We start from the raw sequence: 55,756 nt of genomic DNA on the forward strand, positions 1-55,756 counted from the left end.
TGAGTAGCGACAAAGAGTGTGAGAGACACTCTCGCCGAAAGTCCAAGGGTTCCTGCTTAAAGCTAATCTGAGCAGGGTAAGCCGGCCCCTAAGCCGAGGCCGAAAGGCGTAGGCGATGGGAACTAGGTTAATATTCCTAGGCCAGGAGGATGTGACGGATCACAGGTGTAGTTCAATCTTATCGGATTGATTGGGCTGCTGAGTGGTTCCTGGAAATAGCCCTCCATCAGACCGTACCCTAAACCGACACAGGTGGACTGGTAGAGCATACCAAGGCGCTTGAGAGAACGATGTTGAAGGAACTCGGCAAAATACCTCCGTAAGTTCGCGAGAAGGAGGCCCGGTTCCTAGGCAACTAGGGGCTGGGGGCACAAACCAGGGGGTGGCGACTGTTTATTAAAAACACAGGGCTCTGCGAAGTCGCAAGACGACGTATAGGGTCTGACGCCTGCCCGGTGCCTGAAGGTTAAAAGGAGAGGTGAGAGCCTTGAATTGAAGCCCAGGTAAACGGCGGCCGTAACTATAACGGTCCTAAGGTAGCGAAATTCCTTGTCGGGTAAGTTCCGACCTGCACGAATGGCGTAACGACTTCCCCGCTGTCTCCAACATCGACTCAGCGAAATTGAATTGCCTGTCAAGATGCAGGCTTCCCGCGGTTAGACGGAAAGACCCCGTGCACCTTTACTACAGCTTCGCACTGGCATCAGGATTGTGATGTGCAGGATAGGTGGTAGGCTTTGAAGCAGGAACGCCAGTTCTTGTGGAGCCTCCCTTGAGATACCACCCTTCGCACTCTTGATGTCTAACCGCGGTCCGTTATCCGGATCCGGGACCCTGCGTGGCGGGTAGTTTGACTGGGGCGGTCGCCTCCTAAAGCGTAACGGAGGCGCGCGAAGGTTGGCTCAGAGCGGTCGGAAATCGCTCGTTGAGTGCAATGGCAGAAGCCAGCCTGACTGCGAGACTGACAAGTCGAGCAGAGTCGAAAGACGGCCATAGTGATCCGGTGGTCCCGAGTGGAAGGGCCATCGCTCAACGGATAAAAGGTACGCCGGGGATAACAGGCTGATACTGCCCAAGAGTCCATATCGACGGCAGTGTTTGGCACCTCGATGTCGGCTCATCTCATCCTGGGGCTGGAGCAGGTCCCAAGGGTACGGCTGTTCGCCGTTTAAAGAGGTACGTGAGCTGGGTTTAGAACGTCGTGAGACAGTTCGGTCCCTATCTGCCGTGGGTGTAGGAGACTTGAGAGGAGTTGCCCCTAGTACGAGAGGACCGGGGTGAACGATCCACTGGTGGACCAGTTGTCGTGCCAACGGCAGTGCTGGGTAGCTATGATCGGACAGGATAACCGCTGAAGGCATCTAAGCGGGAAGCCCCCCTCAAAACAAGGTCTCCCTGAGGGCCGTGGAAGACCACCACGTCAATAGGCCGGAGATGTAAGCGCAGCAATGCGTTCAGTTGACCGGTACTAATCGCCCGATAGGCTTGATTTGATCCAGTAACAGAAAGACAAATCAAAAACATACACACCTTGGACCAAGGATGGCTGTGTCGCGCCAAGCGACACTGTTGATTGACATAATAACCGTGCGGGAACGCGCATTCGCAAGCGAATACGCTGCCTCCCGCGCGTCGCCTTTTTGCAAAGCAAAAAGAGCGACGGGGGCTTTTCCTCGGTTTGGTGGTCATAGCGCAAGTGAAACACCCGGTCCCATCCCGAACCCGGAAGTTAAGCACTGCCGCGCCAATGGTACTTGGGCTCAAGCCCCGGGAGAGTAGGTCACCGCCAAACCTAGAAAAAGCCCACAATCAAAATTCTCTCTTACGATATCGAACTCATTCGACCCCGGCCTCAAGTAGCGTAAGCAACAGGCCGAAAAACGGTCTCAAGTAGCCGAATAGGCGGTAGACCACCAAAGTGTCGCGGGATGGAGCAGCCCGGTAGCTCGTCAGGCTCATAACCTGAAGGTCGTAGGTTCAAATCCTACTCCCGCAACCAAAAATAACAGCCAAATATCAAACTCTTAGCATCGAATAACGCGAGGCTTGCTGCGTCGAACCATCCGCGCGCAGGCATACCTACAAATTCAATATCCGCCGTTGCCCACATGTCGACATGAGCCGCCAAAGGCCGATATTCCGGAACACGTACTACGACCGGCGTGAATGCGCTTGTTCCAGCCCCACCTGCACATCCGACATCTACAACCGGAAACGCAATATATGTAGAAACGTCAAAATCGTCAGTGCCAAGTTCCGCAAGCAAAGATTGTGCGGCTTCTGGATCGGCGCAGCCTACAGCGTCAACAAAACTACGTACTTTATCGTTGATAATAGCCTCTCTGTCAGCAACCATTGCCATCGCATTTGATACGACCAATGCCATCGCTCCAGCGGATGCGATAAATTTCTTCATTCTGTGCCCTTCGTGGAGTTTTTGACCACTCCACTTTTATAAAGGCGAGTGTGGTCGTAAAGTGAGCCATTGTTCGTTTGCATTGCCCTGCGCTTCCGCCACTGCCCGGAGGAAATGGGATCCAATTGAAACAAGAGAAATTCTTCGCTTTCAGAAAGTGACCGCTCAATCGAAGCAGCGATGCCGATTGATGCCGATTGGGGATTCGATGTGCTGTGGCGTTTCGAGTCTGGTGGTTCGGTTGTTTCACGTTGGAACATGCCCCAGAAAAAATTCTCAAAATCTGGCCCATGATCCGGTTATGTTGGCGTCTTTTGCCGTGATTTCAACGGGTTCAGCAATTTTTCAGAGAGGGGCGCAAATCAGATATTTCGCCTTGTATTCCCGTCGCTTGCAAGGATATACCCGTCGGCGGAGACGTGGCCGAGTGGTCGAAGGCGCTCCCCTGCTAAGGGAGTAGGCGGGAAACCGTCTCGAGGGTTCGAATCCCTTCGTCTCCGCCATCCAATTTTCTTTATCTTTCTGTCCGGTGGGATGCGGCTCGAAGATGGCTGGGCCCCAGATATCCTGTTTTGCATTGGATTCTGCAATTTCTCGACAGATCGGAAAGCAGCGGCGGGGCTTGGTGTCCAGCGCGATCTAAGCCCTTTCTATGCTGGGTATTCTCAATGTGTTGCAGAACAGGGCAAAAAGCCGGCCGGAATGACCGGTCACGATCCGGTAACGGAGTCGTGCGAATCGTTGTTTCCGTCGATCGGGAGAGCAACATGCCGCAACATATCGTTCCGTCTGAACCCTGGCAGGACCTGGAAAAGCCCAATCGCGGATTGAACCGGGATCAGTGTCATTTGAACGCGCCGATTGGTGCCCGAGACAGGGCGGCCGAAGAACATAACGGCGAAGCAGACCTGTTTGCCGGGACTTGGCCCACGAGCTTTTCTAAGGGCTTGCGGCATGACGAAAACGGCATTGTCGACGCGCAGGTTTATACCGAATTTCTGGAAGAAGTGGCTGACCCTACCTGCACCGACAATCAAGGAAACAGGCTGACGCTGTTTGACACGCCAGCCTATTCCGGGCCCTTCCGCACCGCGCCATCAGAGGGTGGTGAATTTAGATGGCGTGCGTGGGAAGGGCCTATCCTGGGTCATCGGTTGGGGTTCAATGGTTTGGACGCCGGCGGTTTGGGTATTGCCCCGGCGCCCAGGCTTGGGTCAGATGAATTGGCGGCAGAGATGGCCGAACTCTATGCGATGGCCTGTCTGCGGGATGTGCCCTTCGAAACCATTCGGGATGGTGCCGAAGGAACCGACAAGGTACTTGGCGCCCTTGGCCGGTTGGAGTGGTTCCGCAAAGACGGTTGCCCAAAGGATGCCAGTGGCGCCGCGATCGGGAAAGTACCGGCAGCGCGCCGGGTTCGAGATGGCGAAGGTCTGTCTTCCCGAACCTTGTTCCGCGGCTCGAGCCTAGGCTGTTCGGACGGGCCCTACGTGTCGCAGTTCCTTTTGCAGGGGTACGACCCGCTGCCCTCGGGCGCGGCGCATGTGCAAGGGCGGTGGTTGGCAAAAACTACAGAATCAAAGGCAATGCCATTTGGTGCATTGCGGCTTGACCAAAGGGTTGCTCCTCAGGCTGTTGGCGTGGACTATTTGCGGGACTGGGCCGAGTGGCTGGACGTTCAGAACGGGGCAGACGCGACCGGTGAACAAGCCTTTGAGACCTGTGGCCCGAAATTTGTCGAAACACCTCGTGACCTTGCTGCCTATGTGCATTTCGACACGGTCTATCAGGCTTTCTTCAATGCCTGCCTGTTGATGTTGGGCCGAGGTATTCAAGCAGATGACGGTCTGCCCGAAGTCTGGAATTCCCGTGCGGAGGATGGCGGGGCCCATTGGGGCGGATCGCACGCGCTTTCAATGCTGGCGGAAACCGCGACCAGGGCAATGCGGGCCGTGCGACGCCAGACCTTTCAGGTGCACAACCGTGCCCGCCCTGAAAAGCTGGGCAGTATTGCAGCTCTGGTGGCGAATGGCCACGGTGCGGTGCTTGGGGCAGCGGAACCGTTTGCCGCAGCCCATCTTGAGAAATTGGAAAGCGCCGCCTGCGAAGACTTCAGTCTGATGGACGCCATTGCCGCCGCGCCAGCCACCAGGCGGTTCGCGCACAGCGCGGTTTCTCATAACGGGCTGCCGCGGATCGATCGCAACCTGCTGTTGCCTGTTGCCTATCCCGAGGGCTCGCCAATGCAGCCGTCCTACGGGGCGGCTCATGGGGCAGTTGCCGGTGCATGCGCGACGCTGCTCAAGGCGTTCTTCAGGACACATGCGCCGGACGGGTCCCGGGTAACTTTGGCAGAGGCGGGTATGCCGCGCGTCTTTGTTCCGGCTCCGGGTGGAAGGACACTGGTTGAGTCCGTGCGACCAGAGGATAGCGCGGCAAAGCTGACGCTGAATGGCGAGCTGAACAAGTTGGCTGCGAATATCGCGATCGGGCGCAATTTTGCAGGGGTACATTTCTACAGCGACTATTTCGACAGTATCCGAATGGGTGAACGCGTTGCAGTGGGCATTCTGGCGGAACAGATGGCGAATCTCCGGGTTGCCGCGAAAATGTCGCTCGAAACGTTTGATGGAGATCGCCTCAACATCCTTGGCGGTCGTTCTTGCGGTAGTGAAATCCACATTGTGAACAGTACGCCCGAATTGTGGTGGACCCGTCATTTACCTGAACAGGCGGGGTGGGCAGGATGAAGGTATCGTGCCCCGTGACAGGTCGATTTTCATGATGCTTCCTTGTTCGTCACCTTCGGCGATCGCCCCGTCGGAATTGAAACCCTGCGGGCATCGACCGCTGACTTTCCATTCCAGTGTCTCTGAAACCCAACGGTGTTCTTTGATGTCTGTATTCCAATCGCCGGGACTTGCTGATCAAGGCGTGAACGAAGCCACCCGATCAGCGTGGAATTCAAGCATTCAGAACATATTTGACGTGCAAGGCGTCAGCCCGTTTCTGGTCATGGATCCACGTGACATCGAGGCGGGCCAGCCTTCGAATGGGTTCAGATGGCGCGCCGATCCCCGGGAACCGCGGGACTGTCTGGGTGATGAGCTGGCGGCGCGCGTGTCTGACCACGGCTGGCCCGGCAGGGTTGAGCTGCACAATGAATATCTTGAATACACGTTGGTAATGCGACCCGATACCGGTGGCAGACTGCGCCCGAAGCGTTTTATGGCCACTACCGAGTTTGCGGAGTGGTGGCAGTTCATGGCGGTGTTCGATCTCGATCACTTCCTGTCGGTGGTCGCGTCGGTGACCGGGCGCTTCTACTCCTGCAAGGACCTGTTTGAAGTCTCACGGTCGGATTGGACGTCGATGGATGTTTCCGAGCGCGCGGCCCGCTTTCACAAAAGGCTGGTGGGTACGGATCACGCGCATGCGCCGGAACATCCGTTGAATATCCAGCATGCCCTGTTTCTGGCCAAGGGTACGAACCGTTTGACCGATCTGATCCAGACCATGCATTTTTCTTCCTTCCCGTATCTCGTGAAGGACGGCGAGAGCAGGCGGCGCGCCCGGCTTGAAGAAGTTCTTGATTTCGCGAACCGGCAGGATCAGTACAGCGGGCATGCAGGGGTCCGCCTGGTGAGCGATACGTTTGAACTGGCTGCGGGGAGGAAATGTGGCAAGTCTCCTGCGGGCCAGGCGATGGCATTCTCTGATCCGCTTGGGCTGTATATTCGGGCATTCCATACATCACAACTGTTTGTGGGTGCGGGCAGGGTGCCTCGGGGCTGGGTCCGGTTCAGGCGCGGCGCGCCAGGAATGCACATGCGCCTTGAGTTCGGGCCTGCCGACGACGATCCCCGGTTTCTGGATGATATCACGCTGGGAACAGGCCCATCGGCGCGCCCGGTCTCGGGCTATACCCTTGCCAGCCTGATCGAGGTCGGCCCCATGATCACAGTTGCCGCCAGGCCACGCGTGATCACCCGTGTCGAATTTGTTGAAATTCCGCGTGTTGATCCAGGGCGGGTTGTCCGCAGCTTGCCCGAGACCGAACGTTGCAGGCATCTTCTGGAATTCGCGGACCGTTGCAAGGCAGAGACCAACGGCAACATGACGCGCTGTCGTGGAGACGGATCCTGACAGGTGCTCAGACTGGCACGGATTTGACCACCGGCAGGGGAATTTCAGGTGCCGTCATGTCAAAAACCGCAACCGGACGACCGAGAGCGCGGCTTGCGGCCGTCAATACAGTCGTCAGCGACGGGTTCGGGCTGTCCCACGCCTGCGTGTCGAACACCCGCGTCGGAGCGACAGGCCGGTCATTTTGCGCGCCGCGATAAAGCCGGAACAAGCGCGCCTGTTCGGCATCCATGCCGTGATCCGTCACACCGTTGTGTTCAAGCATCACCATGTTGCGCCAGGACACCACCGCCTCGGACGCTGCGTGCCAGACGCCCTGCGCCAGATCTGCGGAAAGCGCCGATCCATAGGTCGGCCTGCCGCCATCCGCATCTGCGCAGACCGCGCGCAGCAGAAGGCCGATGCCCGGAACTTCGAGGATGTGAAGGCTCAGTTGCCGCAGGTGAACATTCAGCCACTGCGTCAAATCGTGGGGCAGTGCAGTCTCCGGCGCCAGGTGGTCAAACCCCTGCGATCCAAGAGCGTGTTCCAAACACTCCATCGCCGCCCAAAGGGCGGCGGCTTCGTGTGTCGGGCCGGCTGCGGCACCTTTTGAAGTGACCTTTCCGTCACTGCCCGGAACACCCAGTGCAAGCGCGTCGTTTGGCATCACATGGGATGCGCCATCCGACGCGATCAGGCTTTCGCGGGTTCGTGGTGCTTCGGCACTGTATTGCAAGGCATAGCGCTCAATCGCCTCAAACCCGGCCAGCCGCGCCGCCTCCTCCGCCGTGCGGCCTGTGCCGAAAGACACGCGATGGTCCATCCCGCCTTTGGGGGGCAGAGTCCCGTTGCGCAGCTCGATCAAGCGAAAAGCCGCGTGGATCGGCGCACCCATGGGGAATTCGGCAAACGAGGGTTCGGAAACTAGCCGAGCAGTTTCAGCGCGTTCAATCAACGTGTCGGGCATTTTCGTTTCCGGATAAGCATGTAACGCGGTATACAAGTGGGCATTGTTGTTTGAGAAGGAGATTTTACATGGCTCGTTTGACAATCAACCCGAACTATTCGTTGAAAGACTTGGGGTGCGAAGTTCTGAATGCCGCGCGCGGCCGTGCGCTTGGGTCGCAAGACGATCAGGACGCGGCGGAACGCAAGATTCAAGAAATCCTTGCGGACAGTGGCAACCCAGAGGTCAGGTTTGTCTATGATACCAAGGATCTGGTTCATATCGTTGTTCCGGACCTGAGTGACAAAAAGCCGGATCCGAACCCCGATCACGAGTCATGGTGCTGCAAACTGGCCTATGAAGCGATGGGCGGTATCGTCATATTTGGATGCAGCGGTTAACGACAACCCCCGAACGTTTTTGAGGGCCGTTAGTGACTGAGGCAAAAACCAAGGTTTTTTTGACCGGACCGTTTCAGATTATCCATGACGACGGTCAGGATGTGACGCCTCGGGGCACCAAAGCGAAAGCTCTTCTTGCTTTGGTGCTTCTGTCGAAAAACGCGATACGCAGCAGGGCTTGGTTGCAGGACAAGCTCTGGAGCGAGAGTTCGCCCGCACAAGGCGCGGCGTCGTTGCGCAAAGAGTTGAGCGTACTCAGCAAACACTTTTCCAAGCACAAACTTGATGTTCTTGAAGTCACCCGTGAAACGGTGTCGATCAATCTGGCAGCAGTCGAGGTTGATCTGTTTGACGAGCAACTCAGTTCCGACCGCGCTGAGTTGCTGGAGGGGTTGGACGTTGCCGACCCCGAGTTCGAGGCATGGCTGACGGTTGAGCGGCAGGCTTATTGGGACATCGATACAGACTCAGACGGTCCGGTTCTGGCGGGCCGCGGTTTGCCGGTGCATTGGGGGCGTTTGCGTCCAGCGGTTGTGGTTGAGCCTTTTGAAGTTGTCGGGGAAACGCCGGATATCAGCATCGCTGCTTCCTCCATACGAGACGAACTCATGTTTCTTCTGGGCACAATGTCCGACGTGATCGAACTGCGTGACGCGCGCAGGCAGGAAGGCCCGGTTGAAGGCTATGTTCTCAGCGGCAGCGTGGTCGGCGCAGAAGGCCTGCGGGTGGCCGCTCAATTGACGTCAACCGCGGATCAGGTGTGCCTGTGGACACAGCGGTTCCGCTTTCGCGCAAAGGAAACATTCGACGCGGTCGAAGAAATCGCCATGAAGGTCGTCGAAGCGCTCCAACTGCGATTGCGCGACGGGTATTGGTCTGAAATCTGGTCAGGCCGTGCCACTTCGACCGAGGCCTGGTCTGCGTTCCAGAAAGCGCGCATATTGGAAAGTCAGGCAACAGAAGACGGGTTGCAGGATGCCATCCGTCAATACCGCGCCTGTCTGGAGTTTGACCCGGGATACCTGCCGGCCCGTGTGGCGATCGGTTTCTGTCATTTGGACATGATCCGCCTGGGTATGGATGCAAACCCGGCCGAGACGCTGGCGATGGTCGAGGCCGAATGCAAGAAACTGCGCAATCTGAACCCAACGGACCCGTATTGCTCGGCCCTCCATGCCTTCACCCACAGTGTTGCCGGCAACACGTCAGAGGCTTGCAGCTTGATGCTTGCCGTCGTGGAACGTTTCAGCGGAAGCCCGGAATTGTTGGGATATTATGGTATCCTTTTGGTGTATGATGACCGGGCCGAAGAAGGCGTTTCAGTCTGCAAGAAAGCGCTGGCGTTGACGCCGCATCCCCCTATTTGGATCGAAGCAAATCTGGCAATCGCAATGATGATGACCGGGGACAAGGCCGCGTGGCAGCATGCCCATAACGTGTTGCGGGTTGACCCCGGGCGCGTTCGTCCCAGGGTCGTACTGTGCATGCTGTCCGCCGCCGCCGGGAACCATTCCCTGGCGCGTCGACATGCCCGACAGATTCTGGAATTGCAGCCGGGCTTTACGGCGGAACGCTGGGCCTGGCCCGGCTGCTTCAAGAACAGGCGACACTACGAAAAAGGCGTGCGGCTGTTGTCGGCGGCTGGTCTGTGACGGGTCGTCAGGCTTCTTCCAGCACCTTGCGGGCGACGCGAAAACACTCCAGCGCCTGAGGAACACCGCAATAAATCCCGACCACGTGGATGATGGCGCGGATTTCTTCCTTTGAAACCCCGTTGTTGATGGCGCCCCGGCAGTGGATTTCCCATTCATGCATCTTGCCCAGCGCACCGATCATCGACAGGTTCATCATCGACCGGGTCTTGGCGTCGATCACGTCGTCGCCCCACCCAAACCCCCAGCACCAGGCCGTCATGGCTTCTTGAAACGGGCGGGTGAAGTCGTCGGCGGCAGCAAGGTTTTTCTCCACATACTCTGCGCCCAGCGTGTTCTTCCTTTGCTCCAATCCTTTCAGAAACAGGTCTTCGTCGAAAATGTCGGCCATTGCGGGTCTCCGGTGTGTCAGTGTGTCAGGCGGTGTTTGTAAAGGTGATCGTAATGCGGTTTCATCCTGCGGTGCACCTGTTTCACACGGTCTGGCGCGTCCGCGATGTCGATATGCGTGCGGGTCTGCGGCGCAAGCCCGGTCGATTTCGCCAGGTTGCCATGGAACGACCCGCCGTCCCACCAACTATGGGCGGACGGATCACCGCCCGGTTCCCAGCTCAGCGCCTCTTGGATGAACGGAATTCCCACCGCGTCACAGAAGGCCCGGGTCATGCCGTGCGGGTCTTCCAACAGGTCATCACTGTCAATGACCGGCGGCGGAGTTCCGTTCAGTGCGGTCAACAGATCGAACAGGGCACGCTGTTCGGGAAAGCCAACCTCGCCTTCGGCAAAGTCCGGCCATTGCTTGAACATCGAAGTGATGGTCTTGGCCGGGTCCCGGATCAGGAAGGCGTGGGTGAAATGCGACAGAAACTCGGCATCCCACATGTGGTTGATGTAATGCGGAAAGTCCTTGAGAAAGACCGGCCCCCGTTTCGCCCGCTGCTGAATGTCCAGCCACACGCTGTCCAATGTCAGGGCTGGCGTTGTCACGTCCCCTGGTTGGAACCGATGCCAAAGCGGGTCTTCACCCTGATACCACGCCTCGCCGAAGGGCTCGTGCAGGCAGTCGAGATCACCGCGTTGTCGCATCATCCACTCGAACGCGGTTGACGTGGACCTTGGCACGGCCCAGAGCGCGAGAATTTTGGGCATGGTCGTGACCTCTCGAATAGCTAAAGACGTTTCAGCAATTGCCCGTGCGGTGTACCGGGCGCGATACCGAGGGATTTGAAGATGCGCCAGTAAAGCGCGATGTCATGACCAATCACCGGTTTGCCCAGCGCGTCTTCAAGCATATCGGCCAGATGCAGCGGGCGCTGGGGCAAGCCACCGGGCCCGGTCCGGAAATTGCACATGCCATTGATCAGGATCGCTTCGGCCCGGGGTGCCTTGTCGGCCACATATTCAAAGCTTTTCAGTGCCAGATCACCATCGAACACCCAGCGGCAGTCATTCACGGCTTCCTGACTGTCGAACCAGCCCTGATCGTAAAAATTCCCGGCCCAGACCACATCAAACCCGGCTTCTTTCAAGAAACCGACCGTGCCCTGCCACCATTCCGGCCAATGATAGGCGGCGTTCAGGGCAACCTTTTCGACGTTCATGTCGCGCAGCGCTTCGACCATGGCATATCCGGCCATATGAAAGCGGGTGCCATATTTGTCTGAAAGGTCATCGCAGTGTTGCCGGACGCCTTCCACGCCCAGCCCGCAGGCATGGACCCAGTTCGAACCGACCTGACCGCAGACATCGACGCCGTTGCGGGACATGCAGTGCACGAAGTCTTCGAGCAGGCCAAAGTTCTGTCTCCGCTGATCCAGCCCGTGCACATAGTCTGGCACGTGCAGCATCCAGCCATGCACGCCCACGGTTTCGGGGCACATGCGCAGGAAATCCGAGGGCGCGGCGTCAAAATCGAACGGCGGGCAGGTGAACCCGACCTGATGGGGGAACAGTTTGTGTTCCGGGCGCCAGACTTCAGGCATCAGCATCAGCGTGCAACCTCGGCCACTAATCCACAGCCTCGCGCATCCATTGCTGAAGCCGCGCGATGGAATGTTCCGACATCACGCCGCAGCCCGGATCCAGAACAAGCGGTCCGGGGCGATAGCCCCGCGACTTGAGCCCGCGATGAACGGATTCCACAAGGCGGATGTCTTCCTCGACCGTCGTTTCGCGGTCCTGGACCGCCAGTTGCCGGATGACCGCGCTGTCCGAACCGCCCTCGGTGTACCAGCCGCGCCAGACGGTGCAGTGATCGGCATCAACCGCGCGCCAGTGATAGGTGTTCAGCACATTGCCGGGATAACACTGGAAGGAAAACATCGGCCACAGGAACCATGACTGGTAATCGCCTGCGTGCGGTACCGACAGGTCGATGGGGTAGGTCATCTTGTCGAGGCTCTGGCATTCCGTCGTGTGACGCAGGACGTAGCCGCCGCCCGCATCCGGCTGAATGTCATAGGTCTCGGGCTTGACCACACCTTCGGCAAAGGTCGGGTGATTGGTCGGACAGTGGTAGCATTCCGAGTAATTTTCGATACTGACCTTCCAGTTGCAGTTTTCGGGAATCTCGACCCATTCCAGCGGTTCCAGATCGTCGATATGCGGGACGAATGCGCGGATTTCCTCGCGCACACCGGGGAACCATTCATCCATGGGGGCGGCGTCATCGTCGAGGTTGACGAAGATGAACCCGTTGAACACCTCAGTTCGGACCGAGGTCAGGCAGATCGCACTGCGGTCAAAGCCGGGGACCGATTTGATATTGGGCCCGGCACGCAGCTGTCCGGTCAATTCATAGGTCCACGCATGATAGGGGCAGACAACGACGCGGGTGTTGCCCGCGCCGGTGACCATCTCATGCGCCCGGTGCTGGCAGACGTTGTAGAAGGTGCGGATTTCGCCGTCGCGGCCGCGAATGCAGAACAGGTTCTGGCCGGCGATCTCAAACGCAAAGTAATCCCCTGCTTCCCGGACCTGCGCGACATGGCCCGCAAACTGCCACGTTCGGGCCAGAAGCCCCTGCATTTCCTGCTCGAAAATCGCAGGGTCGGTATAGTATCGCGCGTCCAATGAGTGGGTCAGGGGTGCATTCATTCGGGCTCCTCCGCGTAGAGGCCAAGTTGGTGTCTGCGTTGGTGAAACCGTTCCACCCGCTCGACGATCTCATCGCTGGACACGGCGATCACGAAGGACAGCAGAGTTTCCAACAAGGCGATGGTCGAGACGGATGACGGAAAAAACTGCGGCGTGTCGGCGGCAACGACAAAACCGTGATGGGCGTTCAGGATCACCGGGCTGGCCGGGCTGTCGGAAATACCGATGACGGTCAGACCCTGTTGCCGAGCCAGCTTGATCGCCTCGATGACTTCGGTTCGATAGGGGTGGCAGGTGATCGCGATCAGCACGTCCTGTTCATCGGCCCAGGCCAGATCATCCACCGGGGTCGAGCCGGGGCGGGGAATCGCGTGGAACTGCTTCATCCCGGTTGACGCAAGATAGGTGAAATTGCGCGCGTTCGAATTGTTGACGCCAACGCCCAGCGTGAAGATCTGGCGGCAGTTCCAGATATCCTCAGCGGCGGATTTCAGGCTCGTTTCATCAATTCCAGCGAAGGTGTCTTCAATATTGCGGATCGCCGCACCCACCATATCGGCATAAAGCCCACCCAGCTCACCTGACTTGCCGATCTCTTGCAGCCAACGGGCGCGGTCGGGAAACGACACGTTGCCCCGTCGAATCGCTTCGCGGAAGGGGGCCCGGAAATCTTCGTATCCTTCGAAGCCCACCTGCCGGGCCATACGCACGAAAGTATTGGGTTTGACCTTGGCCGCCTCGGCAATCTCGCGCACGGTCGAGACCCCAACATCCGTTGGGTTCTCCAACACGTAGCGCGCTGCTTTCTGTGCCTCGGGGGTTAGGGCGTCCCATTCCCGGCTCAGGCGGTCGAGGACGGTTGATGATACATTTGTGTCATTCATGATTGACGATGGTACATTTGTGGAATTAGCCTGTCGAGCAGAAACGCGACTCGGGAAGAGGAAAAATCATGTCCGGGAACGAACTGCCGTCACACGCCCGCGTGGTTATTGTCGGAGGCGGCGTAATGGGGGTCGGTCTGGCCTATCATCTGGCGCATGAAGGGTGGGGCGCTGATACCGTCCTGCTTGAAAAGGCCGAGCTGACCAGCGGCAGTACCTGGCATGCAGCGGGACAGATCACGCATTCGACCTCAAGCTTCGGGCTGGGAAAATGCGTGGATTACAACATCGGGCTGTATTCCGGCCGGTTGGAGGCTGAAACCGGCCAGCCGGTCACATGGCATGGCTGCGGATCGTTCCGTCTGGCCTATACCGAGGATGAGATGGACTGGCTGCGCCACACCCTGTCGGTTGGTCGGTCGCTGGGTTTCAATATCGAGCTTGTCGGCCCCGAAAAGGTGGCTGAACTGCATCCGTTCTACAATCTCGAAGGTGTTTTGGGCGCGTTGCACACACCCGATGACGGCCATGTCGATCCGACCAATGTGACGATGGCGATGGCGACCGGCGCGCGTCAGAAGGGCGTCCGCATCTTTCGCAGCTGCCGCGCCACCAACATCACGCAGGCCGGGAACGGTGAGTGGGTTGTTGAAACCGAAAAGGGCACGATCACCTGCGAGCATGTAGTGAACGCAGGCGGAACCTATGCAAGGCAAATGGGCGAGTGGTCGGGGCTGCAACTGCCGATGACCTCGATGACGCACCATTATTTCGTGACAGAACCGGTGCCGGAATTCCAGAACCTGGACACCGAACTGCCGGTGATCCGCGACGACCGCAAAGTCTCGGGCTATATCCGGATGGAGCAGCAGCGCGGTCTGATCGGGATTTACGAAAAAGAGAACCCGAACTCGGTCTGGCATGACCATTGCCCGTGGGAATACGAAAACTGGCTGTTCGACGCGGATTACGACCGGGTGATGCCGTGGCTTGAGGAAAGCCTGAACCGGATGCCGATCTTTGCCGAGCTTGGCATTCAGCGCGACGTTCACGGGGCAATCTCGCATCCGCCGGATGGCAACCCTCTGATCGGACCAGCACCGGGTGTTCGGAACTATTGGTGCTGCTGCGGGACACAGATCGGCATCGGCTGGGGGCCGGGTCTGACCCGCGAACTGGCGCGGTGGATGGTGCATGGTGCCGCCTATATCTCGATGCGCGAATTTGATCCGCGCCGGTTCGGCAGCTATGCCACGAAGGATTGGCAGGTGATCAAGGCCGAGGAAGACTACTGCCTGCGCCATGAAATCCCGTTCCCGCATTTCAACCGTCTGGCCGGGCGACCGATCAAGCCGTCGCCGCTGCATGAGCTGTTGAAATCCAAGGGCGCAGTGCATGAAGAAGTGTATGGTTTCGAACGCCCCCGCTGGTTCGCCCGCGACGGCGTGGAACAGCGCGATCACTATTCCTTCCGTCGCACACCTGCCGACGACATGGTCGCGGCCGAGGTCAAAGCGGTGCGCGAAAGCGTCGGCATCATGGACGTCACCGCCTTCACCAAGGTCGAGGTTTCGGGACCGGGGGCCTATGCCCTGCTTGACCGGCTGACCGCAAACCGGATGCCGCAAAAGGTCGGTTCGATCACGCTGACCCATATGCTGAACCGTCGTGGCCGTATCGAATTGGAGACCACGATTGTCCGCATGGCCGACGACCGCTTCTATCTGGTTTGTGCGGCCTTCTTCGAACAGCGCCTGCTGGATCATCTGGCGCAGCAATGCGCGGATGAGGATGTGCAGGTAACAGCCCTGTCCGCAGACTGGTCGGCCCTGTCGCTGAACGGTCCCCGGTCGCGGGATGTGCTGGCGCGCTGCACCGATGCCGATCTGACCAATGCCGGGTTCCGCTGGCTTTCCGCGCAGGAAATCAACATCGCCGGTCACAAGGTCTGGGCTTTCCGTATGTCCTATGCCGGGGAACTGGGCTGGGAGCTGCACATGCCCAACACCGCCTGCCTCGACGTCTACAACGCGCTTTGGGCCGCGGGTGAGGCGTATGGCATCACCGACTATGGCAGCTTTGCCATGAACGTGATGCGGATGGAGAAGGGCTTCAAAGGCGCGGGCGAGCTGACCAACGAGGTTACTCTGGCCGAGGCCGACGTGCTGCGTTTTGCGCGCACCGACAAGGATTATCTAGGCAAGGACAAGACGCTCAACACCGATCTGCCCTGGATCTGTGCCTATCTTTCAATTGAACCGGATGGCGAGATTGATGGCCATGGCGGAGAGGCGGTGCTGCTGGACGGGCGCGTCGTCGGGTCCACGGCGTCTGTCGCTTATGGCCACACCGTCGGCAAAATCCTGGCCTTTGCTTACCTCAAGCCCGAAGCGGCCAAAGCCGGGACACAGCTGGAGGTCGTGATCCATGGCCAACCCCGTGCCGCCCGCGTTCTGGGTGAACCTGCCTACGATCCCGACAGTTTGCTGCCCCGCAGTGACGCCATACTGGAGACCGCGTGATGAGCCTGCCCGATACGATGAGAGCCATGGTCACAATGGGCCATGGTGGCCTGGAACAGATGGTGATGCAGGAAGACTGGCCGCGCCCCGAACCCGCTGCCGGTGAAGTTCTGATCAGGGTCGCAGCCTGTGGCCTGAACAATACCGACGTCAATACGCGGTCCGGCTGGTATTCCAAGACCGTAACGGATGCGACCACCGGTGGCGCATTCGAGGAAGTCGGTGAAGAAGACCCGACATGGGGCGGCAACCCGATCACCTTCCCGCGCATTCAGGGCGCAGATGTCTGCGGCCGTATCGTGGCCGTTGGCGAGGGCGTGGACGGCGCTCGTATCGGCGAGCGTGTCATCACGGATGGCTGGCTGCGAGATCCGGCTGATCCCGGCAACATGAACAAGACAGGGTACTTCGGTTCGGAACGCGATGGCGGGTTCGCCGAATATACCACGACTCTGGCGGTCAATGCGGTGCCGATCACTTCGGACCTGTCGGATGCCGAACTGGCCACGTTCTCCTGTTCTTACTCTACAGCCGAAGGGATGCTGTCGCGTGCCAACGTGACGGAAAAAGACACCGTTCTTGTGCCCGGGGCCTCTGGCGGGGTGGGTGGTGCGTTGGTTCAATTGGCCAAACGCCGTGGCGCGCGTGTGATTGCGATGGCAACCGAATCCAAACACGCCGACGTGGCCGATCTTGGCCCTGATCTGGTTTTGCCCCGCGCACCTGAAGATCTGCGGTCGGCGCTGGGCGACGAGAAGATCACCGTGGTCGCCGATGTGGTAGGTGGCCCTTACTGGCCGAACCTGATCGACGTACTGGAGCGCGGCGGGCGCTACACCTGTTCGGGTGCCATTGCAGGTCCGATGGTCGAACTCGACCTGCGGACCTTCTATCTGCGCGATCTGACCTTCAGCGGTTCGACCGTGATTGACCCGCAGGTGATGCAGAACCTTGTGAAATACATCGATGCGGGTGAGATCAAACCGGCGCTGGCTGCGACCTACCCATTGGAAGAGCTGCGGGAAGCGCAAGCGGCGTTCATCGCCAAACAGCATACCGGCAACATCGTGGTGGTGCCATGACGCTGGATGATGTTCTCGAGGCGGCCCGCCAATTGCATCAGGCGCATCCTGACCTTGCCGCGTTTGCATCATGGCCGGACGATCTGACACCGACGGGTTTGCAGCCCGCTCACATGCCGGCGACCGATCTGGTGGGCGATTTTGGCCTTGATGGCGTGGCGCCAACCCATGATCTGGTCGCGGCGATCAAGGCCAGCGCGCATCTGGCGCAATGGAAACACACGTACACCGCAGAGGAAGTCGGCGCGGATTTCCTGAATCGGTACGGGTATTACGAACTGTTCGGACCGACCGGGCATTTCCACTCGACCCAATTGCGCGGCTACGTGGGATATTGGGGCGCTGGTCTGGATTATGACTGGCACAGCCATCAGGCGGAAGAGCTGTATCTGACCCTGGCGGGCGGAGCGGTTTTTCGAAGCGACGAGGATGAAACCTTCGTCGGCCCGAACCAGACACGACAGCACAAAAGTTGGCAAAGCCACGCCATGACCACGACGGGCCAACCGATCCTGACCTTTGTCCTGTGGCGCGGCGAAGGGATGGGCGACCTGCCCAGAATGGACGCCGCATGAAAACCACCGGCATCCGAATTTACCAGACCGGACTTCCCTATGCTGGCAGTGCTTATGTCCGGGGTGCGGACAGAGTTATTGAAACTGCCATTGCATCGGTTGTGGCCCGTTTCTCGGCGTCGACCCCGCCTGAATACCTTCAGAACACAACGGATCTGATGAACTACAACACGCGATCTACCGGGTTCGGCGGCCCTGTCGCGAAAGACGGAACGCTTTATGCAGCCGATTTGCCGGGATTGGGTGTAACCCCTGATTTTGAAAGCCTCGGCGCACCCGTGGCGGAGTATGCTCCATGAAGATTGAAGCCATTACCGTTTTTCAGGTCGATTTGCCGCTCGAGCATCCCTATTGGCTGTCCGGTGGGCGTTTGAAGTTCGAAACGCTTGATGCGACGCTGGTCAAGCTCGTAACCGATACCGGTCTGGTCGGCTGGGGCGAGGGTACGCCTTGGGGGCACACCTATGTACCCGCGCACGGGCCGGGTATCCGGGCCGGGATCGAAACGATGGCCCCCTTCATCCTCGGCCTTGATCCGCGTCGCGTGCTGGACGTGGAACGGGCCATGGATATTGCCTTGCCCGGGCATCTCTATGCCAAAAGCCCCATAGATATGGCCTGCTGGGATATTGCCGGTCAGGCGGCGGGCCTGCCGATTGCCGATCTGATGGGCGGCGGATCGCGGACACCGCGCCCGATTGCGTCTTCGGTCGGGGCGAAAACCGTCGAGGAAACACGCGAGGTCATGGAGCGGTATCGCAAGCGCGGCTATATCGCCCATTCAGTGAAGATCGGCGGAGATGTCGAGCGGGACATTGCCCGTGTGCGGGATGTGGAAAGCATCCGGCAGCCCGGAGAGATTGTCCTGTATGATGTCAACCGTGGCTGGACGCGCCAGCAAGCCCTGCGGGTGATGAGCGCCTGCGAAGACCTGAACGTGATGTTCGAGCAACCCTGTGAAACACTGGATGATATCGCGACGATCTCGGGGCTTCATGCATCCCCAGTGTCTGTGGACGAGTCCCTTGTGACCTTGCAGGATGCCGCCCGGATTGCCCGCGATGGTCTGGCCCAGATATTCGGGATCAAGCTGAATCGCGTGGGTGGCCTGACCAAGGCCGCGCGGATGCGCGATATCGCGCTGGCCCATGGGATAGACATGTTCGTGATGGCCACCGGCGGGACGGTTCTGGCCGATACCGAAGCGCTGCATCTGGCCGCCACGATCCCGGATGACCACTGCCACGCGGTCTGGGCCTGTCAGGACATGATCACGGTTGATGTTGCAGGTGGCCGCGGGCCCCGCAACGTCGATGGCCATCTGCATCTGCCCGAGGCGCCGGGGCTGGGCGTGCATCCGGACGAAGCCGCATTGGGTGATCCAGTAGGAGAATATGCTTGAGAATTGACAAGATAACGCTCTGGTCCGTCGAACTGACCAGCCATGAAACCTATCACATGGCTGACGGCAAGACCTGTGCGACCGTGACGTCTCATATCCTGCGCCTTGAGACGGATACAGGTCTGACAGGTTGGGGTGAGGTCTGCCCGATCCCGCATTATCTGCCAGCCTATGCGAATGGCGTACCGGGGGCCATCGCTGAAATGGGTCCCGAGATTCTCGGGATTTCTCCGATCGGGGTCGATGCGCCGATGCGAAAGCTGGACGGGCTTCTGCAAGGCCACAGCTACGCGAAATCCATCGTGGACATTGCGCTGTGGGATCTGTTCGGCCGCGCGGCGGGGGTACCGGTTTACGCGTTGCTGGGCGGGCGGACACGGGCGGATATGCCGCTTTACCATTCGATCACATGTATCGCGCCGGACGAAATGGCGCGCATCGCCAAGGCGGCCTTCCAGACCGGTATTCGGCAATTCCAGGTCAAGCTGGGTGTCGAGGGTGATTGGCAAGCCGATGCCGAGCGGCTGATCAAAGTGCGCGAGGCCGTGGGAACCGGGCCGCTTGTGTATGGTGACTGGAACTGCGGGGCATCGCGCCTTCAGGCAACCCGAACCGGGCGCGCGGTGGCGCATCTGGATGTGATGCTGGAACAGCCCTGCAAGACGCTGGAAGACTGTGCCGCTGTTCGTCAGTCGACGGGTCTGCCCATGAAGATCGACGAAAACGCCTTTGATCTTGCATCGCTGATGCGGGCGCATGAGTTGGGTTGCATGGACGCGGTGGCGCTGAAACTGTCGAAATTCGGCGGTCTGTCAGCGATGCGCCGTGCGCGCGATCTGACCGTTCAGCTGGGCGCCGAGATTTGTTCGGAATGCACCTGGGGATCGGATATCGTCACGGCGGCCTCGTTGCATTTTGCTGCTTCAACCCCGCATGGATCGCTGATGAACACATGCGACTTGTCCTCTTACGTTGCCCCGCGCCTGTGCCCTGACGCACCAAACCGTGAAAACGGCCGGATTGCCCCGCCCGAAGGCCCGGGTTTAGGTGTGACACCTGACCTCGAAATTCTTGGCGCCCCGATTTTGGAGATTGATTGAGATGCTGAAGATCCAGACACAGTCCGAGTGGATAGCGCGTGCAAACGAAGTTTTGCCTGCCGGCGGTTTCGGCAACTTCGATCCGGGTATCATCATCGCCCGTGGCGAGGGCAGCCATGTCTGGGACGAGGACGGGAACGAATATATCGACTATCTGATCGGGTCCGGTCCGATGTTGCTGGGCCATGGCCACCCCGAGGTGATGGAAGCGGTGCTGGAACAACTGCCCAAAGGCATGACCTTCTTCGCCAACAACAGCAAGGGCATCGAACTGGCCGAGGCCATCATCGAAGCCGTTCCCTGTTGCGAGCAGGTGCGTTTTGTTGCCTCTGGGGGCGAGGCGGACATGTACGCCATGCGGCTGACGCGCGCCTATACCGGGCGCGACAAGATCCTCAAGTTCGAAGGGGGGTATCATGGTATGAGCGCCGAGGCGCAGATGAGCCTGGCCCCCAGCCGTCGGGTCAATTTCCCTCAGGCCGTTCCCGACAGTGCCGGTATCCCCCAAAGCGTGGCCGAGCAGATGCTGATCGCGCCTTTCAATGATCTTGAGGCGGTGGCAGCGTTGCTGGATGAGCATGACGATGTCGCAGCCATCATGGTCGAACCCTTGCAGCGGATCATCCCGCCCGAACCGGGGTTTTTGCAGGGCTTGCGGACCTTGTGCGACAAATTTGGTGTGCTGCTGATTTTTGATGAGATCGTCACCGGGTTCCGACTGGCTTACGGCGGCGCACAAGAGCGATATGGCGTGACCCCGGATATCTGTACGCTTGGCAAGATCACCGGTGGTGGCTTTCCTCTGGCCGCGCTGGGCGCCAGCACCGAGATCATGAAGCATTTCGACAAATCGAAAGTCGGAGAACACGGCTGGCTGATGCAGTTGGGCACTTTGTCCGGCAACCCCGTTGCCTCAGCGGCGGGGCTGAAGACGATGGAGGTTTTGCGGCGCGAAGGCACCTATGAACACCTGCGCTCGATCGGGAAGCAGTTGCAACAGATGCAATCGGACGCTTTGAACGAGGCAGGCATTGCCCATCGCATCTGCGGTGACGAGACCTTGTTCGACATTTATTTCACCAAGGCCGAATGTCGGGATTATCGCAGCGCAAACCATGATGACCCGAAGCGCAACGCCACTTACAATGCAACGTTGCGGGCGCATGGGGTCTTCAAGGCTCCGGGCAAACTGTACCCGTCGCTGGCGGTTACCGAAGCGGATCTGGATCAGACCAGAGAGGCCGTTCGTCACGCCGTCGAAGCGATTTCCTGAACGCGGGTCTGGCACAACGCAATCTGGTACAACGTAAACGGGTCGCTGTTGAACCCAACAGCGACCCTCTACCTTTGGAAGCCGGGGGTCAGTCTCGCCCCCTCGAATACTTATTAAAACACCGGCAATCTGAAAACTTTTCGATACTTTCGAGACTGGCCCGACTTCCTCTGCGGTATGTCACAGTAATGCCTGATCGCGCCGCCTGCTACAGTGATCAAGTTCACACTAGACAAATTTATTTTGAATTTTTCCAATCGAATAGATCAGGTCCCGCCTGTTCAAGCAGTTCCGCCGCCATCGCGCGGGCCATCTCAGGCCCATCCTTGACGGGGCCGGTCATATCTCTGCTGGCGGTTTCCGTTCCGTCCGGGCGCAGCACTTCGCCCCGCAACCTCAGGGTGTCGCCGTCCAGTTCGGCAAGGCCGGCGATCGGGGTTTCGCAGGACCCGTCCAGCGCAGCCAGCAATGTGCGTTCGGCCGCCAGGCGGTATCCCGTTTCGGTATGATGAATCGCTTCAAGCATTTCGGCTGCGCGCATGTCGTTGCTGCGCCGTTCGATGCCGATGGTACCCTGCGCGATTGCCGGCAGCATGTCGTCAGGAGAGATGGCGCTGGCCGGAACCTCATCCATTCCCAAACGGCGAATGCCTGCCATTGCCAGAAACGTGCAATCGGCAACCCCGTCTTCAAGCTTTTTCAGCCGTGTCTGCACATTTCCGCGAAACTCGACCACTTTCAGATCCGGCCTCCGGTTCAGCAGCTGTGCCCGCCGCCGCAAGGACGAGGTGCCCACAACGGCGCCTTCGGGCAGATCGTGGATCGAGCCCAATCGCGGAGAGATGAAGGCGTCGCGCACATCCTCGCGCGGCAGGAACGTGTCCAGGACCAGCCCTTCGGGTTGTTCAACGGGCATGTCCTTTGTTGAATGCACGGCGATGTCGATCTCGGCGCGCAGCATCGCCTCTTCGATTTCCTTGGTGAACAGACCCTTGTTGCCGATTTCCTTCAGCGGGCGATCCGCGTCGATCATGGCGCGATTGTCACCGGTCGTCTTGATCACTACGATCTCGAACGCATCCTGTGGCAGATCGAACGCATCGCTCAGGCGCTGGCGCGTTTCATAGGCCTGAGCCAGAGCCAGTGGCGAACCACGGGTGCCGATTCTGAGGGGCGATGCGGGGGTGGGCAGGGTCAAAGTCATGTGCACAGCTTTAGTCGCGTCACATTGCCCTGACAATGGGGGCTGAGCTTGACAAATTGCCGCCGAAGGACGACCCGTTGCCAAAACCTGAATGCTGGGGGCGAACATGGCCGAGACAAAGAAACTGCTGCGGGCGCTGGCGGGCGAAGTACAGGATGTGCCGCCGATCTGGATGATGCGTCAGGCGGGTCGGTATTTGCCGGAATACCGGGCCACACGTTCTCAGGCCGGGGATTTCCTGTCACTGTGTTACAATCCTGAACTGGCAGCAGAAGTTACCTTGCAGCCAATTCGGCGATATGGGTTCGATGCGGCGATCCTGTTTGCCGACATCCTGCTGGTTCCACAGGCGCTGGGGGCTGACCTTTGGTTCGTGACCGGCGAAGGCCCGCGTTTGTCCACCATCACGCAGCAGGCCGAGTTTGATGCGTTGAAACCGGTTGACGCGATTCACGAGACATTGTCACCGGTTTACGAAACGGTGCGCATTCTGTCGCGGGAATTGCCGTCCGAGACCACCTTGATCGGATTCGCAGGCGCGCCGTGGACAGTTGCCACATACATGATCGCAGGGCGCGGCACGCCGGATCAGGGTCCCGCCCATGCGCTGCGCGAAGGTAATACTGCTTTGTTCGAGGCGCTGTTGGATCGCATCACCGCGGCAACGATAGAATATCTGTCCGCTCAGATCGACGCCGGGGCCGAGGTGGTCAAGATATTTGACAGTTGGGCGGGGTCTTTGAAGGGCGAAGCTTTCCGCAAATACGCGGTCGAGCCGTGCCGGGTGATCACGCACGCCATCAAGGAACGCCATCCCGGCATCCCCGTGATTGGATTTCCGCGGGAAGCAGGCGACGGGTACATAGGGTTTGCAAGGTCGACCGGCGTGGATTGCGTGGCGCTGGACAATTCCGTGTCGCCCGAATGGGCAGCTGAGAAGGTGCAGATTGATGGCTGTGTGCAAGGCAATCTGGCATCGTCGCACATGGTTACGGGCGGGCAGGCGCTGGTGGATGAGACCCGGCGCATCGTGCGCGCATTTTCCAAGGGGCCGCATATTTTCAACCTCGGCCATGGGATCACACCGGATGCAGATCCTGAGAATGTTCAGCTGATGATCGACACGGTGCGCGGCGGGTAGGGCGCGTGGGAGGGGGCCAGCCCCCTCTTGGCCGCTGGCCAATTCACCCCCGGGATATTTCCGGCCAGATGAAGCGTGCGTCAGGTGCTTTCGGGGGCTTGGAGGTCGCTCAGGATCTCGGTTGTGTGCTGGCCGCGAGCCGGGCTGGGCTTCGGTTGCCACCGGTGTGTGGAGAAGCGTGGGGCGGCGGCGGCCTGTAGGGTGCAGTCTGTCTTGCGCCAGGATTGACGGGCCGCATTCATCGGATGGGCTGCGGCCTCGTCGGGGCTGAGAACCGGGGCGACGCAGGCATCTGACCCGTCGAACAATTTGGCCCAATGGTCGCGCGGTCTGGATGAGAAGATCTCGGCCAGGCGCCGGGTCAGGTCGGGCCAGAACTTGCGGGTGTATTGTTGTTGGAACGCCGGGTCATGGGACAGGCCCAGGATTTCCAGAAATCGGGCGTAGAATTTTGGTTCGAGGCATTGGACCGAAACAAATCCACCATCCGCGCAGGCGTAGGTTCGGCTCCAATGCGGGCCGTCCAGCAGGCTTTGGCCGCGGGTCTCGGACAGGTTGCCGGTTTGGCGCATGGTCATCAGAAGGTTCATCATATGGGCCGAGCCGTCGTAGATGGCGGCGTCAACCACGGTGCCTTTTCCGGTTCTTTGCGCGTTGATCAAACCTGCCAGGATGCCCGCGACAAGGTACATGGCGCCTCCGCCGATATCGCCGACCAAAGTGGCCGGGGTTTGAGGCGGCTGATCCGGGAGAGAGGCGTACCAGAGCGCACCGGACAAGGCGATGTAATTCAGGTCATGTCCTGCCGTGTCGGCCAGCGGACCATCCTGCCCCCAGCCTGTCATGCGGCCGTATATCAGTTTTGGGTTGCGGGTTAGGCAAAGATCCGGGCCAAGACCCAGCTTCTCCATCACACCGGGGCGAAAGCCTTCGATCAGTGCATCCGCCGTGTCAATCAGGCGGCGGGCGGTCGCCAGATCTTCGGGATCCTTCAGATCAAGCGCGATCGATCGTTTGCCGCGGTCCAGAAGCGAGCGGTCCGGCATGCCCGGTGTTACTGCCTGGCCTTTGCGATGGATCGTGATGACGTCGGCGCCCAGATCAGCAAGCTGCATGGCGGCAAAAGGGCCGGGGCCCAGCCCTTCGATTTCGACAATACGTATTCCATTCAGCATCAGCGCCCTCCGTTGTGGCAGAGTTTGCGGGTGGGTTGACGGATTGCAAGTTGGAATTGAGCATGGTTCTGACAACCACTAGAAAATGCGCAGCACGTTGTGCGGAATTGCCCTGTTACAGGCTGGTTCCGCGCGATAGGGTCTCGGTCGGAACGGGGAACGGATATGACGACCATTTTGTCCATCAAAGATCTTCGCAAATCTTACGCCGATGGGTTCGAGGCGCTGAAGGGTGTGTCTCTGGATATTGAAGAGGGTGAGATACTTGCGCTTCTGGGACCAAATGGCGCCGGGAAGACAACCCTGATTTCGACGATTTGCGGGATAACAAACCCGACCTCGGGGGTGGTCACGGTTGGTGGACATGACATCCAGTCCGACTATCGCGCAGCGCGCAGGATGATCGGGCTTGTACCGCAGGAGATCGCGTTGGAGCCCTTTGAAAAGGTCTGGAACACGGTTCGGTTGTCGCGCGGGCTGTTCGGCCTTGGCAAGGACAACGCGCGGATCGAAGAGATTCTGCGCAAGCTGTCCCTATGGGACAAGCGCAATAACGCGATCAAGGAATTGTCCGGCGGCATGAAGCGGAGGGTGCTGATCGCCAAGGCCCTGGCCCATGAACCCCGGGTGCTTTTTCTGGACGAGCCAACTGCCGGAGTGGATGTCGAGTTGCGCAAGGACATGTGGGAGCTTGTGGCGGAACTGAAACGGGACGGTGTCACCATCATTCTGACCACACATTATATTGAAGAAGCAGAAGCAATTGCGGATCGCATTGGCGTCATCGACAAGGGAGAGCTTTTGCTGGTGCAGGACAAGGCCACACTCATGTCGCAGATGGGTAAAAAGCAGATCGAAGTCATGCTGACCGAACCCATCGATCGGATCCCCGACAGTCTGGCCAGCCACAATCTTGCCCTCAATGGCGTGGGGGATTGCCTGATCTATACCTACGACACCCATGCGGATCGTACCGGCATAACGACCTTGCTGAATGACGTGTCCGAGGCCGGGTTGGTGTTGCGCGACGTGCAGACCAGGCAATCAAGCCTGGAAGAGATTTTCGTCAATCTGGTATCCGGAGAGGCCGCATGAACTGGACCGCGATTGCTGCCATCTACCGGTTCGAAATGGCCCGTTTCTTTCGCACTCTGGCACAGAGTTTTCTGTCGCCGGTTCTGTCAACTTCGCTTTATTTCGTGGTGTTTGGCACTGCCATAGGCAGCCGTATCCAAGAGGTCGAGGGCGTTTCATACGGTGCGTTCATCGTGCCGGGGCTGATCATGTTGTCGGTGGTGACATTGTCGATTTCGAACGCGTCGTTCGGGATTTATTTTCCCAAGTTCCTGGGCACCATCTACGAGCTGTTGTCCGCTCCGGTCAATTTCATCGAGATCGTGATCGGATATGTCGGTGCCGCCGCAACGAAGGCGTTGTTTGTTGGGTTGGTGATATTGGTCACAGCGACGTTTTTTGTCGATATTCGGATCGAGCATCCATTCGCCATGGCGGCGTTTCTGATCCTGTCCTGTCTCAGCTTTTCGTTGCTGGGATTCATCATCGGTATCTGGGCCAGCAACTTCGAACAGATGTCGCTGGTGCCGCAGTTGGTGGTAACGCCACTGATCTTTCTGGGGGGTACGTTTTATTCGATTTCTATGCTGCCCCCATTGTGGCAGACCATCACGCTGTTCAATCCCGTGGTCTATCTGATTTCGGGTTTCCGCTGGTCCTTTTACGGGCTGGCAGATGTGCCGATCGTTTTCAGCCTTGTTGCCATCGTCGCTTTTACAGGGCTGTGCCTGGCGGTCATCGGCTGGATATTCAAAACCGGCTGGCGCATTCGCAGCTGACCCTCGCCAAGGCGTTGCATTTTTGCCCGCCGGGTGTGGGAATTTGGTTCACGTCGCGTTTAACGCCGGCAGAGTCCCTTGTTTACGGGTTGGGGGCACTCTACATCGGCACCCATGAAGCTCAGCCTGCCGTTTGTAAAAAAGCACCCTTGCGTGGCCGTTGTCCGTTTGTCCGGTTCCATTGGAATGGCCGGTCCCGGGTCCTTGAACGACACCACCCTGGCCCCGGTTCTCGACAAGGCGTTTCGAAAGGGAAAACCTGTGGCTGTCGCGCTCGAGATCAACTCTCCGGGCGGGTCGCCCGTACAAAGTTCTCTGATTGGCGCCCGAATTCGGCGTTTGTCGCAAGAGCTGGACGTGCCCGTGATCGGGTTTGTCGAAGATGTTGCGGCATCCGGAGGGTATTGGCTGGCTGCCGCTGCGGATGAGATCTGGGCCGATGACAGTTCGGTTCTTGGCTCGATCGGAGTCATTTCGGCAGGTTTTGGCGCGCATGTCTTTCTGGCGCGGCAGGGGTTCGAGCGGCGGATCCATACGGCGGGCAAATCGAAATCGATGCTGGATCCCTTCTCGCCGGAAAAGAAAGAGGATGTAGCGCGCCTGCAAGGGCTGCTGAGCGATATCCATGAAAACTTCATCGCGCATGTCAAAGCCCGCCGGGGTGACAAGCTGGATCAAACGGCCGATCTGTTCACGGGTGAAATCTGGCTGGCGCGTCGTGCGCACGAACTGGGTTTGATCGACGGTATCGCCCATCTGAAACCCAAGATGCAGGAGCGCTTTGGCGACAAGGTCAAGTTCCGCCGTTATGGCGTGCGAAAACCGATCTGGTCGCGGTTCGGGGCCAGCCTGGCACAGGATGCCATTGCCGGATTAGAGGAGCGTGCGGCCTACGCGCGTTTCGGTTTGTGACGTGATCATCAAGGCTGTCACACTTTTTCTGATCGGCATGGGCGTCCTGGCGATGTTCGGAAAACTGCGCTTTCCGGGGCAGAAGAAACTGAGTTCCGCCAAGTGTCCGCGCTGCGGACGGTTTCGCATAGGCAAAGGCCCCTGCGCCTGCGAAAAAGGAGGTCGGACTTGATCACCACTTGGCTGCTGTCTGGTCTTGGGCTGTTGATCCTGCTGCTTGCAGGCGATGCGCTTGTGCGCGGTGCTGTAAACCTGAGCCTGCGTCTGGGTGTTCCGGCGTTGATCGTCAGCCTTACGATTGTGGCCTTCGGCACGTCTGCGCCCGAGTTGCTGATCGCCATCAGCGCATTGAAAGAGAACGCGCCCGGTATTGCGCTGGGCAACGTTGTCGGATCGAACACGGCCAACATCCTGTTGGTTCTTGGACTGCCCGCATTGCTGGCAACGCTTCACACAAGTGAATGTGACAGCCGCAGGAATTACGTCTTCATGCTGCTGGCGACGGTTCTGTTCATCGGGCTGGCTTTTTGCGGAACATTCACCTTCTTCAGCGGTCTGATCCTGCTGGCGGCGTTGAGTCTTGTCCTGATGACTGCCTTTCGTGAGGCAAAAGCACATCGCAAGGCCTGTGGTGAGGCTTGCGCGGATGACGACGAGCTTGAAGGCTTGGAGGAAGCCGACCCTGACATGCCCTACTGGAAGGTATCGATTTACCTGATCCTGGGGTTGGTGGGGCTTCCGATGGGTGCGCACTTACTTGTCGACAACGCGACCGTCATCGCAAGAACCTATGGGGTCAGCGAAACGGTCATCGGCCTGACCCTGATCGCGGTTGGAACCTCTTTGCCCGAACTGGCGACGACGCTTATGGCGGCATTGCGCAGACAGGCCGATGTCGCGCTGGGCAACGTGATCGGCTCGAACATGTTCAACCTTCTGGCCATCATCGGGATCGCAACCTGGTTCGGCCGTATTCCGGTCGATCCGGAATTCCTTCGGTTCGATCTGTGGGTCATGCTGGGCGCATCGCTGCTGCTGGTTCCGTTTGTATTCCTCAAACGCGACATCTCGCGCGTCTGGGGGTTGGTGTTGACTTTCCTTTATGTGCTTTATGTCATCGTACTGCTGGTGTGATCTGACCAAACGAGGTGAAGCATGACCCGAGCCCTAGTCACCGGCGCCGGTATTCGTCTGGGCCGGGCCATGGCACTGTATCTGGCAGATCGTGGTTTCGATGTGGCGGTGCACTATGCCTCATCCGAAGGTCCGGCGCAGGAGACGGCGGCAGAGGTACAGGCCCTGGGCCGGAAATCCGTGACCCTGAAGGCCGATCTGCTGGATGAAGCTCAGGTTCAGGCGCTGCTGCCCAAAGCGGCCGAGGCGCTGGGCGGGCCGATCACGTGTCTGGTGAACAACGCATCGATCTTTGAATACGACAACATCCGCACGGCAACCCGGCAAAGCTGGGATCGACATCTCGACAGCAACCTGCGCGCGCCCTTTGTGCTGACGCAGGCCATGGCAGATCAGGGGCTGAGCGCTGGCGCAGATGAGAATGGCGAACCGCTTGCAACCGGCCTCATCATCAACATGGTGGACATGCGTGTGCGCAAACTGACACCCGAGTTCATGTCATACACCATCGCAAAAATGGGTTTGTGGGCACTGACCCGAACGGCGGCGCAGGCATTGTCTCCGACGATCCGCGTCAATGCGATCGGGCCGGGCCCCACGATGCAGGGCCACCGCCAAAGCGAAGAGCATTTCCAGGCACAGCGTTCAAATACCGTTCTGGAACGGGGATCCAACCCGTCTGACATAACCGCAGCGCTTGGGTATTTTCTGGATGCACACGCGGTCACCGGACAGCTTTTATGTGTGGACGGCGGTCAGCATCTGGGTTGGAAAACACCGGATGTTCTGGGTGTAGAATAAGTAATTTTGCTGCAAGTTTTGCACCGCTCTCAATCCTGTTACATGTGCGTTACAAAAATGTCTTTTTTTTCATACACTTGCTAAGTATGCAAAAAAATATCCTTTAAAAACAAGCCCTTGATAAGTTGCCTATTTTTTGTGCAAGTAAAGGAAAGGGCAAGGAAACAAGGGGATTTCCGATCTTCCGGAATTTTATCTTCACACTTATCCACAGAAACCGTGGATTTGTTTTCTCTTGATCTGAAAGGCATGAGATTGCAGCCATTGCCAGAGAATCATATCTCAGGATCATGACCAGCGACAGCGAATCATCCCCTACCGGCTATGCCTGCATTCAGCGCTATGTGAAAACGCTGGACAGTTCTCCGGGTGTCTACCGCATGCTCGATGCAGACAGCCGGGTTCTGTATGTCGGCAAAGCCCGAAATCTCAGGGCACGGGTGTCGAATTACACACGGCCGGGTCATTCGGGGCGGATCGAAAAGATGATCGCCGCGACGGCCTCGATGATGTTTTTGACCACGCGAACCGAGACCGAGGCCCTGCTGCTGGAGCAGAACCTGATCAAGCAGCTCAAACCCAAGTACAATGTATTGTTGCGGGATGACAAAAGCTTTCCGAACATCCTGGTCGCCAAGGATCATGACTTTCCGCAGATCAAGAAACACCGAGGGGCGAAGAAGGAAAAAGGTGCCTATTTCGGCCCCTTCGCCAGTGCCGGTGCGGTGAACCGGACGCTGAACCAGTTGCAAAAAGCGTTCCTGCTGCGCAACTGTTCGGATTCGATGTTCGACAGCCGAACGCGGCCATGCCTTCTGTATCAGATCAAACGGTGTTCCGGGCCGTGTGTCGGCCTGATTTCGAAGCAGGATTACCGTGAAAGCGTGAAGGACGCCGAACGCTTTCTGTCGGGTCGCTCGACCAAGGTACAGGAGGAACTGGCCGAGCAGATGATGGCCGCATCCGAGGCGATGGAGTTCGAACGCGCCGCCGGTCTGCGTGACCGCATCCGGGCGCTGACGCAGGTGCAGACTTCTCAGGGTATCAACCCGCGCGGTGTGGCCGAGGCGGACGTGATCGGCCTGTATATGGAAAGCGGTCAGGCCTGCGTGCAGGTGTTTTTCATCCGTGCGAACCAGAACTGGGGCAACAAGGATTTCTATCCGCGCGTCGGGCCGGATGTTTCACCTGCCGAGGTGATGGAGGCCTTTCTGGGCCAGTTCTACGACAACAAGGAACCGCCGCGGCAGCTGATCCTGTCGGACGGAATCGAAAACGTGGATCTGATGCAGCAGGCGCTGGCCGAAAAAGCCGGGCGCAAGGTCGAAATCCTTGTGCCGCAGCGTGGCGAAAAACAGGAACTGGTTGCCGGTGCCTTGCGCAACGCACGCGAGGCTCTGGCCCGCCGCATGTCGGAAAGTGCCACGCAGGCCAAGCTGCTGCGCGGGCTGGCCGAGGCGTTCGAACTGGACGGTTCGCCGGGACGGATCGAGGTCTACGACAACTCTCATATCCAAGGCACCAATGCTGTCGGCGGCATGATCGTTGCGGGCCCCGAGGGATTCATGAAGAACGCTTACCGCAAGTTCAACATTCGCGGTGATGATCTGACACCGGGTGACGACTTCGGCATGATGAAAGAGGTGCTGAACCGCCGCTTCACCAGATTGCAAAAGGAAGACCCGGACCGCGACAAAGGGCTGTGGCCCGATCTGCTGCTGATCGATGGCGGTGCCGGGCAGGTAAGCGCCGTGCATCAGATCATGGTCGAACATGGGGTCGAAGACATTCCCATGGTCGGCGTCGCCAAAGGGGTCGACCGCGATCACGGCAAGGAAGAGTTCCACCGGATCGGCCAGCGCCCCTTTGCGCTGAAACGCAACGACCCTGTTTTGTATTTCATTCAACGTTTGAGGGATGAGGCGCACCGGTTCGCCATCGGCACCCATCGTGCGAAACGCGCCAAGGCCGTGGGTGCAACGCCTTTGGATGAAATCCCAGGGGTAGGGGCTGCGCGCAAGCGTGCTCTGTTGGCCCATTTCGGCAGCGCCAAAGCCGTCAGCCGGGCCAATCTGGCCGATCTGAAAGCGGTCGAAGGGATCTCGGCCGGGTTGGCGCAGAAGGTTTACGACTTCTTCCACGACAAGGGCTAGGCGCGCCGACCCCGCGACAGGATATAGAGGCCCGACGCGACGATCAGCGCGCTGCCGATCCACATGGTAGGGTCCAGGCTTTCACCGAACATGGCCACCCCCAACCCGATGCCGAACAACAGCCGGGTGTATCTGAACGGGGTCACGGCAGACACTTCACCCGTGCGCATGGCCTTCATCAGCGACGCATAAGCCATTACGCCCATCAGCACCGCGCCGGTCAGGTGCAGGCTTGTGTGCACGCTGAGCGAGACCATCGGCGCGCCTTCCCAAAACCGATAGGCCACGCCGGCCACGATGATGCTGAGGAAGCCGTAAAACCCCAGGACTTCGGTTCCAAGCGTGGCGGGTGCTGCACGGCTGGCCAGGTCACGCCCGGCAAACCCCAGCATTCCCAGCACCGCCAATATCGACAACAGCGAAAAACTGTCTCCGGTGGGTTGCAGGATGACGACGACGCCGATCATGCCGACAAAGATGGCGCTCCAGCGCCGCCAACCCACTGTCTCGCCGAAGAACAGCGCCGCGCCTGCAACAACGACCAGAGGCGTGGCTTGCAGAATCACAGTGGCCGAAGACAACGGAGTCAGTGCGATGGCCAGAACATAGAACAACCGACCAAAGACCTCGAACAGCACCCGAATTTTCATCGGGCGGGACAGAACGTCAGGGTGCAGCAGCCGCTGCCCGCGCGCCAGGGCCACCGCGGCAAATACCACGGACCCGCCCGCGCCGAAAAGAACCAGAACCTGCCAGATCGGCAGCGCGGCTGAGGCGGCTTTCAGCAACGCATCCTCCAGCGCAAAACCGGCCATCGCGGCGACCATCCAGAGGCTGCCGATCATGTTTGACCGTGTGTCGGTTTGAATATGCGCTGTCATCTGGTACTTTCCGGCTGGGCTTGCGCGGCAATCTGACCGCAAAGCCGGGAAAGGCCAAGAGGTACTGTTCTGAGACGTCAGGCCTGCGGCGCTTTGACCAAGCGATTGTGAGTGATGAAGTTTTTTGCCTGATTGGCTTTTCTGTTCCGGACCAGCAATATAGGGTCCAAGCCATGAAGTGGAATTTACCCAATCTCCTGACTGTGCTGCGCCTGCTGGCCGCGCCCGGACTGGCTGTAATGTTTCTGTATTTCACCCGTCCCTATGCGGACTGGTTTGCACTGATCCTGTTCCTGACAGCGGCGATTACCGATTGGTTCGATGGGTATCTGGCCCGCGCATGGAAGCAAGAGACCAAAATCGGAGCGATGCTGGATCCGATCGCCGACAAGGCCATGGTAGTGATCGCGCTTATGATCCTTGTGGGCTATTCGACCGAGCACTGGACACCGTGGCTTGTCCTTCCTGCAACCGTGATCCTGTTTCGCGAAGTTTTTGTCTCGGGCCTGCGGGAATACCTGGGCGATGTGGCCGGCACGCTCAAAGTCACCAAACTGGCGAAATGGAAGACCACGGCCCAGATGGTCGCCATCGCGGTTCTGTTTTCGCAGGGCATCTTTGAACACTATGCCGTGATGGCGAGTTTTGGCATGGATGCCGAGCTGGTCGAGCAGATCATTGCGGGGCAGGTCGAAGACGTGAACCACCTGCGCCTGAATGTCGATGGTATGTACTGGGCCGGTCAGGTCGGGCTGTGGCTGTTGTGGATCGCGGCAACGCTTACATTGATCACCGGCTATGATTATCTACGTAAAGCCATGCCTCATCTGAAGGAGAGCTAACCGATGGATGTTCTGTATTTCGCCTGGGTGCGCGAACGCATCGGCTTGCCAAAAGAAAAGGTCGAAACGCAAGCGGCCACGGTCAGCGACCTGGTGGCTGAACTGAGCGCTCGGGAAGATCGCTATGCCGCGGCGTTTGCCGATTTGTCCGCCCTTCGCGTCGCGTTGGATCAGGAACTGTCAGATTTCGATGCTTCGCTGGCAGGTGTTCGGGAAGTTGCGTTTTTCCCACCTATGACGGGCGGTTGACCGATGCGGATCGCGGTTCAGGAAGAGGCATTTGATCTGGGGGCCGAGGCCAATGCCTTTGCCGCCGGGGATGATGCCAACGGGGCCATCGTTACTTTCACCGGCGTTGTGCGTGACCTTGCAAGCGGTGATCTGGATGTGATGGAGATCGAGCACTATCCCGGTATGACCGAACGTGCCCTGACCAAGATCGCCCAAGAGGCGCAGGCGCGTTGGGCATTGGGCGATGTGCTGGTCATTCACCGTTTTGGACGTCTGGCACCGGGTGACAAGATCATGATGGTGGCCACGGCGGCGCCCCATCGCAAGGACGCGTTCGAGGCGGCCGAATATCTGATGGACTACCTGAAATCCCGCGCGCCGTTCTGGAAAAAGGAAATTACCCGTTCCGGCGCCGAATGGGTTGCGGCCAAAGATCAGGACGAAGACGCTCTGACCCGTTGGTAGCGTCGCGCGGCCACCGCGGTGGTTCTGGGATCCGAGCGGTTTCAATTCTTCTCTGGACGCCGGTTCACGAGCCTGCACCAAAGCCGTGAAAATGGATCGATAGGATGGCGGCAAGCACCACGGATTGAATCACTAAGGCCTTGCGACACAGACAATTCATTCGGAAAAAGCCTGGCCCCGACCAGCGGTGCGTTTGCCCGGCAGATGATCGATAAACTCCGGATCGTTCACTATGCCGTGTCGCTTGGCCATCATCGCAGTCTGATATTCTGGATGGGAACCGAAGCTTTGATGCAATCGTCCTTCCGATTGGAAGGGGTGCAATTGGCACGTTATGGGAATTGCGCAGTGGATGATGTGTTTAGGCTGTCGGTTGGTCTGGAAGACCCCGAAGACCTGATTGCGGATTTGGCGCAGGTCCTGTGAGCCGTCCGGGACGGCGGTCGCTCAGTCGGCGTTGTTGATCCGACCGCGCATTTCCTCGGCCTCTTGCCGCGCGGCGCGCAGACCGTCCATGGCTGCGGCCAGTTCTGCCTCTGTCTGGGTCAGCTGATTGGTCAGCTCGGCTTCGCGCTGCTGAAGGTAGGTTATGGCCTGATCGCGGGTTTCTTCCGCTTCGTGCAGTTCCTGGCTCATGCGATCCAGATCAGCGACGTCGCTTTGGCGGACGCGGGACAGGCGGTGTGCCAGCCAGTTGGCAAACCAACCCATGCAGAAGGCCGCAAACAGAATGACGGCTGTGGCGATGATGAATTCGGTTCTGTTCAACTTACTGGTCCTCTGCATCCGCATCAGGTGCGGTCGTTTCGGTCTGATCCGTTTCAGGCGCGTCAGCCTCGGCCTCAGCCTCAAGCGCTTCGAGACCTGTTTCCGCGGCCTCGACAGGCTCGGGGCGGATCAGCCGGAACTCGATCCGCCGGTTTTCCTCGCGGCCTTCTTCGGTGTCGTTGTCCGCGATGGGCTGTGTTTCACCGTACCCGACGGCAGTATAGCTGCTGGTGGGAATGCGCCGCCCGCGCAGCTCGTTCAGAATCGATTGCGCCCGTGCCTGGCTGAGCTGCTGGTTCATCTCTTCGCGGCCCTGGCTGTCCGTATGGCCCTGGATCTCCAGCCGGATCGGCCCGCAGTCACGCAGGATGTCGGCGATCTGGTTCACCGTATCGCGCGAGTCGGATGCGATCGTCGCCGATCCGGGTTCGAACGCAATTTTGCTGACGGTCTGGATTTCGGCGATCTGCGCTTCGCAGACTTCAGGATCGGGCAGCGCGTCTTCGGGCTCTGGCGGCGGCTGATAAGTGATCGTCAGGGTGAATTCCTGCCCTTCGCCCAGCTTGTCCGACAACTGACCTGCGATCCGGGCCTTGGCATCCTCTTCATGGCTGAGGCCAGTCAGTTCGACCGAGCCTGGTGTTACGGTCAGGGCCCCGTTGTGAAGCTGGGCCAACGCCTCCAGGCCGGCCAGAACACGCACCGGCCAATCTGCCGGAAGCCCCGGCGCGATGCGGGTCGCGGTATAGACCTGATCCGAGCCGAAGGCCGCGCGGGCATAGCTGTCGACCATGTCCCGCAACGTTTCATCCCCCAGACGCCCTCGCAGTTGCACAAGCCCTTCGGGGCTGCGGGTCGCCGAGAACTCGATGGGCCCGGTCTGTTCGCTGGTTTCAGGTTCCGGCAGCACGGCATGCAGGGCAAAGACCTGAGGCAACGCTGTTTCAAGTTCACCTACAACCCGGTCAAACAAGGCTGGATCGGTGCCTTGTGCCGCGACCAGGGTGATGTCCGCATCCGACATCGTGACCGAGCCTTTGCCGATTCTGGCCAGTGCCCGAATGCTCTTCTCGGCGGCTTCGGCCCAGCGTGGCGAAGGCTCGCCCAGACCGATGGTGCAGGAATATGGCCCCGACAAGCCGGCATCGCGCGCAGCGGTCACGATCCGGTCGCGCGCTTTTGCATCCTGTGCCGAGCAGGCGTCAAATTGCCCACCGTCTTCGTTGATCAGAAAACGCAGCGTAAAGGGCGTAATGACGGGCCGGGGGGCCGAAATCGCCAGCCCGATCCGCAGGCTGGGCGGCGCGGCGCGGGTCAGATCTTGTTCGAGACGTTGTTTTTCCTGTTGGCTGTCCGCAATGGCGGTGATTTTGACCAAATCGGCGTTTGCGGAGATTTTGGCACGCGGCAGGCTGGCCAAAGCCTCGATGGCATAGGATATCGCTGCATCCCAACCGTCGGGCTTGGGGTAATCCGCCGTTTCCATCAGGTCCGAGACCGCGATGTTGCGGTCGAGATTGCTCAGCCGTCTGATCAGGTCGTCCCTGTCTTCACTGGCGGGGATCAGACCGATGATCGAGATACCGTGTTCATTGCGCAGAATTTCTGCCGAAAAGCGTGGTGACGCGAGGGCAGAGGTCGCTTCGACCTCCATTTCGTCGATTACGCGGGACGCATCGACCTCGGTTCCGGCTGCGGTCAGTGCGTTGAATCGTGTCGCCTCATCCGGTGCAATCCCGGTCAGGACCACGCGCAAGCCGTCTGACTCGACCTCGGCCCAGTCGTGCCCTTTGAGGTCAAGCGCCCGGCGCACGGCGAATTCCGATGTCTCTTCGATCTTGGTGACGGCATAGCTGGCTGCCAAAAGCGACAGCCCGGCTGACACAAGAAAGATCAGGGAAACAACGATAAAATACGGCAGACGCATATTTGGGTTTGACACTCCTCAGGCGGTTGGGCCGATCTTTACAGGCCCCGTTCAGCAGGTGCAATCAGAGCAACAGGGCGACGCAGAGGAAGATCAGCGGAATCAAGCCAGTGTCGCGGTTGACCCTGAACAATTGCAACAGCCTGGCATTGTCTTCGATGTCCAGCGCGCGGAGTTGCCACATCATGTGCCAGCCCATTGCCCAAGGCCCACAGAGCGCAACACCCAATGCCAGCATCGAGGCATCCGGCACCCCTGCATCGACGATGGCCAGCCCCATCAGCGACACGGTCGCCACCAAAAAATACTTCAGCCACCGCGCTGTATCGGCTCCGAACAGACGAGCGGTTGATTTGATGCCGATCAGTTCGTCATCCTCGGCATCCTGATGCGCATAGATGGTGTCGTAGAACAGGGTCCACGCGATTCCAGACAGGTACAGCGTCACCGCTGGCCATCCCACGGAACCGCTATGCGCCGCCCAGGCCAGAAGGGCGCCCCAGTTGAAAGCCAGCCCGAGGAACACCTGAGGCCACCACGTAAACCGTTTGGCAAACGGATAGATTGTCACGGGCAGCAGGGACAGTACGCCCATGGCGATTGCCGCCTGATTGAAGCTGAGAAGGATGCCAAGCGCCAGAATGCATTGCAGGACCATCCACGCTGCGGCCTGCCGGACACTGACCTGACCCGAAGGAATCGGGCGCGAGCGAGTGCGTTCGACCTGCCCGTCGAATTCCCGGTCCGTGATGTCATTCCAGGTGCAACCGGCGCCCCGCATCAGAAAGGCCCCGAATGCGCATCCCATAGCGATCCAAAGATCTTCCCAACGTGGCTGACCGTCGTTCAGGATCGCCAGCGCCAGCCCCCACCAACAGGGAATCAGCAGCAGCCATGTCCCGATGGGCCGGTCCGCGCGGCTGAGGCGCAGATAGGGGCGGGCAAAGGCCGGGGCACGGGTGTCGACCCAGTTGCCACTGACGGCATCAGCGACTTGACTATCTGGTGTTGGGGCATTGCCTTGCATATGTAGGGTCTCATGAGTGCGAAGATCAGACTGTATGTAGAGCAGCCCTTGGGTCAGGGGCAATCGGTTCCTTTGACGCGCGACCAGGCGCACTATCTGTTTGGTGTCATGCGCCTTGCGGTCAAAGGGCAGGTCGCCCTGTTCAACGGACAGGACGGAGAGTGGTTGGCCGAAGTCTCGGAGGCGGGGAAACGCGGCGGGACGCTGACCTGCCTTGAGCAGACGAAACCGTTGCAGATGCCGCCCGATCTGTGGTTCCTGTTTGCACCGATCAAAAAGGCCCGCACCGATTTCATCGTGGAAAAAGCCGCCGAAATGGGCGCGGCGCGTATCATGCCGGTGCAGACCGAGTTCACCAATTCCGAACGCATCCGACAAGATCGGTTGCAGGCCCATGCCGTCGAGGCGGCCGAGCAATGCGGCGGAACCTTCGTGCCCGAGGTTGCCGATTTGCAGCGGTTGGATCGGCTGCTGGATGCATGGCCCGAAGATCGACAACTGATGTTCTGCAACGAAGCCGAGGTTGGATCGGCCCTGCGACTGGCCGCCAATGAAAAAGGACGGCCCTGGGCGATTCTCATCGGTCCCGAAGGAGGGTTTTCCGACAAGGAACGCGCGCGTCTGACGGGGTTGCCCTATGCGCATGTTGTCAGCCTTGGCCCGCGTATCCTGCGGGCTGACACGGCGGCAGTCGCTGCGCTGACCATGTGGCAGCAGGCGCTGGGGGATTGGGCGTAATGTGGCGCGCAGCACTACAGAAGGATGTTCCAGAAGTTCAGCGGTTTTTGCGCCTCCACCTCCAAAGCTCGATGTTTCCTTTGGGCAATTTGGAAGATTTCGGTCTGGGTGGTTCCCATCCTCGGGGCATGTCGTTTTGGTTGCTGGGTAACCCGCTGCGCGGTGTCTTGGGTATCACCAATGAAGGAATAGTCTTTCCGCAATGCCCCAACGTGAAGCGTGCAGAGCTTTTTGCCGCCTGGGATTTGATCCAAAACCGAGCTGTCTCGGGAATCATCGGTGAAACGGCGCAGGTTAGAGACTTCGTCAAAATCGCAGGTTGGCGAGACAGGCTGACGGGTCTCAATGACGATGAACCGGCATTCTCACTTAACCTGAACAACCTTGTTGTTCCTCAAATGGAAGATGTGCGCCTTGTTCCGTTGGCCGGAGTGGATCGCAATCAAGTGATTGCCTGGCGGAAGCAATACCTTCAGGAAACGCCGGGTTTGCTTCACAAAGAACTGGACAAGCAGGCCAGAGAAGACCTGAAACGTTATCTGGAGCGCGACAGTCACAGAGCCCTTATCTACAAAGGACAACCGGTTGCGATGACAGGCTTCAATTCGGCGCTTTCGGATGTCGTTCAGGTAGGTGGTGTATTTACCCCTCGCGAGCTGCGCGGGCGAAGTTATGCGCGCACCGCTGTCGCTTTGCATTTGAAAGAGGCGCGCGAGGCAGGTGTGAACCGAGCCGTCTTATTTGCCGCTTCAAATGCGGCCGCTCGTGCTTACATAGCGATTGGATTCATGCCGGCCGGTTCGGTCTCACTGATTCTGTTCAACGATCAAACGGATTCCGCGTAATGAGCTTTTTTCGACCAGAGGCAAAACTGGCACTTTGGCGCTGGCGTGAAGTTTTGGTCTCGGTTTTTGTCCTGATCCTTGGCGTCAGTTGGGTCAGCGGGCCGGGTGGGTTGCTGGCCTGGGTCGGTTGGTTCCTGATCGTCGTGTCCGCGGCATTGGCCGTGATCGGCATACAGCGCGCACGGTTCAGAACCGGCGCAGGCGGGCAGGGCGTCGTTACGGTTGATGAAGGGCAAATCACTTATCTCGGCCCTCTGGATGGCGGCATTGTTGCGACACGAGAAATGGAACGGCTTGCACTTGATCCAACCTCCAGTCCGGCGCATTGGGTTCTGGATCAGCCTGGGCAACCGACGCTTCACATTCCTGTGAACGCTGAAGGAGCCGAAGCTCTGTTCGACGTTTTCTCAAGCCTGCCGGGCTTGAAAACCGAACAAATGCTGTCTGAACTCAACGGCAGATCGCCGCATAAGGTCGTTATCTGGGAGCGTACGCCCTCGCGCCCTGCACACCTTCGGCTGCATTGACACCGGCGCGGTTTGCCCCCACGACTGGCCAAAAGACAGACACATCAGGATCGGAGCACGGTTCATGTCCATCCCTCAGTCCGGCGGCGGTCCGATCGAACGCCACGAGCAATTGGCCGAATATCTGGAGTCGGGCTGCAAGCCCAAGGCAGACTGGCGCATCGGCACCGAGCATGAGAAATTCGGCTACTGCAAGGACACGCTGAAACCGTTGCCCTTCGAGGGCACCCGTTCGATTGTGGCCGTGCTGGAAGGTTTGCGGGATCGGCACGGTTGGGCCGAAGTCCGTGAAGCGGGTCATCTGATCGGTCTGGAAAAGGACGGCGCCAATGTCAGCCTGGAGCCGGGCGGCGCGCTGGAGCTGTCGGGTGCTCCGCTCGAGACCATCCACGAAACCTGCGATGAGGTGAACACCCACCTGCGTGAGGTGAAGGACATCGCAGATGAGATCGGCGTAGGTTTCATCGGTCTGGGCGCGGCACCGACCTGGACACACGAGGAAATGCCGTTGATGCCCAAGGGGCGGTACCGGCTGATGAACGACTATATGGAGAAGGTCGGCACTATGGGCCGCGCCATGATGCGGCGGACCTGCACGGTTCAGGTCAACATTGATTTCGGGTCCGAGGCCGACATGGTGCAGAAACTGCGCGTGGCGCTGGCCTTGCAGCCGGTGGCAACGGCGTTGTTTGCGAACTCGCCCTTTTTCGAAGGCAAGGTAAATGGCCAGAAAAGCTGGCGCAGTTACATCTGGCGGCATCTGGACGATGCGCGTACGGGCATGCTGCCTTTCGTGTTCGAAGACGGATTTGGGTTCGAACGTTACGTGCAATACGCGCTCGATGTTCCGATGTATTTCGTCTATCGCGACGGCCAGTACATCAATGCGCTGGGCATGTCTTTCCGCGACTTCCTGAAAGGTGAACTGCCCGCCTTGCCGGGGGAAACGCCCACGCTCAGCGATTGGGCCGATCACCTGACCACCGCCTTTCCCGAGGCACGGATCAAGAAATTCATGGAAATGCGCGGGGCCGATGGTGGACCATGGCGGCGCCTGTGTGCCTTGCCCGCCTTCTGGGTTGGCCTGACTTACGATCAGACGGCCCTGGACGCGGCCTGGGATCTGGTCAAAGGCTGGGACACCGAGACCCGCGAGGCGCTGCGTGTCGCGGCGGCCAAGGACGGGCTTCAGGCACAGGTCGGCAACATCAACATGCACGATCTGGCGCGTGAGGTTGTTGCGATCTCCGAGTCCGGCCTGAAAGCCCGCGCCTATCCCGGGGCCGGTGGACTGGTGCCGGACGAGACCCATTTCCTCAACGCGCTCAAGGACAGCATCCAAAGCGGGAAAGTGCCTGCGGATGAGTTGCTGGAACACTACAACGGCGACTGGAACGGTGATCTGACCCGGATTTTCCCCGAATACAGCTATTGATCCGCCCGGTCCCGCTTGCATTCGCGGGGCTGGCCCGATAGCAGGTTGGCGACCAAATTCAGAGGGCGTCATGGACGATCTTAAGGCAAAATATCTGGGCCAAATCACCGAGGCAGGCGACGAGAACGCGCTTGAGGCGATCCGCGTCGCCGCCGTGGGCAAAAAAGGCGAAGTCGCGCTGAAGATGCGCGAGTTGGGTAAAATGACGCCCGAGGAACGCCAGGTGGCAGGCCCCGCGCTGAATACCCTGAAGGATGAGATCAACTCGGCCCTGTCCGCCAAAAAGGCCGCTTTGGCCGATGCCGCGCTGGATGAACGTCTGCGCACCGAATGGCTGGATGCCACCCTGCCGACACGCCCGCGCCGTCAGGGCTCGATCCACCCGGTCAGCCAGGCGACCGAGGAACTGACCGCGATCTTTGCCGAACTGGGCTTCTCGGTGGCCGAAGGGCCGCGGATCGAGACCGACTGGCACAATTTCGACGCGCTGAACATCCCCGGACACCACCCCGCGCGGGCCGAGATGGACACGTTCTATATGCACCGCGCCGAGGGCGATAATCGCCCGCCGCATGTTCTGCGCACCCATACGTCTCCGGTGCAGATCCGATCAATGGAGCTGCAGGGTGCGCCGATCCGCGTGATTTGCCCGGGCGGCGTCTACCGCGCCGATTATGACCAGACCCACACGCCGATGTTCCATCAGGTCGAGGGGCTGGCCATCGACAAAGGCATCTCGATGGCGAACCTGAAATGGGTTCTGGAAGAGTTCGTAAAGGCCTTCTTCGAGGTCGACGATGTCGAACTGCGTTTCCGCGCCTCGCACTTCCCCTTCACCGAGCCGTCGGCCGAGGTCGATATCCGCTGTTCCTGGGATAACGGTCAGCTGAAGATCGGCGAGGGCGACGACTGGATGGAGATTCTGGGTTCGGGTATGGTCCACCCCAAGGTGATCGCCGCGGGCAACATTGACCCCGAGGTCTATCAGGGCTTTGCCTTTGGCATCGGTATCGACCGTCTGGCGATGCTGAAATATGGCATTCCAGATTTGCGGGCGTTCTTTGATTCTGACCTGCGCTGGCTGCGGCACTATGGGTTTGCGGCGTTGGATATGCCGAACCTGCATGGTGGATTGTCAAGGTGACTTGGGAAGCTGCGCTTATCGGGTTTTCGGGTCTATGTTTGAGTGCAGCCAGTTTCCTTTTTGGAAAAATTTTCTCTCAGTCCGAGAATATCTTAGAGCGTAAGCGAACTGCCTACAGGGACTTTCTAAAGTTCTGCCCAAGCCCGAATGAAGCCCACTTGCCAAACCAAATTTCGTCAATAGAAATGCAGCGCGAGATAGGTATTCTCACGTTGTATGCGTCGGCGGATGCTTTGAAGTTTGCAGGAGAGTATTTCCGGACATTTGCTGATGCTCAGGAAGAGTTGGTTGACGTCGAGATCGCAGGGCACCCAACGTTCATCAAGGTAATGACAGCCTATAATCGAATGGTTTGGGAAATGCGAGCTGATGCCATGACATGGTCCGTTTTTGCCCCAAACCGAAAGGGTCGGAAATACAAACCTAGCATGAGCCCGGAAGACCTTGAGAATTAGACTATATGCGAGGTGCATGGCGCGGAGCAAAGGCCGATAGGCCGCCGCGCCATCGCCAGACCGCCCGCATGGGCTGGCGATTTGTCTCCGCCAGCGCACCGCTCGAACAGTGCACGGATTTGGCTGGAATAAAGTGCCCACCACAAACTAAGGATCGCCACCCCACGGTCTGGCGATGGCGCGGCTTGTTACATTGCCCCACGGGCTTGTGACGTGACTCGGCGCTCAGGCTGGGTAGGGTCAGGCCCATGATCTATCGACTGCTTCTCCTTCTGATGACAGCCACACCGGCCTTTGCCATGGGGCCTTGGAATACCGAATGCCACGGCGATACCGCTTGTCAGGTTGGCGACCGTTCGTACCACGTGCTGGAGCCGGACGGGTGGGATGGCGATACGCCTCTGCCGGTTCTGCTGCATTTCCACGGCTGGGCGCGGCAGGGGACTGTGGTGGTGAACCACGAACGCATTGCGGGCGCGACCAAGCTGCGCGGTGTGTTGCTGGTCGCCCCGAACGGGTTGGGCAAAAGCTGGGATTTCTGGACATCGGATACGGGCGATGTGCCCTTTGCTGACGCGGTGCTGGAAGATGTCGCCAAGCGTTATCCGATTGATCCCGAACGCATCTATGTCTCGGGCTATTCCTATGGCGGTGCGATGGCGTGGCGCTATGTCTGCCAGTCGGGCAATGACATCTCCGCCTTGCTGGCCGTTGCGGGCAGCATCCGCCAGACCGAAGATTGCCCCGAAGCCCCGCGCGAGGTGCGCCACGTGCATGGGCTGGACGATACGGTGATGGGTTTTCCCTTTGGACCGGGCGGCGATACCACCTATCCGGTGGCGCTGTGGAAAGCGAAGTTTGACTGCAACGGCGCAACCCCGCGCGGGGATTGGAGCGTGAGACCGTTCCTGACGCTCAGCCGTGTGGAATGGACCGATTGTGCGCAGGGGCAGGTGGTGCTGGACACCCATCCGGGCGGGCATTTCATCCCGCATGGCTGGATCGGGCGGCAACTGGACGAGCTTTTGGGCCGCACCCCCACCTATCCGTGACCCGCAGCGCTTGCACCTTGGCGCATTCTTTGTCATTGCCTGTGCCGACTGGATGTTTGCCAAAAAAGGCCCCGAGCAATGAAATTCACTCTGTCCTGGCTGAAAGACCACCTCGATACCGATGCGTCGGTTGATGAGATCACTGAGGCGTTGACCGACCTTGGCCTTGAGGTCGAAGAGGTCATCAACCCGGCTGACAAGCTCAAGGACTTTACGCTGGGCTATGTGAAACACGCGGAAAAACACCCCGACGCCGACAAGCTGCGCGTCTGCAAGGTGGACACGGATGAAGGCGAATTGCAGATCATCTGCGGCGCGCCCAACGCCCGCGAAGGGATCACTGTCGTCGTCTGCAAGCCGGGCATGTATATCCCCGGATTGGACCTGACGATCAGCGTCGGCAAAATCCGCGGTGTCGAAAGCTTTGGCATGATGGCGTCCGAGCGCGAGCTGGAATTGTCGGACGAACATGACGGCATCATTGAATTGCCCTCGGGCGAGGTCGGTGACAGATTCGTTGATTGGCTTGCCGAGAACGACCCCGCCAAGATCGATCCGGTGATCGAGATCGCGATCACTCCGAACCGGCCGGATGCGCTGGGCGTGGAAGGCATCGCGCGTGATCTGGCGGCGCGTGGGATCGGCACTCTGAAACAGCGCGATTACGTGCCGGTGCCAGGCGATTTCGAAAGCCCGATCAAAGTATCGATTGACGAGGATACGCTGGATGGTTGCCCGCATTTCACGGGCCGCCTTATCAAGGGCGTCAAGAACGGCCCCAGCCCGCAGTGGTTGCAGGATCAGTTGAAGGCGATCGGGCTGCGTCCGATTTCGGCGCTGGTGGATATCACCAACTACATGACCTTTGACCATAACCGCCCGCTGCATGTGTTTGACGCGGACAAGGTGCAGGGCAACCTTCGCGTTCATCGCGCCAAAGGCGGTGAAACCCTGGTGGCGCTGGACGAAAAGGAATACACGCTTCAGCCCGGCATGATGGTTATTTCCGATGACAAAGGGCCGGAATCCATCGCAGGCATCATGGGCGGTCAGGAAACCGGCTGCACCGAGGACACTGTGAATGTGTTCCTGGAAAGCGCGTTCTGGGATCATGTGCAGATCGCGCTGACGGGTCGGGCGCTGAAGATCAATTCGGACGCGCGGTATCGGTTCGAACGCGGCGTGGACCCTGAATACACGCTGGAAGGGCTCGAGCACGCAACCCAGTTGATTCTGGACATCTGCGGCGGTGAAGCGTCCAAAGTGGTCGAGGCAGGCAAAGCGCCGAACCACGCGCGTGCGTACAAGCTGGATGCCGAACGGGTGCAGTCTCTGGTCGGGATGGACATTCCCGAAAGCGAGCAGCGTCAGACGCTGACCCGTCTGGGTTTCCGTCTGGAGGGCGAGATGGCCCACGTGCCCAGCTGGCGCCCCGATATCATGGGTGAGGCCGATCTGGTGGAAGAGGTCGCACGGATCGCCTCGTTGACCAAATTGCAGGGCAAGCCCTTGCCGCGTGTCACCGATGGTATTCCCAAGCCGGTGATGACACCGATGCAACGCCGCCAGTCCATGGCGCGCCGCACCTGCGCTGCGCTGGGTTACAACGAATGCGTCAGCTATACGTTCATCGATCAGGCTTCGGCTGCTTTGTTCGGTGGCGGGGATGACGCGACCATGCTGGAAAACCCGATCTCGTCCGAGATGAGCCACATGCGCCCCGATCTGCTGCCCGGATTGTTGCAGGCCGCGGCGCGCAATCAGGCACGCGGATATGCCGACGTCGCCCTGTTCGAAGTCGGACCTGTTTTCCATGATGGCGAACCCGGCGACCAGAAAACCCAGATCGCCGGCCTGCTGGTTGGCCGCAACGGCCCCAAGGATGTGCACGGGGCCTCGCGCCCGGTGGATGTCTTTGATGCCAAGGCGGATGCCGAGGCCGTTCTTGCGGCGATCGGAGCACCGGCCAAGGTACAGATTCTGCGCGACGGCGATGCCTGGTGGCATCCGGGTCGTCACGGCAAGATCTGCCTGGGGCCGAAAAAGGTGCTGGGTGTCTTTGGTGAACTGCACCCGCGCGTGTTGCAGGCGATGGATATCAAGGGTCCGGCAATGGCCTTTACGATCTGGCCGGACGAGGTTCCCTTGCCCCGCAAGTCCGGTGCCACACGTGCCGCATTGGAATTGCGTGATTTGCAAGCGGTCGAACGGGATTTTGCCTTTGTCGTTGATGAAAGTGTCGAGGCGCTGACATTGGTGAACGCGGCAGCTGGTGCCGATAAGGCACTGATCGAAGATGTGCGTGTCTTTGACGAATTCATCGGCGGCAGCTTGGGTGAAGGGAAAAAATCTCTGGCCATCACAGTACGTTTGCAGCCCGCGGACCAGACGCTGAAGGAAAAGGACATCGAAGCGGTGGCCGAAAAGATTATCGCCAAAGTCTCCAAGGCGACCGGCGGTGTTCTGCGGGGCTGATGCAGGGCCGCCTCCGGCGGGAGTATTTCAGAAAAGATGAAGGGGCGGTGGCGCCCTTTTGCGTGTTTACGGAGGACGAAAGATGCTGAACGTGTACCTCTCTGGCGAAATCCATACCGATTGGCGCGAACAGATCATCGACGGCGCACAGGGGTTGGATATCACCTTCAACGGCCCGGTGACGGACCACGCGGCAAGCGACGATTGCGGCGTTGCCATTCTTGGGGAAGAGCCGAACAAATACTGGCATGACCACAAGGGTGCGATGGTCAACGCGATCCGGACCCGCAAGGGCATTTCGGATGCTGACGTGGTGGTTGTCCGGTTTGGCGACAAGTACAAACAGTGGAACGCGGCTTTTGATGCGGGCTATGCCGCAGCGCTGGGCAAATCCATCATCGTGCTGCACGGTCCCGACCATCAGCACGCGTTGAAAGAAGTTGATGCAGCCGCGTTGGCCGTGGCGGAAAAGCCCGCGCAGGTGGTCGAAATCCTGCGGTATGTGCTGACGGGCGCACTGCCGGGCTGAGCTTTGCGAAGAGGGTGCCAGCTTTGGCACCCTTCCTATCGCGAAACCGTTTAAGCGCGTGCGGGTACGGTCTTGCCGCGCTGCACCGCCGGGCGCTGCATGAAACGGTCGACATAGGCGACGACATTGGCGTAGTCGTCCCAGCCGACAACCTCTTTCGCGCCATAGAAGTCCAAAGCATTCAGCCAGGGGGCAAGAGCGATATCGGCGATGGAGTAACCGCCTGCGATCCAGTCCCGCCCGTCCAGTTGCATGTTGACCACGTTCAGAAGGCGTTTGGCCTCGTTGATATAGCGTTCGCGCGGTCGGGGGTCTTCGATTTCGCTGCCTGCGAATTTGTAGAAAAAGCCAAGCTGACCAAACATTGGTCCCACGCCCCCCATCTGGAACATCAGCCATTGTGTAATGCGATGCTTGTCTGCTGCGCTTTGTCCCAGCAACTTGCCTGATTTCTCGGCCAGATACAGCAGGATCGCGCCGCTTTCGAACAGGGTCAGCGGCTTACCGTCCGGCCCGTTGGGATCGATGATGGCGGGGATTTTGTTGTTTGGGTTCAGCGACAGAAACGCGGGGCTTTTGACATCCGCATCCGATAGCGTCACCAGATGGGGCTCATAGGGCAGGCCGGTTTCCTCCAGCATGATCGACGCCTTTACGCCGTTTGGAGTCGGATAGGAATACAGTTGAATCCTGTCCGGGGATTGCGCGGGCCAACGCGCCATGATCGGATGAGGGTTGTTGTCCAGCATTGGGGGCTCCTGTTTGGGTGTCTGTGTAAAAGCTAGGGGCCACGCCTGAATTAATTAAGCCCTTTGCAATGTGCATTTCCGGTCAGGCCGTGTTTTCTGGCGAACAGAGGGGAATTCCAGTGAAACTGGCACCTAGACCGGAAATCAAACTTGGCTCACAATCTGGTGACCCCCGCGAAAACCTCGCGGGTTTCTTGCTGTTGAAAGGAGATGGGCGTGGATGAGGTCGTAACACAGGTGGGAGCATATGCCCCGCTGATCATGAGTGCCGTCAAGGCGCTTGTCGTTCTGATCCTGGGCTGGATCGTAGCTGGTGCAATCGGCGGCATGGTTCGCCGCCGGATCAATTCGACGCCGCATATTGATCCGACGCTTGGGAACTTTTCGGCAAGCCTGGTCAAATGGGCTATTCTCGCCATGGTTCTGGTTGCCGTTCTGGGTATCTTCGGAATTGAAGCCACCAGCATCGTCGCCATTCTGGGTGCCGCATCGCTGGCCATCGGTCTGGCGCTTCAAGGCACGCTCAGCGATCTGGCCGCCGGTGTGATGCTGGTTGTCTTCCGGCCCTACAAGCTGGGTCAGTTTGTTGATATCGGCGGCACGTCGGGCACCGTAAAGGACCTGAACCTGTTCACGACCGAGCTGGTGACGCCTGATAATGTGCAGATCATCGTTCCGAACGGTCAGTCATGGGGTTCGATCATCACGAACTACTCTGCCCATGACACGCGCCGTGTCGATCTGGTGTTCGGAATCGACTACGGGGACAGCGCGGACAAAGCCATGCAGATCATTCTGGATGTGGCCAAAGCGGACAGTCGCATTCACAGCGACCCGGAACCATGGGTTCGGGTTACGAACCTGGGTGACAGTTCGGTGGATCTGACGGCACGGCTGTGGTGCTCGGCACCAGACTATTGGGATGTCAAATTCGAGCTGACGAAAACGATCAAGGAAGCCTTTGACGACAAAGGTATTTCGATCCCTTATCCCCATTCGGTGGAGATCCAGAAACAAGGGTGACGGCTCCCGCCCGTCGATCGGGCATTCGAAAATGCCCTCCTCCCGTTGGGCCGGGCACCGCGCAAGGGCGCGGTGCCCTTTTCTTTGTTCAAACCGTCGCCTCGAGTCCGACCGCGCCACGCCTGCGGCGTGGCGCTATGCCCAACGCTGGAAATCGCTTTTCAAAAGCGATTTCAGGGGCGGGAGTGTTTACGACTTGACGATCACGTTGGGTGAAACAACGTCGATACCAAGGGCCTTGCCGACCGCATAGTAGGTCAGCTTGCCAGCGTGGACGTTCAGGCCTTCCAGCAGATGCGGATCGTCCTGACACGCCTGTTTCCAGCCTTTATCCGCCAGAGACAGCATGAATGGCATCGTGGCGTTGCCCAGGGCGATGGTCGAGGTGCGCGCAACGGCGCCCGGCATGTTGGCAACGCAGTAGTGCATGATGCCATCGACATCGTAGATCGGATCGGCATGGGTGGTGGCTTTTGACGTCTCGAAGCACCCACCCTGGTCGATGGCAACATCGACAAGTACGGCACCGGGTTTCATCGTCGACAGCTGAGCTCGCGAGACAAGTTTCGGAGCCGCAGCGCCGGGGATCAGAACGGCACCGATGACCATATCGGCATCCTGGATCAGCTCGGCCGTGGCGCCTGCGGTCGAATACTGGTTCTTGAAGGTTCCGCCAAAGACGTCATCCAGATAGCGCAGCCGCGGCAAGGAGCGATCCAGAACGGTGACATCCGCGCCCATTCCGGCAGCGATCTTCGCCGCATGGGTCCCTACGACGCCGCCGCCGATAACGACCACTTTGGCAGGGCCGACACCGGGTACGCCACCCATCAGAACGCCGCGCCCGCCATTGGCCTTTTGCAGTGTCCACGACCCGACCTGAGGGGCCAGGCGACCGGCGACTTCGGACATCGGTGCCAGCAGAGGCAGGCCGCCGTTCGCGTCGGTTACGGTCTCATAGGCGATGGCAGTACAACCCGATTCCAGCAGGTCATGCGTTTGATCCGGGTCCGGAGCCAGGTGCAGATAAGTGAACAGCAGCTGCCCTTCGCGCAGCATCTTGCGTTCCACGGCCTGGGGTTCCTTGACCTTCACGATCATGTCGGCGGTGGCAAATACTTCCTCCGCAGTGTCGATGATATGCGCGCCTGCCGCGACATAGGCGTCATTGTCGAAACCTGCGCCGATGCCTGCACCGGATTCGATAAGGACTTCGTGACCACGTGCAACAGCTTCCTGAGCAGCATTGGGCGTCATCCCGACGCGGAATTCCTGGGGTTTGATTTCCTTGGGGCAACCGATCTTCATGGGGGTCTCCGTTCATAAACTGCCTAAATTATGTGCATTTTCAGTGCAATTTCTGTGAAAGAAAACGTGTCAATGCGGTTTTCTTTGGAAGAATTTCGCGTAGTTTACAAAAATCATGCAAAGGAATTGCAGCAATGAGCTTGGACGCGACTGATCGAAAGATTCTGGCGGCACTTCAGAAAAACGGCAGGATGTCGAATTCGGAGTTGTCTGAACAGGTCAACCTGTCTCCGTCCGCTTGCCACCGGCGCGTACAAAGGCTTGAGGTTGACGGGTATATCCGCAACTACGTGGCTTTGCTGGATGCCCGGAAGATGAACGTGCCGACAACGGTCTTTGTCGAGATCACGCTACAGGGTCAGGCCGAAGAGGTTCTGGATGCGTTTGAAAAAGCGGTGGCCCGGATCCCGGATGTGCTGGAATGCCATCTGATGGCCGGTACGGCGGATTACATTCTGAAAGTCGTGGCGGAAAACACCGAAGATTTCGCCCGCATCCATCGCCAATACCTGTCGCGCTTGCCCGGGGTGGCGCAAATGCAAAGCTCGTTTGCCCTGCGTACCGTGTTCAAGACCACTGCCTTGCCCGTGTGATTTTCATAAGGGGCCAGGATAGGTGAACAGAAAAAGGTGGGTCAGGTTGAAGCCGAAATGCATCGCAACAGGTACCCACAGGCGCCTGGTTGCATAGTATCCCAATCCGCAGGCCAGCCCGAGAATGGAAGCAAAACCCACGAGCGCCGGACCTCCGGCGAAATGGGCCAGTCCGAACAGCAGGCCGGCAGCGATCACCCAGGGTGACATCAATCCTGTCACCGAGGCAATGCTGATGAACAAAACCAGCAACGACAAGCCGATGCCTGTCCGCCGGGCCAGCGCCATCAATTGCGCTGATATCAGAACAAGCCAGGGCCAGATCGCGAGCAACGCGGAAAGAAGGAATGTCACAATCGTCTCATCTGTTTCACGCACCCCGTGATGCCGCACCAAAACGAGGCAATGCAAGCAGCCATGGTGAAGCGCAATGCATTGCGTCAATTCAGACGCTTGTATCCCGCGGGCCAGATGTACAAATTCAGGGGAAAGACCGTATACCCGCGCTGGACCTGATTTGCAGGCGTGACAACAGCCGCAGGACTCGTGACCCTCGCATCAATTTATCTGATGACATCAGGTGGTTACACGGGTCCGATATGGTCCGAACCCGAAGACCGAGAAGGAGCTGACCTTGGACAACGAAAACACTGGCGCCCCCAAAGACTGGCTGGAAGCCGAGCTCGAGGATACGCTGGACGAAGATTTCGAGATAGAATTCAGTGAGCCGATGCTGTCGATGGAAGTCCGGAAAATCTATCGGGAACAGCATCCGGACATGTTGGATCGCAAGGTTTACTTCCGCAACCTGCTGCGCCTGCAAGCCGAACTGATCAAGGTTCAGGACTGGGTACAGCATACCGGGGCCAAGGTCTGTATCCTGTTTGAAGGCCGTGACAGTGCCGGTAAAGGGGGTGTGATCAAGCGGATCACCCAGCGTCTGAACCCGCGCGTGGCGCGCGTGGTCGCGTTGCCGGCACCCAGCCGCCGCGAACAAAGCCAGTGGTATTTCCAGCGCTATGTACCGCATCTGCCGGCGGCGGGAGAAATCGTTCTGTTCGACCGCTCGTGGTACAACCGGGCGGGGGTCGAGCGGGTGATGGGTTTTGCGTCCGAGGACCAGGTTGAACAGTTCTTTCAGGACGTCCCCGAATTCGAACGGATGCTGGTGCGGTCAGGGATCATTCTGCTGAAATACTGGTTCTCGATCACGGACGAGGAACAGCAGTTGCGATTCCTCATGCGTATTCACGATCCGATGAAACAATGGAAGCTGTCGCCGATGGATCTGGAATCCCGCATCCGCTGGGAATCCTACACAAAGGCAAAAGAGGATATGCTTTTCCGAACCAATATTCCCGAGGCCCCGTGGTACATCGTCGAGGGCAATGACAAGAAACGCGAAAGGCTGAACTGTATCGAGCATCTTTTGACAAAAATCCCGTACGAGGACGTGCCTCAGGAAAAGGTCAATCTGCCCGACCGCAAGTACAACCCGGAATACGAACGCCGCGTTTTGCCGGATGAGCTTTACGTACCAAAGATCTATTGAAGCAAAATCAGGCTCTGAGCCGGAATATGCGAGGCCGACACGGCCGGCCTCCCACAGGGTCAACTGATCAGGCTGCATCCATCATGCAGTCAAAGTGGAAGAAGTTGACCATTGTGATGTCACAGTCATCGACGTCGGCGGTTTCGGTGCCCGCAGGCTCGGATTCCGTTTCCGGCGTGGCGTCGGCGGTCGGCATCATGTCGATATCATCGGTGTCTGCCACGTCCGTGTCGCCGTTCACATCGTCACCCCAGTTGAACTCGTCAAACTGCGCTTGCAGGTTTTCGAGGAAACTGGCGATTTCATCCAGGAAAGCCTGAACGTCAAAGCAGAATGCTTCGGGCTCACCGCCATCAACCACTTCGGTGTCCGGCGTTTCGGGTTCCGGCTCTTCGGTTTCGGTGACGTCGGTATCTGGTGCATCGGGTGTTGGTTCTTCGGTTCCGGGCATTTCGGGTTCCGGTTCCTCGGTCTCGGTGACGTCAGTATCCGGCGTTTCGGGCTCCGGCTCTTCGGTCTCGGTGACGTCGGTGTCTGGTGTCTCGGGTGTAGGCTCTTCGGTTCCGGGAGTCTCAGTTCCTGGCTCTTCGGTTTCGGTGACGTCAGTGTCCGGAGTTTCGACTTCCGGCTCTTCTGGTACGGCAACTTCGTCCGGCGTGGTTGGCGGAACGGGCGGTGTGTTCGTATTGCCGTTGTCCAGCATGACTGCCGCGTCGGTTGCGGCAAAGTTCTGGGTGACCATCACCGCATCAAAGCCCTGCATGTCACCGGTTTCGACGCCGATCCCGATATATTTGAAATCCGGATTCAGGATATTGGCGCGGTGGCCCGGGCTGTTCATCAGGTTCTGGTGCAACTGCGCCACGTCATCGCTGATGCCGGGCTGCCCGCGTTCGGACTGCCATGCGATGTTTTCGCCGGTCCGCCAGTTTCCCTCAAGATCGAATCCGGCGTCTTGCATCCGCTGGGTTGCACTGGAACCGCCCGAACCGGTGTGACTGAACGTGTCTGTGTCCAGCATCCAGGTGCTGTGATCTTCGGATGAATCGTTCAGCTGCGTCTCAAGTTGCAGCGGGTTGAGCCCGCGGGATGTGCGTTCCTGGTTTATCAGCCCCAGCATCTCGCGTTCGAATGTACTTGCAGTCGACATTTTTGCCTCCGTTTGTGTTTGTGTCCTTCCGGACGGGCTCACTTAGAGGTGGGGGTGTCGACGGTGGTAGGGGGCGGTTCACTTCAGGCGAGTTTTGGCAACCCGATGCTACCGATGCGGGATTCGCTGCGCTGCAAAATGCCGGGCAAAATGTTGCTGGTGAGGAAATGGCGGCTTGTCGCACAGCCGGTACCACGAGTCGGCGGATTGAAACCGATCCCCGAAACGACAAACCCCCGGGCGATGCCTCGGGGGTCGTCAAATAGTGTCATCCAAAGCTGGACGAGGAAAGTCTTAGAGCAGACCTTCGCGCTGTGCTTTCTTGCGTGCCAGTTTACGGGCACGACGGATCGCTTCAGCCTTCTCGCGCGCTTTTTTCTCGGACGGTTTCTCGAAATGTTGCTTCAGCTTCATTTCACGGAACACGCCTTCGCGCTGCAGCTTTTTCTTCAGGGCACGAAGCGCCTGATCGACGTTGTTGTCGCGAACACTAACCTGCATGTGGTTGTCACCACCTTTCTAGATAGAGTTGCAAGGAAATTGCAGGAGTTGGCCGTATAGCAAAGCCGCTCTAACTTGTCTAGTACTGGGGCCGACAACCGGAGAACCGCCATGACGACCACATATGAAGATGCAAAACAGCAGCTTTTGGATGCAATGCTGATCCATGTTCCCTTCGATGGGTGGTCGGAATCCAGTTTCCGCGCCTCCATTTCCGACTGTGGTCTGGATGACGGCCTGGCGCGCGCGATCTGTCCGCGTGGGGCGGTAGATCTGGCGCTGGCGTACCACGCGCGCGGCGATCAGGCGATGCTGGACCGCATCAAGTCCGAGGACCTGAGCGGGCTGAAATTCCGTGACAGGATTGCCGCTGCGGTTCGGTTCCGGTTGCAGGCCGTCGAGGACAAAGAGCTGGTGCGCCGGGGCATGACACTGTTTTCCCTGCCGACACATGCAGCAGATGGTGCCAGGGCGGTTTGGCAGACCTGCGATCTGATCTGGGATGCGCTGGGCGACACCTCGGATGATGTGAACTGGTACACGAAACGGGCCACTTTGTCGGGTGTCTATTCCTCGACGCTGCTGTTCTGGCTGGGCGATGACAGCCCGGATCATCAGCGCACGTGGGAGTTTCTGGATCGCCGGATCGCTAATGTCATGGAGTTTGAAAAGTTCAAGGCACAGATGCGCGACAACCCGGTGTTGAAACCGTTTCTGGCGGTTCCGAACTGGCTGGCGGGTCAGGTGAAGGCTCCGGTAAAAATGCGGGCCGATCTTCCGGGGATGCTGAACCCCCGAAAGTAGCGCGTCTTGGTGCTGGGCCTTGGCCCTGATGCCTGTTAGGCATTGGGCAAAGGAGGTGCCTATGACCCAGATGATGCGCGCTGTTGAGATCACCGAACCGGGTGGTCCCGATGTTTTGCAACTGACCGAGCGTCCGATTCCCGAACCGGGTGCAGGGCAGGTCGTTCTGAAAGTGGCCTATGCCGGGGTGAACCGCCCGGATGCGTTGCAGCGCGCGGGCGCTTACGATCCGCCGCCCGGTGCCAGCGACATGCCGGGGCTTGAGGCTTCGGGCGAAGTGGTCTCGGTCGGGGCCGGGGTCGAAGGACTGTCCGTCGGCGATCAGGTCTGTGCGTTGCTGCCGGGAGGTGGCTATGCCGAATATGTCGCCACCCCTGCGGCCCATTGCCTGCCGGTCCCTGCCGGCATGGGACTGAAAGAGGCGGCCTGCCTGCCCGAGACCTTTTTCACCGTCTGGTCCAACGTGTTCACGCGGGGCGGGCTGAAAGCAGGCGAGAGATTTCTGGTCCATGGTGGCTCGAGCGGGATTGGCACGACGGCCATCCAGTTGGCCAATGCTTTTGGTGCCCGCGTTTTTGCCACCGCAGGGTCGGATGAAAAATGCGAGGCTTGCGTCAAATTGGGTGCGGAAAGGGCGATCAACTACCGCGATGAGGACTTTGTGGCCGTCATGCGGGCCGAAGGCGGGGCAAACCTGATCCTCGACATGGTCGGTGGCGACTATATCCCGCGCAACGTCAAAGCTCTGGCCGAGGATGGGCGGCTGGTCCAGATCGCGTTTCTGCAAGGCCCGGTGGTCGAGCTGAACTTTGCCCTGATGATGGTCAAGCGCCTGACCCTGACCGGCAGCACCCTGCGCCCGCAAAGCGATCTGGCCAAGGCCCG

General features: G+C 59.0%; 54 protein-coding genes, 2 tRNA genes and 2 rRNA genes (2 of these 58 running past the window's edge). 40 read left to right on the top strand and 18 right to left on the bottom strand.

All coding sequences use genetic code 11. The features are described 5' to 3' along the window. From NOR97_RS00300 to NOR97_RS00310, 3 genes are all read left to right on the top strand, one after another. Window positions 1-1,493 (top strand): 23S ribosomal RNA (locus NOR97_RS00300); it begins 1,334 nt to the left of the window's first position. A gap of 184 nt (window positions 1,494-1,677) precedes the next feature. Continuing rightward, window positions 1,678-1,792, top strand: a 5S ribosomal RNA gene (gene rrf / locus NOR97_RS00305). Between the two features lie 130 nt (window positions 1,793-1,922). After that, window positions 1,923-1,999, top strand: a tRNA-Met gene (locus tag NOR97_RS00310). Here the strand turns inward: NOR97_RS00310 and NOR97_RS00315 are convergent. After that, the gene (locus NOR97_RS00315) at window positions 1,985-2,416 is read right to left on the bottom strand and encodes a hypothetical protein (protein WP_257599877.1); all 432 of its coding nucleotides are present in this window, start codon (window positions 2,414-2,416) and stop codon (window positions 1,985-1,987) included. The genes NOR97_RS00310 and NOR97_RS00315 overlap by 15 nt on opposite strands. Before the next feature lie 413 nt (window positions 2,417-2,829). Between NOR97_RS00315 and NOR97_RS00320 the strand changes: the two genes are divergently transcribed. The 3 genes from NOR97_RS00320 (at window position 2,830) to NOR97_RS00330 (ending at window position 6,562) form a co-directional block, all read left to right on the top strand. Beyond that, window positions 2,830-2,919, top strand: a tRNA-Ser gene (locus tag NOR97_RS00320). 264 nt (window positions 2,920-3,183) lie between these two features. After that, a complete protein-coding gene (locus tag NOR97_RS00325; protein WP_257599878.1) occupies window positions 3,184-5,166 on the top strand; it encodes a hypothetical protein in 1,983 nt (660 codons plus the stop codon). A 145-nt stretch (window positions 5,167-5,311) separates the two neighbouring features. After that, window positions 5,312-6,562, top strand: coding sequence for a hypothetical protein (locus NOR97_RS00330; protein WP_257599879.1), 1,251 nt, complete (start codon window positions 5,312-5,314; stop codon window positions 6,560-6,562). Between the two features lie 7 nt (window positions 6,563-6,569). On the opposite strand, the gene NOR97_RS00335 is transcribed toward NOR97_RS00330, so the two are convergent. Then, a complete protein-coding gene (locus NOR97_RS00335) occupies window positions 6,570-7,511 on the bottom strand; it encodes a YcaO-like family protein (RefSeq protein ID WP_257599880.1) in 942 nt (313 codons plus the stop codon). A 68-nt stretch (window positions 7,512-7,579) separates the two neighbouring features. On the opposite strand from NOR97_RS00335, the gene NOR97_RS00340 reads away from it, so the two are divergent. Together NOR97_RS00340 and NOR97_RS00345 are read left to right on the top strand one after the other, a co-directional pair. Next, a complete protein-coding gene (locus NOR97_RS00340) occupies window positions 7,580-7,891 on the top strand; it encodes a hypothetical protein (protein WP_171171326.1) in 312 nt (103 codons plus the stop codon). Window positions 7,892-7,923: 32 nt separating this feature from the next. After that, window positions 7,924-9,543 carry a hypothetical protein gene (locus NOR97_RS00345; RefSeq protein WP_257599881.1) on the top strand — a complete coding sequence of 540 codons (1,620 nt, stop codon included), beginning with the start codon at window positions 7,924-7,926 and terminating at the stop codon, window positions 9,541-9,543. A gap of 7 nt (window positions 9,544-9,550) precedes the next feature. Here the strand turns inward: NOR97_RS00345 and NOR97_RS00350 are convergent, their stop codons facing one another. The 5 genes from NOR97_RS00350 to NOR97_RS00370 are packed head-to-tail and all read right to left on the bottom strand — an operon-like array spanning window position 9,551 to window position 13,523. Beyond that, window positions 9,551-9,934: a carboxymuconolactone decarboxylase family protein gene (locus tag NOR97_RS00350; RefSeq protein WP_257599882.1), complete on the bottom strand. Its 384-nt coding sequence runs from the start codon at window positions 9,932-9,934 to the stop codon at window positions 9,551-9,553. A 17-nt stretch (window positions 9,935-9,951) separates the two neighbouring features. Then, window positions 9,952-10,692: a sulfotransferase family protein gene (locus tag NOR97_RS00355; RefSeq protein WP_257599883.1), complete on the bottom strand. Its 741-nt coding sequence runs from the start codon at window positions 10,690-10,692 to the stop codon at window positions 9,952-9,954. A 20-nt stretch (window positions 10,693-10,712) separates the two neighbouring features. Further along, a complete protein-coding gene (locus NOR97_RS00360; RefSeq protein ID WP_257599884.1) occupies window positions 10,713-11,531 on the bottom strand; it encodes a hypothetical protein in 819 nt (272 codons plus the stop codon). A 19-nt stretch (window positions 11,532-11,550) separates the two neighbouring features. Then, complete coding sequence (locus NOR97_RS00365) at window positions 11,551-12,639, bottom strand: aromatic ring-hydroxylating dioxygenase subunit alpha (protein WP_257599885.1); 1,089 nt, start codon at window positions 12,637-12,639, stop codon at window positions 11,551-11,553. Next, entirely contained in the window at window positions 12,636-13,523 is an 888-nt protein-coding gene (locus NOR97_RS00370) for a MurR/RpiR family transcriptional regulator (protein ID WP_170346254.1), read from the bottom strand. The genes NOR97_RS00365 and NOR97_RS00370 overlap by 4 nt, the downstream gene beginning before the upstream one ends. A gap of 68 nt (window positions 13,524-13,591) precedes the next feature. Here NOR97_RS00370 and NOR97_RS00375 point away from each other — a divergent pair, with 68 nt between their 5' ends. From NOR97_RS00375 to NOR97_RS00405, 7 genes are read left to right on the top strand one after another with little or no spacing between them, the layout of a single operon-like run. Next, window positions 13,592-16,045, top strand: coding sequence for an FAD-dependent oxidoreductase (locus NOR97_RS00375; protein WP_257599886.1), 2,454 nt, complete (start codon window positions 13,592-13,594; stop codon window positions 16,043-16,045). Beyond that, the gene (locus NOR97_RS00380; protein WP_257599887.1) at window positions 16,045-17,127 is read left to right on the top strand and encodes an alcohol dehydrogenase family protein; all 1,083 of its coding nucleotides are present in this window, start codon (window positions 16,045-16,047) and stop codon (window positions 17,125-17,127) included. Before NOR97_RS00375 ends, NOR97_RS00380 begins: the two co-directional genes overlap by 1 nt. Then, window positions 17,124-17,702, top strand: a complete 579-nt coding sequence (locus tag NOR97_RS00385) for a dimethylsulfonioproprionate lyase family protein (protein ID WP_257599888.1) — start codon at window positions 17,124-17,126, stop codon at window positions 17,700-17,702. Before NOR97_RS00380 ends, NOR97_RS00385 begins: the two co-directional genes overlap by 4 nt. Continuing rightward, window positions 17,699-18,001: a hypothetical protein gene (locus NOR97_RS00390; protein WP_257599889.1), complete on the top strand. Its 303-nt coding sequence runs from the start codon at window positions 17,699-17,701 to the stop codon at window positions 17,999-18,001. Before NOR97_RS00385 ends, NOR97_RS00390 begins: the two co-directional genes overlap by 4 nt. Then, window positions 17,998-19,104: a mandelate racemase/muconate lactonizing enzyme family protein gene (locus NOR97_RS00395; RefSeq protein WP_257599890.1), complete on the top strand. Its 1,107-nt coding sequence runs from the start codon at window positions 17,998-18,000 to the stop codon at window positions 19,102-19,104. Before NOR97_RS00390 ends, NOR97_RS00395 begins: the two co-directional genes overlap by 4 nt. Further along, entirely contained in the window at window positions 19,101-20,204 is a 1,104-nt protein-coding gene (locus NOR97_RS00400) for a mandelate racemase/muconate lactonizing enzyme family protein (protein ID WP_257599891.1), read from the top strand. Before NOR97_RS00395 ends, NOR97_RS00400 begins: the two co-directional genes overlap by 4 nt. A 1-nt stretch (window position 20,205) precedes the next feature. After that, window positions 20,206-21,477, top strand: a complete 1,272-nt coding sequence (locus NOR97_RS00405; protein ID WP_257599892.1) for an aspartate aminotransferase family protein — start codon at window positions 20,206-20,208, stop codon at window positions 21,475-21,477. Between the two features lie 238 nt (window positions 21,478-21,715). Here the strand turns inward: NOR97_RS00405 and hemC are convergent, their stop codons facing one another. Continuing rightward, on the bottom strand, window positions 21,716-22,681 hold the full coding sequence (gene hemC / locus NOR97_RS00410; RefSeq protein ID WP_170346260.1) for a hydroxymethylbilane synthase: 966 nt from the start codon (window positions 22,679-22,681) through the stop codon (window positions 21,716-21,718). 106 nt (window positions 22,682-22,787) lie between these two features. Between hemC and hemE the strand changes: the two genes are divergently transcribed. Further along, window positions 22,788-23,822 (top strand): uroporphyrinogen decarboxylase, encoded by a 1,035-nt coding sequence (hemE, locus tag NOR97_RS00415; protein ID WP_170346261.1) that lies wholly within the window; start codon window positions 22,788-22,790, stop codon window positions 23,820-23,822. A gap of 80 nt (window positions 23,823-23,902) precedes the next feature. Here the strand turns inward: hemE and NOR97_RS00420 are convergent, their stop codons facing one another. Further along, window positions 23,903-24,997 (bottom strand): CaiB/BaiF CoA-transferase family protein, encoded by a 1,095-nt coding sequence (locus NOR97_RS00420; RefSeq protein ID WP_257599893.1) that lies wholly within the window; start codon window positions 24,995-24,997, stop codon window positions 23,903-23,905. A gap of 165 nt (window positions 24,998-25,162) precedes the next feature. Here NOR97_RS00420 and NOR97_RS00425 point away from each other — a divergent pair, with 165 nt between their 5' ends. The 6 genes from NOR97_RS00425 to uvrC all read left to right on the top strand — a co-directional run bounded on the left by NOR97_RS00425 (window position 25,163) and on the right by uvrC (window position 31,850). Next, window positions 25,163-26,092 carry an ABC transporter ATP-binding protein gene (locus tag NOR97_RS00425; RefSeq protein ID WP_170346263.1) on the top strand — a complete coding sequence of 310 codons (930 nt, stop codon included), beginning with the start codon at window positions 25,163-25,165 and terminating at the stop codon, window positions 26,090-26,092. After that, window positions 26,089-26,850: an ABC transporter permease gene (locus NOR97_RS00430; protein ID WP_170346264.1), complete on the top strand. Its 762-nt coding sequence runs from the start codon at window positions 26,089-26,091 to the stop codon at window positions 26,848-26,850. The genes NOR97_RS00425 and NOR97_RS00430 overlap by 4 nt, the downstream gene beginning before the upstream one ends. Window positions 26,851-26,964: 114 nt before the next feature. Then, window positions 26,965-27,762 (top strand): S49 family peptidase, encoded by a 798-nt coding sequence (locus NOR97_RS00435; protein ID WP_170346265.1) that lies wholly within the window; start codon window positions 26,965-26,967, stop codon window positions 27,760-27,762. 171 nt (window positions 27,763-27,933) lie between these two features. Beyond that, window positions 27,934-28,896: a calcium/sodium antiporter gene (locus NOR97_RS00440; protein ID WP_257600815.1), complete on the top strand. Its 963-nt coding sequence runs from the start codon at window positions 27,934-27,936 to the stop codon at window positions 28,894-28,896. A 21-nt stretch (window positions 28,897-28,917) separates the two neighbouring features. Beyond that, window positions 28,918-29,697: an SDR family oxidoreductase gene (locus NOR97_RS00445; RefSeq protein ID WP_257599894.1), complete on the top strand. Its 780-nt coding sequence runs from the start codon at window positions 28,918-28,920 to the stop codon at window positions 29,695-29,697. A 290-nt stretch (window positions 29,698-29,987) separates the two neighbouring features. Then, window positions 29,988-31,850 carry an excinuclease ABC subunit UvrC gene (gene uvrC, locus NOR97_RS00450; RefSeq protein WP_257599895.1) on the top strand — a complete coding sequence of 621 codons (1,863 nt, stop codon included), beginning with the start codon at window positions 29,988-29,990 and terminating at the stop codon, window positions 31,848-31,850. Here uvrC and NOR97_RS00455 read toward each other — a convergent pair. After that, on the bottom strand, window positions 31,847-32,731 hold the full coding sequence (locus tag NOR97_RS00455; protein ID WP_257599896.1) for a DMT family transporter: 885 nt from the start codon (window positions 32,729-32,731) through the stop codon (window positions 31,847-31,849). The genes uvrC and NOR97_RS00455 overlap by 4 nt on opposite strands. 173 nt (window positions 32,732-32,904) lie before the next feature. Between NOR97_RS00455 and pgsA the strand changes: the two genes are divergently transcribed. The 4 genes from pgsA (at window position 32,905) to NOR97_RS00475 (ending at window position 34,695) form a co-directional block, all read left to right on the top strand. Next, window positions 32,905-33,573 (top strand): CDP-diacylglycerol--glycerol-3-phosphate 3-phosphatidyltransferase, encoded by a 669-nt coding sequence (gene pgsA / locus NOR97_RS00460; protein WP_170346269.1) that lies wholly within the window; start codon window positions 32,905-32,907, stop codon window positions 33,571-33,573. A 3-nt stretch (window positions 33,574-33,576) separates the two neighbouring features. Continuing rightward, complete coding sequence (gene moaD / locus NOR97_RS00465) at window positions 33,577-33,822, top strand: molybdopterin converting factor subunit 1 (protein ID WP_010443581.1); 246 nt, start codon at window positions 33,577-33,579, stop codon at window positions 33,820-33,822. A 3-nt stretch (window positions 33,823-33,825) separates the two neighbouring features. Next, window positions 33,826-34,269, top strand: a complete 444-nt coding sequence (locus NOR97_RS00470) for a molybdenum cofactor biosynthesis protein MoaE (protein ID WP_170346270.1) — start codon at window positions 33,826-33,828, stop codon at window positions 34,267-34,269. A gap of 204 nt (window positions 34,270-34,473) precedes the next feature. Then, window positions 34,474-34,695 (top strand): PLP-dependent transferase, encoded by a 222-nt coding sequence (locus tag NOR97_RS00475; protein ID WP_257599897.1) that lies wholly within the window; start codon window positions 34,474-34,476, stop codon window positions 34,693-34,695. Window positions 34,696-34,716: 21 nt separating this feature from the next. Here the strand turns inward: NOR97_RS00475 and NOR97_RS00480 are convergent, their stop codons facing one another. The 3 genes from NOR97_RS00480 to ubiA form a co-directional block, all read right to left on the bottom strand. Then, window positions 34,717-35,037, bottom strand: coding sequence for a hypothetical protein (locus NOR97_RS00480; protein ID WP_117870533.1), 321 nt, complete (start codon window positions 35,035-35,037; stop codon window positions 34,717-34,719). 1 nt (window position 35,038) lies between these two features. Then, window positions 35,039-36,964 carry an OmpA family protein gene (locus NOR97_RS00485; protein WP_257599898.1) on the bottom strand — a complete coding sequence of 642 codons (1,926 nt, stop codon included), beginning with the start codon at window positions 36,962-36,964 and terminating at the stop codon, window positions 35,039-35,041. Window positions 36,965-37,028: 64 nt separating this feature from the next. Then, entirely contained in the window at window positions 37,029-37,991 is a 963-nt protein-coding gene (gene ubiA / locus NOR97_RS00490; RefSeq protein ID WP_257599899.1) for a 4-hydroxybenzoate octaprenyltransferase, read from the bottom strand. A gap of 12 nt (window positions 37,992-38,003) precedes the next feature. On the opposite strand from ubiA, the gene NOR97_RS00495 reads away from it, so the two are divergent. The 9 genes from NOR97_RS00495 to NOR97_RS00535 all read left to right on the top strand — a co-directional run bounded on the left by NOR97_RS00495 (window position 38,004) and on the right by NOR97_RS00535 (window position 47,191). Next, on the top strand, window positions 38,004-38,729 hold the full coding sequence (locus tag NOR97_RS00495; protein WP_170346273.1) for a 16S rRNA (uracil(1498)-N(3))-methyltransferase: 726 nt from the start codon (window positions 38,004-38,006) through the stop codon (window positions 38,727-38,729). Beyond that, on the top strand, window positions 38,729-39,574 hold the full coding sequence (locus NOR97_RS00500) for a GNAT family N-acetyltransferase (protein WP_257599900.1): 846 nt from the start codon (window positions 38,729-38,731) through the stop codon (window positions 39,572-39,574). The genes NOR97_RS00495 and NOR97_RS00500 overlap by 1 nt, the downstream gene beginning before the upstream one ends. Beyond that, complete coding sequence (locus NOR97_RS00505) at window positions 39,574-40,101, top strand: hypothetical protein (RefSeq protein WP_257599901.1); 528 nt, start codon at window positions 39,574-39,576, stop codon at window positions 40,099-40,101. Before NOR97_RS00500 ends, NOR97_RS00505 begins: the two co-directional genes overlap by 1 nt. A 64-nt stretch (window positions 40,102-40,165) precedes the next feature. Further along, window positions 40,166-41,536 (top strand): glutamate--cysteine ligase, encoded by a 1,371-nt coding sequence (locus NOR97_RS00510; RefSeq protein ID WP_170346276.1) that lies wholly within the window; start codon window positions 40,166-40,168, stop codon window positions 41,534-41,536. A gap of 70 nt (window positions 41,537-41,606) precedes the next feature. Then, window positions 41,607-42,680: a phenylalanine--tRNA ligase subunit alpha gene (gene pheS, locus NOR97_RS00515; protein ID WP_257599902.1), complete on the top strand. Its 1,074-nt coding sequence runs from the start codon at window positions 41,607-41,609 to the stop codon at window positions 42,678-42,680. Continuing rightward, window positions 42,677-43,135 (top strand): hypothetical protein, encoded by a 459-nt coding sequence (locus NOR97_RS00520; protein WP_170346278.1) that lies wholly within the window; start codon window positions 42,677-42,679, stop codon window positions 43,133-43,135. The genes pheS and NOR97_RS00520 overlap by 4 nt, the downstream gene beginning before the upstream one ends. A 248-nt stretch (window positions 43,136-43,383) precedes the next feature. After that, window positions 43,384-44,187, top strand: coding sequence for a PHB depolymerase family esterase (locus tag NOR97_RS00525; RefSeq protein WP_170346279.1), 804 nt, complete (start codon window positions 43,384-43,386; stop codon window positions 44,185-44,187). Window positions 44,188-44,265: 78 nt separating this feature from the next. Continuing rightward, a complete protein-coding gene (gene pheT, locus NOR97_RS00530; RefSeq protein ID WP_257599903.1) occupies window positions 44,266-46,662 on the top strand; it encodes a phenylalanine--tRNA ligase subunit beta in 2,397 nt (798 codons plus the stop codon). Between the two features lie 82 nt (window positions 46,663-46,744). After that, the gene (locus NOR97_RS00535; protein WP_170346281.1) at window positions 46,745-47,191 is read left to right on the top strand and encodes a YtoQ family protein; all 447 of its coding nucleotides are present in this window, start codon (window positions 46,745-46,747) and stop codon (window positions 47,189-47,191) included. A gap of 50 nt (window positions 47,192-47,241) precedes the next feature. Here the strand turns inward: NOR97_RS00535 and NOR97_RS00540 are convergent, their stop codons facing one another. After that, window positions 47,242-47,940, bottom strand: a complete 699-nt coding sequence (locus NOR97_RS00540) for a glutathione S-transferase family protein (RefSeq protein WP_257599904.1) — start codon at window positions 47,938-47,940, stop codon at window positions 47,242-47,244. A gap of 210 nt (window positions 47,941-48,150) precedes the next feature. Here NOR97_RS00540 and NOR97_RS00545 point away from each other — a divergent pair, with 210 nt between their 5' ends. Beyond that, window positions 48,151-48,963: a mechanosensitive ion channel family protein gene (locus tag NOR97_RS00545; RefSeq protein ID WP_174818464.1), complete on the top strand. Its 813-nt coding sequence runs from the start codon at window positions 48,151-48,153 to the stop codon at window positions 48,961-48,963. A 189-nt stretch (window positions 48,964-49,152) separates the two neighbouring features. On the opposite strand, the gene ald is transcribed toward NOR97_RS00545, so the two are convergent. Further along, window positions 49,153-50,271 (bottom strand): alanine dehydrogenase, encoded by a 1,119-nt coding sequence (gene ald / locus NOR97_RS00550; protein ID WP_170346284.1) that lies wholly within the window; start codon window positions 50,269-50,271, stop codon window positions 49,153-49,155. 134 nt (window positions 50,272-50,405) lie between these two features. Between ald and NOR97_RS00555 the strand changes: the two genes are divergently transcribed. After that, window positions 50,406-50,864, top strand: a complete 459-nt coding sequence (locus tag NOR97_RS00555) for an Lrp/AsnC family transcriptional regulator (RefSeq protein WP_117870496.1) — start codon at window positions 50,406-50,408, stop codon at window positions 50,862-50,864. Between the two features lie 3 nt (window positions 50,865-50,867). Here NOR97_RS00555 and NOR97_RS00560 read toward each other — a convergent pair whose 3' ends face one another. After that, window positions 50,868-51,218: a CPBP family intramembrane glutamic endopeptidase gene (locus NOR97_RS00560; RefSeq protein ID WP_257599905.1), complete on the bottom strand. Its 351-nt coding sequence runs from the start codon at window positions 51,216-51,218 to the stop codon at window positions 50,868-50,870. A gap of 280 nt (window positions 51,219-51,498) precedes the next feature. Here NOR97_RS00560 and ppk2 point away from each other — a divergent pair, with 280 nt between their 5' ends. Beyond that, complete coding sequence (gene ppk2, locus NOR97_RS00565; protein ID WP_371419726.1) at window positions 51,499-52,416, top strand: polyphosphate kinase 2; 918 nt, start codon at window positions 51,499-51,501, stop codon at window positions 52,414-52,416. Window positions 52,417-52,483: 67 nt separating this feature from the next. Here ppk2 and NOR97_RS00570 read toward each other — a convergent pair whose 3' ends face one another. Together NOR97_RS00570 and rpsU are read right to left on the bottom strand one after the other, a co-directional pair. Next, window positions 52,484-53,566: a CAP domain-containing protein gene (locus tag NOR97_RS00570; RefSeq protein WP_257599906.1), complete on the bottom strand. Its 1,083-nt coding sequence runs from the start codon at window positions 53,564-53,566 to the stop codon at window positions 52,484-52,486. A 294-nt stretch (window positions 53,567-53,860) separates the two neighbouring features. Beyond that, entirely contained in the window at window positions 53,861-54,067 is a 207-nt protein-coding gene (gene rpsU, locus NOR97_RS00575) for a 30S ribosomal protein S21 (RefSeq protein ID WP_005614280.1), read from the bottom strand. Window positions 54,068-54,178: 111 nt separating this feature from the next. On the opposite strand from rpsU, the gene NOR97_RS00580 reads away from it, so the two are divergent. Next, window positions 54,179-54,871: a COQ9 family protein gene (locus NOR97_RS00580; RefSeq protein ID WP_257599907.1), complete on the top strand. Its 693-nt coding sequence runs from the start codon at window positions 54,179-54,181 to the stop codon at window positions 54,869-54,871. 61 nt (window positions 54,872-54,932) lie between these two features. Then, a protein-coding gene (locus tag NOR97_RS00585; RefSeq protein WP_257599908.1) for an NAD(P)H-quinone oxidoreductase crosses the window boundary here: on the top strand, window positions 54,933-55,756 show its 5' portion. 163 nt of this gene lie beyond the right edge of the window; the window shows 824 of its 987 coding nt (coding positions 1-824); its start codon is at window positions 54,933-54,935; the stop codon falls past the right edge of the window.

This window comes from Ruegeria sp. YS9, from assembly GCF_024628725.1.
GTDB lineage: Bacteria > Pseudomonadota > Alphaproteobacteria > Rhodobacterales > Rhodobacteraceae > Ruegeria > Ruegeria atlantica_C.

What these genes read in the sequence shown, in the direction of transcription:
- NOR97_RS00505 (WP_257599901.1), top strand. Translation starts at nt 39,574, where the DNA reads ATGAGCTTTTTTCGACCAGAGGCAAAACTGGCACTTTGGCGCTGGCGT.
- NOR97_RS00330 (WP_257599879.1), top strand. Translation starts at nt 5,312, where the DNA reads ATGTCTGTATTCCAATCGCCGGGACTTGCTGATCAAGGCGTGAACGAA.
- ubiA (WP_257599899.1), bottom strand. Translation starts at nt 37,991, where the DNA reads ATGCAAGGCAATGCCCCAACACCAGATAGTCAAGTCGCTGATGCCGTC.
- NOR97_RS00475 (WP_257599897.1), top strand. Translation starts at nt 34,474, where the DNA reads ATGATCGATAAACTCCGGATCGTTCACTATGCCGTGTCGCTTGGCCAT.
- NOR97_RS00425 (WP_170346263.1), top strand. Translation starts at nt 25,163, where the DNA reads ATGACGACCATTTTGTCCATCAAAGATCTTCGCAAATCTTACGCCGAT.
- pheS (WP_257599902.1), top strand. Translation starts at nt 41,607, where the DNA reads ATGGACGATCTTAAGGCAAAATATCTGGGCCAAATCACCGAGGCAGGC.
- NOR97_RS00455 (WP_257599896.1), bottom strand. Translation starts at nt 32,731, where the DNA reads ATGACAGCGCATATTCAAACCGACACACGGTCAAACATGATCGGCAGC.
- NOR97_RS00535 (WP_170346281.1), top strand. Translation starts at nt 46,745, where the DNA reads ATGCTGAACGTGTACCTCTCTGGCGAAATCCATACCGATTGGCGCGAA.
- NOR97_RS00365 (WP_257599885.1), bottom strand. Translation starts at nt 12,639, where the DNA reads ATGAATGCACCCCTGACCCACTCATTGGACGCGCGATACTATACCGAC.
- NOR97_RS00580 (WP_257599907.1), top strand. Translation starts at nt 54,179, where the DNA reads ATGACGACCACATATGAAGATGCAAAACAGCAGCTTTTGGATGCAATG.
- NOR97_RS00360 (WP_257599884.1), bottom strand. Translation starts at nt 11,531, where the DNA reads ATGCTGATGCCTGAAGTCTGGCGCCCGGAACACAAACTGTTCCCCCAT.
- NOR97_RS00420 (WP_257599893.1), bottom strand. Translation starts at nt 24,997, where the DNA reads ATGCTGAATGGAATACGTATTGTCGAAATCGAAGGGCTGGGCCCCGGC.
- NOR97_RS00335 (WP_257599880.1), bottom strand. Translation starts at nt 7,511, where the DNA reads ATGCCCGACACGTTGATTGAACGCGCTGAAACTGCTCGGCTAGTTTCC.
- NOR97_RS00370 (WP_170346254.1), bottom strand. Translation starts at nt 13,523, where the DNA reads ATGAATGACACAAATGTATCATCAACCGTCCTCGACCGCCTGAGCCGG.
- NOR97_RS00555 (WP_117870496.1), top strand. Translation starts at nt 50,406, where the DNA reads ATGAGCTTGGACGCGACTGATCGAAAGATTCTGGCGGCACTTCAGAAA.
- NOR97_RS00495 (WP_170346273.1), top strand. Translation starts at nt 38,004, where the DNA reads ATGAGTGCGAAGATCAGACTGTATGTAGAGCAGCCCTTGGGTCAGGGG.
- pheT (WP_257599903.1), top strand. Translation starts at nt 44,266, where the DNA reads ATGAAATTCACTCTGTCCTGGCTGAAAGACCACCTCGATACCGATGCG.
- moaD (WP_010443581.1), top strand. Translation starts at nt 33,577, where the DNA reads ATGGATGTTCTGTATTTCGCCTGGGTGCGCGAACGCATCGGCTTGCCA.
- NOR97_RS00470 (WP_170346270.1), top strand. Translation starts at nt 33,826, where the DNA reads ATGCGGATCGCGGTTCAGGAAGAGGCATTTGATCTGGGGGCCGAGGCC.
- NOR97_RS00390 (WP_257599889.1), top strand. Translation starts at nt 17,699, where the DNA reads ATGAAAACCACCGGCATCCGAATTTACCAGACCGGACTTCCCTATGCT.
- NOR97_RS00385 (WP_257599888.1), top strand. Translation starts at nt 17,124, where the DNA reads ATGACGCTGGATGATGTTCTCGAGGCGGCCCGCCAATTGCATCAGGCG.
- NOR97_RS00350 (WP_257599882.1), bottom strand. Translation starts at nt 9,934, where the DNA reads ATGGCCGACATTTTCGACGAAGACCTGTTTCTGAAAGGATTGGAGCAA.
- NOR97_RS00355 (WP_257599883.1), bottom strand. Translation starts at nt 10,692, where the DNA reads ATGCCCAAAATTCTCGCGCTCTGGGCCGTGCCAAGGTCCACGTCAACC.
- NOR97_RS00445 (WP_257599894.1), top strand. Translation starts at nt 28,918, where the DNA reads ATGACCCGAGCCCTAGTCACCGGCGCCGGTATTCGTCTGGGCCGGGCC.
- NOR97_RS00540 (WP_257599904.1), bottom strand. Translation starts at nt 47,940, where the DNA reads ATGCTGGACAACAACCCTCATCCGATCATGGCGCGTTGGCCCGCGCAA.
- hemE (WP_170346261.1), top strand. Translation starts at nt 22,788, where the DNA reads ATGGCCGAGACAAAGAAACTGCTGCGGGCGCTGGCGGGCGAAGTACAG.
- uvrC (WP_257599895.1), top strand. Translation starts at nt 29,988, where the DNA reads ATGACCAGCGACAGCGAATCATCCCCTACCGGCTATGCCTGCATTCAG.
- NOR97_RS00545 (WP_174818464.1), top strand. Translation starts at nt 48,151, where the DNA reads ATGGGCGTGGATGAGGTCGTAACACAGGTGGGAGCATATGCCCCGCTG.
- NOR97_RS00500 (WP_257599900.1), top strand. Translation starts at nt 38,729, where the DNA reads ATGTGGCGCGCAGCACTACAGAAGGATGTTCCAGAAGTTCAGCGGTTT.
- NOR97_RS00485 (WP_257599898.1), bottom strand. Translation starts at nt 36,964, where the DNA reads ATGCGTCTGCCGTATTTTATCGTTGTTTCCCTGATCTTTCTTGTGTCA.
- NOR97_RS00380 (WP_257599887.1), top strand. Translation starts at nt 16,045, where the DNA reads ATGAGCCTGCCCGATACGATGAGAGCCATGGTCACAATGGGCCATGGT.
- NOR97_RS00430 (WP_170346264.1), top strand. Translation starts at nt 26,089, where the DNA reads ATGAACTGGACCGCGATTGCTGCCATCTACCGGTTCGAAATGGCCCGT.
- NOR97_RS00325 (WP_257599878.1), top strand. Translation starts at nt 3,184, where the DNA reads ATGCCGCAACATATCGTTCCGTCTGAACCCTGGCAGGACCTGGAAAAG.
- NOR97_RS00510 (WP_170346276.1), top strand. Translation starts at nt 40,166, where the DNA reads ATGTCCATCCCTCAGTCCGGCGGCGGTCCGATCGAACGCCACGAGCAA.
- NOR97_RS00315 (WP_257599877.1), bottom strand. Translation starts at nt 2,416, where the DNA reads ATGAAGAAATTTATCGCATCCGCTGGAGCGATGGCATTGGTCGTATCA.
- ald (WP_170346284.1), bottom strand. Translation starts at nt 50,271, where the DNA reads ATGAAGATCGGTTGCCCCAAGGAAATCAAACCCCAGGAATTCCGCGTC.
- NOR97_RS00340 (WP_171171326.1), top strand. Translation starts at nt 7,580, where the DNA reads ATGGCTCGTTTGACAATCAACCCGAACTATTCGTTGAAAGACTTGGGG.
- NOR97_RS00525 (WP_170346279.1), top strand. Translation starts at nt 43,384, where the DNA reads ATGATCTATCGACTGCTTCTCCTTCTGATGACAGCCACACCGGCCTTT.
- pgsA (WP_170346269.1), top strand. Translation starts at nt 32,905, where the DNA reads ATGAAGTGGAATTTACCCAATCTCCTGACTGTGCTGCGCCTGCTGGCC.
- NOR97_RS00375 (WP_257599886.1), top strand. Translation starts at nt 13,592, where the DNA reads ATGTCCGGGAACGAACTGCCGTCACACGCCCGCGTGGTTATTGTCGGA.
- NOR97_RS00570 (WP_257599906.1), bottom strand. Translation starts at nt 53,566, where the DNA reads ATGTCGACTGCAAGTACATTCGAACGCGAGATGCTGGGGCTGATAAAC.
- NOR97_RS00405 (WP_257599892.1), top strand. Translation starts at nt 20,206, where the DNA reads ATGCTGAAGATCCAGACACAGTCCGAGTGGATAGCGCGTGCAAACGAA.
- hemC (WP_170346260.1), bottom strand. Translation starts at nt 22,681, where the DNA reads ATGACTTTGACCCTGCCCACCCCCGCATCGCCCCTCAGAATCGGCACC.
- NOR97_RS00395 (WP_257599890.1), top strand. Translation starts at nt 17,998, where the DNA reads ATGAAGATTGAAGCCATTACCGTTTTTCAGGTCGATTTGCCGCTCGAG.
- NOR97_RS00435 (WP_170346265.1), top strand. Translation starts at nt 26,965, where the DNA reads ATGAAGCTCAGCCTGCCGTTTGTAAAAAAGCACCCTTGCGTGGCCGTT.
- rpsU (WP_005614280.1), bottom strand. Translation starts at nt 54,067, where the DNA reads ATGCAGGTTAGTGTTCGCGACAACAACGTCGATCAGGCGCTTCGTGCC.